This is a genomic window from Micromonospora sp. NPDC049201 (assembly GCF_055586805.1).
The window spans coordinates 689228-744744 of sequence record NZ_JBVJHM010000001.1 but is presented as its reverse complement, the minus strand read 5'-3'; the positions used below and the strand labels follow the sequence as shown (position 1 = coordinate 744744).

The 55517-nt window shown below is 74.8% G+C and carries 51 protein-coding genes and 1 riboswitch (2 of these 52 running past the window's edge); of the genes, 19 read left to right on the top strand and 32 right to left on the bottom strand.

The genetic code is table 11. The features are described 5' to 3' along the window. The 7 genes from ACZ6O5_RS03020 to ACZ6O5_RS02990 form a co-directional block, all read right to left on the bottom strand. Nucleotides 1–321, bottom strand: partial view of a TMEM165/GDT1 family protein gene (locus tag ACZ6O5_RS03020; protein ID WP_107162705.1) — the 5' portion only. Its footprint begins 267 nt before the window's first position; the window shows 321 of its 588 coding nt (coding positions 1–321); its start codon is at nt 319–321; its stop codon lies beyond the left edge, outside the window. Between the two features lie 228 nt (nt 322–549). Continuing rightward, nucleotides 550–1515 (bottom strand): L-histidine N(alpha)-methyltransferase, encoded by a 966-nt coding sequence (gene egtD / locus ACZ6O5_RS03015; protein ID WP_465974207.1) that lies wholly within the window; start codon nt 1513–1515, stop codon nt 550–552. Beyond that, the gene (gene egtC / locus ACZ6O5_RS03010; protein ID WP_465974206.1) at nt 1515–2297 is read right to left on the bottom strand and encodes an ergothioneine biosynthesis protein EgtC; all 783 of its coding nucleotides are present in this window, start codon (nt 2295–2297) and stop codon (nt 1515–1517) included. The genes egtD and egtC overlap by 1 nt, the downstream gene beginning before the upstream one ends. 9 nt (nt 2298–2306) lie before the next feature. Next, on the bottom strand, nt 2307–3635 hold the full coding sequence (gene egtB / locus ACZ6O5_RS03005; RefSeq protein ID WP_465974205.1) for an ergothioneine biosynthesis protein EgtB: 1329 nt from the start codon (nt 3633–3635) through the stop codon (nt 2307–2309). After that, a complete protein-coding gene (egtA, locus tag ACZ6O5_RS03000; protein ID WP_465974204.1) occupies nt 3632–4867 on the bottom strand; it encodes an ergothioneine biosynthesis glutamate--cysteine ligase EgtA in 1236 nt (411 codons plus the stop codon). Before egtA ends, egtB begins: the two co-directional genes overlap by 4 nt. A gap of 158 nt (nt 4868–5025) precedes the next feature. Then, nucleotides 5026–5796 (bottom strand): hypothetical protein, encoded by a 771-nt coding sequence (locus tag ACZ6O5_RS02995; RefSeq protein ID WP_465974203.1) that lies wholly within the window; start codon nt 5794–5796, stop codon nt 5026–5028. 16 nt (nt 5797–5812) lie between these two features. Then, a complete protein-coding gene (locus tag ACZ6O5_RS02990; RefSeq protein ID WP_465974202.1) occupies nt 5813–6436 on the bottom strand; it encodes an RNA polymerase sigma factor in 624 nt (207 codons plus the stop codon). 500 nt (nt 6437–6936) lie between these two features. On the opposite strand from ACZ6O5_RS02990, the gene ACZ6O5_RS02985 reads away from it, so the two are divergent. Then, complete coding sequence (locus ACZ6O5_RS02985; RefSeq protein WP_465974201.1) at nt 6937–8334, top strand: serine/threonine-protein kinase; 1398 nt, start codon at nt 6937–6939, stop codon at nt 8332–8334. 63 nt (nt 8335–8397) lie between these two features. On the opposite strand, the gene ACZ6O5_RS02980 is transcribed toward ACZ6O5_RS02985, so the two are convergent. The 5 genes from ACZ6O5_RS02980 to ACZ6O5_RS02960 form a co-directional block, all read right to left on the bottom strand. After that, on the bottom strand, nt 8398–10878 hold the full coding sequence (locus ACZ6O5_RS02980) for an ABC transporter permease (RefSeq protein WP_465974200.1): 2481 nt from the start codon (nt 10876–10878) through the stop codon (nt 8398–8400). A 5-nt stretch (nt 10879–10883) separates the two neighbouring features. Beyond that, nucleotides 10884–11648 (bottom strand): ABC transporter ATP-binding protein, encoded by a 765-nt coding sequence (locus ACZ6O5_RS02975; protein ID WP_465974199.1) that lies wholly within the window; start codon nt 11646–11648, stop codon nt 10884–10886. Between the two features lie 147 nt (nt 11649–11795). Next, nucleotides 11796–12461, bottom strand: a complete 666-nt coding sequence (locus ACZ6O5_RS02970) for a response regulator (RefSeq protein ID WP_281941658.1) — start codon at nt 12459–12461, stop codon at nt 11796–11798. Continuing rightward, the gene (locus tag ACZ6O5_RS02965) at nt 12458–13669 is read right to left on the bottom strand and encodes a sensor histidine kinase (protein ID WP_465974198.1); all 1212 of its coding nucleotides are present in this window, start codon (nt 13667–13669) and stop codon (nt 12458–12460) included. Before ACZ6O5_RS02965 ends, ACZ6O5_RS02970 begins: the two co-directional genes overlap by 4 nt. Before the next feature lie 40 nt (nt 13670–13709). Beyond that, a complete protein-coding gene (locus tag ACZ6O5_RS02960; protein ID WP_465974197.1) occupies nt 13710–14405 on the bottom strand; it encodes a DUF305 domain-containing protein in 696 nt (231 codons plus the stop codon). A 154-nt stretch (nt 14406–14559) separates the two neighbouring features. Here ACZ6O5_RS02960 and ACZ6O5_RS02955 point away from each other — a divergent pair, with 154 nt between their 5' ends. Then, nucleotides 14560–15996 (top strand): LVIVD repeat-containing protein, encoded by a 1437-nt coding sequence (locus ACZ6O5_RS02955; protein ID WP_465974328.1) that lies wholly within the window; start codon nt 14560–14562, stop codon nt 15994–15996. A 73-nt stretch (nt 15997–16069) separates the two neighbouring features. Beyond that, a complete protein-coding gene (locus ACZ6O5_RS02950; protein ID WP_465974196.1) occupies nt 16070–16684 on the top strand; it encodes an HDIG domain-containing metalloprotein in 615 nt (204 codons plus the stop codon). On the opposite strand, the gene ACZ6O5_RS02945 is transcribed toward ACZ6O5_RS02950, so the two are convergent. The 3 genes from ACZ6O5_RS02945 to ACZ6O5_RS02935 all read right to left on the bottom strand — a co-directional run bounded on the left by ACZ6O5_RS02945 (nt 16681) and on the right by ACZ6O5_RS02935 (nt 20282). Next, a complete protein-coding gene (locus ACZ6O5_RS02945; protein ID WP_465974195.1) occupies nt 16681–17673 on the bottom strand; it encodes a linear amide C-N hydrolase in 993 nt (330 codons plus the stop codon). The two genes, ACZ6O5_RS02950 and ACZ6O5_RS02945, sit on opposite strands and share 4 nt — an antisense overlap. Before the next feature lie 61 nt (nt 17674–17734). Beyond that, nucleotides 17735–19321, bottom strand: coding sequence for an asparagine synthetase B family protein (locus ACZ6O5_RS02940; protein WP_465974194.1), 1587 nt, complete (start codon nt 19319–19321; stop codon nt 17735–17737). Between the two features lie 4 nt (nt 19322–19325). Next, nucleotides 19326–20282: a hypothetical protein gene (locus ACZ6O5_RS02935; protein ID WP_465974193.1), complete on the bottom strand. Its 957-nt coding sequence runs from the start codon at nt 20280–20282 to the stop codon at nt 19326–19328. A 182-nt stretch (nt 20283–20464) separates the two neighbouring features. Here ACZ6O5_RS02935 and ACZ6O5_RS02930 point away from each other — a divergent pair, with 182 nt between their 5' ends. Further along, entirely contained in the window at nt 20465–22660 is a 2196-nt protein-coding gene (locus ACZ6O5_RS02930) for a glycoside hydrolase family 43 protein (protein WP_465974192.1), read from the top strand. A gap of 39 nt (nt 22661–22699) precedes the next feature. Here ACZ6O5_RS02930 and ACZ6O5_RS02925 read toward each other — a convergent pair whose 3' ends face one another. The 3 genes from ACZ6O5_RS02925 to ACZ6O5_RS02915 all read right to left on the bottom strand — a co-directional run bounded on the left by ACZ6O5_RS02925 (nt 22700) and on the right by ACZ6O5_RS02915 (nt 25041). Then, complete coding sequence (locus ACZ6O5_RS02925; protein ID WP_465974191.1) at nt 22700–23233, bottom strand: 2'-5' RNA ligase family protein; 534 nt, start codon at nt 23231–23233, stop codon at nt 22700–22702. A gap of 63 nt (nt 23234–23296) precedes the next feature. Continuing rightward, nucleotides 23297–23902: a response regulator gene (locus tag ACZ6O5_RS02920; protein WP_465974190.1), complete on the bottom strand. Its 606-nt coding sequence runs from the start codon at nt 23900–23902 to the stop codon at nt 23297–23299. Further along, nucleotides 23899–25041 carry a sensor histidine kinase gene (locus ACZ6O5_RS02915; RefSeq protein ID WP_465974189.1) on the bottom strand — a complete coding sequence of 381 codons (1143 nt, stop codon included), beginning with the start codon at nt 25039–25041 and terminating at the stop codon, nt 23899–23901. Before ACZ6O5_RS02915 ends, ACZ6O5_RS02920 begins: the two co-directional genes overlap by 4 nt. A 373-nt stretch (nt 25042–25414) precedes the next feature. On the opposite strand from ACZ6O5_RS02915, the gene ACZ6O5_RS02910 reads away from it, so the two are divergent. The 3 genes from ACZ6O5_RS02910 (at nt 25415) to ACZ6O5_RS02900 (ending at nt 28869) form a co-directional block, all read left to right on the top strand. After that, nucleotides 25415–26020, top strand: a complete 606-nt coding sequence (locus ACZ6O5_RS02910; protein ID WP_465974188.1) for a hypothetical protein — start codon at nt 25415–25417, stop codon at nt 26018–26020. A 159-nt stretch (nt 26021–26179) separates the two neighbouring features. Beyond that, nucleotides 26180–27007 (top strand): hypothetical protein, encoded by an 828-nt coding sequence (locus tag ACZ6O5_RS02905; RefSeq protein ID WP_465974187.1) that lies wholly within the window; start codon nt 26180–26182, stop codon nt 27005–27007. Nucleotides 27008–27108: 101 nt separating this feature from the next. Further along, nucleotides 27109–28869, top strand: coding sequence for a DEAD/DEAH box helicase (locus ACZ6O5_RS02900; RefSeq protein ID WP_465974186.1), 1761 nt, complete (start codon nt 27109–27111; stop codon nt 28867–28869). An 82-nt stretch (nt 28870–28951) separates the two neighbouring features. Here ACZ6O5_RS02900 and lon read toward each other — a convergent pair whose 3' ends face one another. Further along, nucleotides 28952–31288, bottom strand: a complete 2337-nt coding sequence (lon, locus tag ACZ6O5_RS02895) for an endopeptidase La (protein WP_465974185.1) — start codon at nt 31286–31288, stop codon at nt 28952–28954. A gap of 222 nt (nt 31289–31510) precedes the next feature. On the opposite strand from lon, the gene ACZ6O5_RS02890 reads away from it, so the two are divergent. Beyond that, nucleotides 31511–31858, top strand: coding sequence for a histone-like nucleoid-structuring protein Lsr2 (locus ACZ6O5_RS02890; protein ID WP_425786957.1), 348 nt, complete (start codon nt 31511–31513; stop codon nt 31856–31858). A gap of 429 nt (nt 31859–32287) precedes the next feature. On the opposite strand, the gene ACZ6O5_RS02885 is transcribed toward ACZ6O5_RS02890, so the two are convergent. Both ACZ6O5_RS02885 and ACZ6O5_RS02880 read right to left on the bottom strand, forming a co-directional pair. Further along, a complete protein-coding gene (locus ACZ6O5_RS02885; protein ID WP_465974184.1) occupies nt 32288–33574 on the bottom strand; it encodes a hypothetical protein in 1287 nt (428 codons plus the stop codon). 247 nt (nt 33575–33821) lie between these two features. After that, nucleotides 33822–34685, bottom strand: a complete 864-nt coding sequence (locus tag ACZ6O5_RS02880; protein ID WP_465974183.1) for a PDDEXK family nuclease — start codon at nt 34683–34685, stop codon at nt 33822–33824. A gap of 135 nt (nt 34686–34820) precedes the next feature. Between ACZ6O5_RS02880 and ACZ6O5_RS02875 the strand changes: the two genes are divergently transcribed. Then, entirely contained in the window at nt 34821–35903 is a 1083-nt protein-coding gene (locus tag ACZ6O5_RS02875) for a DICT sensory domain-containing protein (protein ID WP_465974182.1), read from the top strand. Between the two features lie 56 nt (nt 35904–35959). Beyond that, nucleotides 35960–36676 carry a helical backbone metal receptor gene (locus ACZ6O5_RS02870; protein WP_465974181.1) on the top strand — a complete coding sequence of 239 codons (717 nt, stop codon included), beginning with the start codon at nt 35960–35962 and terminating at the stop codon, nt 36674–36676. A gap of 13 nt (nt 36677–36689) precedes the next feature. Here ACZ6O5_RS02870 and ACZ6O5_RS02865 read toward each other — a convergent pair whose 3' ends face one another. After that, nucleotides 36690–37388 (bottom strand): CBS domain-containing protein, encoded by a 699-nt coding sequence (locus tag ACZ6O5_RS02865; protein WP_465974180.1) that lies wholly within the window; start codon nt 37386–37388, stop codon nt 36690–36692. A 217-nt stretch (nt 37389–37605) separates the two neighbouring features. Between ACZ6O5_RS02865 and ACZ6O5_RS02860 the strand changes: the two genes are divergently transcribed. After that, nucleotides 37606–38163, top strand: a complete 558-nt coding sequence (locus ACZ6O5_RS02860) for a DoxX family membrane protein (protein ID WP_281941697.1) — start codon at nt 37606–37608, stop codon at nt 38161–38163. Nucleotides 38164–38332: 169 nt separating this feature from the next. After that, nucleotides 38333–38701: an FKBP-type peptidyl-prolyl cis-trans isomerase gene (locus ACZ6O5_RS02855; RefSeq protein ID WP_281941700.1), complete on the top strand. Its 369-nt coding sequence runs from the start codon at nt 38333–38335 to the stop codon at nt 38699–38701. 55 nt (nt 38702–38756) lie between these two features. Here ACZ6O5_RS02855 and ACZ6O5_RS02850 read toward each other — a convergent pair whose 3' ends face one another. After that, nucleotides 38757–39110, bottom strand: a complete 354-nt coding sequence (locus tag ACZ6O5_RS02850; RefSeq protein WP_357297135.1) for an anti-sigma factor antagonist — start codon at nt 39108–39110, stop codon at nt 38757–38759. A gap of 226 nt (nt 39111–39336) precedes the next feature. On the opposite strand from ACZ6O5_RS02850, the gene ACZ6O5_RS02845 reads away from it, so the two are divergent. After that, nucleotides 39337–40356 carry an SMP-30/gluconolactonase/LRE family protein gene (locus ACZ6O5_RS02845; RefSeq protein WP_465974179.1) on the top strand — a complete coding sequence of 340 codons (1020 nt, stop codon included), beginning with the start codon at nt 39337–39339 and terminating at the stop codon, nt 40354–40356. Nucleotides 40357–40415: 59 nt separating this feature from the next. Here the strand turns inward: ACZ6O5_RS02845 and ACZ6O5_RS02840 are convergent, their stop codons facing one another. The 4 genes from ACZ6O5_RS02840 to pdhA form a co-directional block, all read right to left on the bottom strand. Next, a complete protein-coding gene (locus tag ACZ6O5_RS02840; protein ID WP_465974178.1) occupies nt 40416–41687 on the bottom strand; it encodes a L,D-transpeptidase in 1272 nt (423 codons plus the stop codon). A gap of 219 nt (nt 41688–41906) precedes the next feature. Then, nucleotides 41907–43409, bottom strand: a complete 1503-nt coding sequence (locus ACZ6O5_RS02835) for a dihydrolipoamide acetyltransferase family protein (protein ID WP_465974177.1) — start codon at nt 43407–43409, stop codon at nt 41907–41909. Continuing rightward, nucleotides 43406–44410, bottom strand: coding sequence for an alpha-ketoacid dehydrogenase subunit beta (locus ACZ6O5_RS02830; RefSeq protein WP_281941706.1), 1005 nt, complete (start codon nt 44408–44410; stop codon nt 43406–43408). Before ACZ6O5_RS02830 ends, ACZ6O5_RS02835 begins: the two co-directional genes overlap by 4 nt. Then, nucleotides 44410–45615: a pyruvate dehydrogenase (acetyl-transferring) E1 component subunit alpha gene (gene pdhA / locus ACZ6O5_RS02825; protein ID WP_405089671.1), complete on the bottom strand. Its 1206-nt coding sequence runs from the start codon at nt 45613–45615 to the stop codon at nt 44410–44412. The genes ACZ6O5_RS02830 and pdhA overlap by 1 nt, the downstream gene beginning before the upstream one ends. Nucleotides 45616–45678: 63 nt before the next feature. On the opposite strand from pdhA, the gene ACZ6O5_RS02820 reads away from it, so the two are divergent. Continuing rightward, on the top strand, nt 45679–46194 hold the full coding sequence (locus ACZ6O5_RS02820) for an Lrp/AsnC family transcriptional regulator (protein WP_465974176.1): 516 nt from the start codon (nt 45679–45681) through the stop codon (nt 46192–46194). Between the two features lie 4 nt (nt 46195–46198). Here the strand turns inward: ACZ6O5_RS02820 and ACZ6O5_RS02815 are convergent, their stop codons facing one another. Beyond that, on the bottom strand, nt 46199–47173 hold the full coding sequence (locus ACZ6O5_RS02815) for a DNA polymerase domain-containing protein (RefSeq protein WP_357297143.1): 975 nt from the start codon (nt 47171–47173) through the stop codon (nt 46199–46201). 43 nt (nt 47174–47216) lie between these two features. Beyond that, nucleotides 47217–47546: a hypothetical protein gene (locus tag ACZ6O5_RS02810; protein WP_107160265.1), complete on the bottom strand. Its 330-nt coding sequence runs from the start codon at nt 47544–47546 to the stop codon at nt 47217–47219. A 214-nt stretch (nt 47547–47760) separates the two neighbouring features. On the opposite strand from ACZ6O5_RS02810, the gene ACZ6O5_RS02805 reads away from it, so the two are divergent. The 5 genes from ACZ6O5_RS02805 (at nt 47761) to ACZ6O5_RS02785 (ending at nt 53176) form a co-directional block, all read left to right on the top strand. Continuing rightward, entirely contained in the window at nt 47761–48492 is a 732-nt protein-coding gene (locus tag ACZ6O5_RS02805) for a histidine phosphatase family protein (RefSeq protein ID WP_465974175.1), read from the top strand. Beyond that, nucleotides 48476–49339 (top strand): NAD(P)H-hydrate dehydratase, encoded by an 864-nt coding sequence (locus ACZ6O5_RS02800; protein WP_465974174.1) that lies wholly within the window; start codon nt 48476–48478, stop codon nt 49337–49339. The genes ACZ6O5_RS02805 and ACZ6O5_RS02800 overlap by 17 nt, the downstream gene beginning before the upstream one ends. Before the next feature lie 115 nt (nt 49340–49454). Then, a complete protein-coding gene (locus ACZ6O5_RS02795; protein WP_465974173.1) occupies nt 49455–50939 on the top strand; it encodes a S8 family peptidase in 1485 nt (494 codons plus the stop codon). A gap of 108 nt (nt 50940–51047) precedes the next feature. After that, entirely contained in the window at nt 51048–51548 is a 501-nt protein-coding gene (locus tag ACZ6O5_RS02790) for a hemerythrin domain-containing protein (protein ID WP_107160273.1), read from the top strand. A gap of 83 nt (nt 51549–51631) precedes the next feature. Further along, nucleotides 51632–51721, top strand: a riboswitch (ZMP/ZTP riboswitch). An 18-nt stretch (nt 51722–51739) separates the two neighbouring features. Further along, on the top strand, nt 51740–53176 hold the full coding sequence (locus tag ACZ6O5_RS02785) for a glycine hydroxymethyltransferase (protein WP_465974172.1): 1437 nt from the start codon (nt 51740–51742) through the stop codon (nt 53174–53176). A gap of 151 nt (nt 53177–53327) precedes the next feature. On the opposite strand, the gene ACZ6O5_RS02780 is transcribed toward ACZ6O5_RS02785, so the two are convergent. The 3 genes from ACZ6O5_RS02780 to ACZ6O5_RS02770 form a co-directional block, all read right to left on the bottom strand. Beyond that, on the bottom strand, nt 53328–53579 hold the full coding sequence (locus ACZ6O5_RS02780; protein ID WP_107160278.1) for a hypothetical protein: 252 nt from the start codon (nt 53577–53579) through the stop codon (nt 53328–53330). Between the two features lie 69 nt (nt 53580–53648). Then, nucleotides 53649–54962, bottom strand: coding sequence for an aminotransferase-like domain-containing protein (locus ACZ6O5_RS02775; RefSeq protein ID WP_465974171.1), 1314 nt, complete (start codon nt 54960–54962; stop codon nt 53649–53651). A gap of 1 nt (nt 54963) precedes the next feature. Beyond that, a protein-coding gene (locus ACZ6O5_RS02770; RefSeq protein ID WP_465974170.1) for an alpha-hydroxy acid oxidase crosses the window boundary here: on the bottom strand, nt 54964–55517 show its 3' portion. 550 nt of this gene lie beyond the right edge of the window; the window shows 554 of its 1104 coding nt (coding positions 551–1104); the start codon falls outside the window, past its right edge; it ends in the stop codon at nt 54964–54966.

The window sequence follows — 55517 nt, the reverse complement described above, 5'->3', positions numbered from 1 at the left end:
CGCCGACTTGGTGCTGCGTTCGGCCTTCCGCTTCTCCTCCTCGGTGAGCTTGTCGCCGCGCAGCGTCCAGGCGCCGAAGCCGAGGAACGCCAGACCGGCGATGAGTGAGATCCAGCCCGTGGGCAGCACGCTGTTGAGGCCGACGCCGATGGCCACCGAGGCGAGGTGGACGATCGCGGTGGCGATGGTGATGCCGATGAGCACCGGCAGCGGTCGGAAGCGCGTGGCGAACGTCAGCGCCATGAGCTGGGACTTGTCGCCCAGCTCCGCGACGAAGATGACGCCGAAGCTGACCACCAGCGCGACGAGGAAACCCTCCATGTGAACCTTCCCGATCAAGCCGGGAGGAGAGACAGGGACGCCCTCGACCCGGCTGCGACAGCCTGAGTCGAAGGTCTCGCCCGCCCCGGGGACCGGGGCCGCGTGGCCGGGTGCGGAACGCACCAGTGTGTCGACCACGACATTGGGGGCTACTCCCCTTCGCGCCGACCAGCCTAGCCGATCACCGCCGGCCCCGGTCGCCGGGTGTGACCGGGGCCGCGCCGGCCGTCACTCGGCCCGGGCCAGGCTCACCCCGAACAACCCGTCCGGGTCGGTCCAGAACGCCTGCCGCGCGAACCCGGCGCGGTCCAGCTCGGCGGCGACGCCCGCCGGCCGGAACTTGGCCGAGACCTCGGTGCGCAGCTCCTCCCCGGCGGCGAACTCGATGTCGAGGTCCAGCACCCGCACCCGGGTCGGACGCTCGGCGCGCAGCCGCATCTCGATCCACTCCCGGTCCGGGTCCCAGACCGCCACATGACGGAACGCGGTGACGTCGAAGTCCGCGCCCAGCTCCCGGTTGATCACCCGCAGCACGTTGCGGTTGAACTCGGCGGTCACGCCGGCGGCGTCGTCGTAGGCCGGGACGACGACGCCCGGGTCCTTCACCAGGTCGGTGCCGATCAGCAGCCAGTCCCCGACCTCCAGTGCCGCGCGCATGGCGGTGAGGAACCCGGCCCGCTCTCCCGGCAGCAGGTTGCCGATCGTGCCGCCGAGGAACGCCACCAGGCGTCGGCCGCCGGTGGGCAGCCGGTCCAGGTGACGGGTGAAGTCGCCGACGATGCCCCGCACCCGCAGCCCCGGGTACGCGGCGGCGATCTGCTCGGTGGACCCGCGCAACGCGCTGACCGAGACGTCCAGCGGCACGAACGTGCCCAGGTCGCCGTGCCGGGTGAACGCGTCCAGCAGCAGCCGGGTCTTCTCCGACGAGCCGGAACCCAGCTCGATCAGCGTCTTCGCGCCGGTCAGCGCCGCGACGTCGGCCGCGTGCGCGGCCAGCACCGCCCGCTCGGCCCGGGTCGGGTAGTACTCCGGCAGGCGGGTGATCTCCTCGAACAGCTCGCTGCCCCGGGCGTCGTAGAACCACTTCGGCGGCAGCCACTTCGGCGACGCGGTCAACCCGACCCGGACGTCCTCCCGCAGCGCCCGGTCGAGGTCCTGCTCCTCCAGGTGGATCTCCAGCGGCTCCGCGCCCATCAGGTGTCCTCTCTGCCATCGGTGGATGAGCCGGCCCCGGTCGGGGCCAGCTCGCGGATGTCCAGCCCGGCCGCGGTGGCCAGCACCAGCCGCCCGTCCGGCACCGCCTGCCAGCCGGGATCGTCGTCGAACGGCTCGGAGGCCAGCAGCACCGAACCCGGGCCGCGCCGCACCGACAGCGCGTGCCCGGCCAGCGTCGCCGCGACCGTGACGCCGTCGGTGAGCAGCAGGTTCAGCCGCGAGCCGGGCGCCGCGGCGGTCACCGCGGCGACGGTGTCGGCCACCGCGTCGCCGAGCGCCGCGCCGGCGCGCAGCCGATGCCGGACCAGCGCCCAGAGCACCGCCGAGTCGGTCGGCACGTCCAGCGTGAGCAGGTCCCGCACCGGCAGCCCGGCGGCGAGCGGGACGAGACTGTCCGGCCAGCCCCGGACCACACCGTTGTGGCTGAACAGCCAGCGTCCCTCGGCGAACGGCGCGGCGGCGGTCTCGTGCAGCGGCATGCCGACCGTGGCCGAGCGGACGGCGGCCAGCACCGCCCCGGCGGACGTCACGGCCGCCAGCTCCGGCAGCGTCGTGTCACTCCACATCGGCTGGGCCCGCCGGTAGCGGACCGGGTCGACGCCGTCCGGGTACCAGCCGACGCCGAAGCCGTCGGCGTTGATGGTGCCGCCGCCGCGCATGTCACGCGGCGCCCAGGACTGCCGCAGCAGCCCGTACGGCGGATCGAACAGCAGGCTCCGCAGGGTGACCGGTGGACCGAGGTACGCGAGGTGACGGCACATCCGGCCGGCTCACTCCCCGTCGCCGGCGTCGCGGGCACAGCGGAACCCGCTGAAGATCTGCCGCCGGATCGGGTAGTCCCAGTTGCGGAACGTGCCCCGGCACGCCGACCGGTCGGTGCCGAACGAGCCGCCGCGCAGCACCCGGTGGTCGTCGCCGAAGAAGACCTCCGAGTACTCCCGGTACGGGAACGCGGTGAAGCCGGGGTGCCCCCGGAACGTGCTGGCGGTCCACTCCCAGACGTCGCCGACGAGCTGGTGCACGCCCAGCGGCGAGGCACCGTCCGGGTAGGCGCCCACCGGCGCCGGCCACAGGTGTCGCTGGCCCAGGTTGGCGTGCGCGGTCCCCGGGTCCTCGTCGCCCCAGGGGTAGCGGCGGGAACGGCCGGTCGCCGGGTCCCACCGGGCCGCCTTCTCCCACTCCGCCTCGGTGGGTAGCCGCTTGCCGGCCCACGCCGCGTACGCCTGCGCCTCGTACCAGCAGACGTGTACCACCGGCTCGTCGTCGCGCACCGCGGACCAGCGGCCGAACCGGCGGTACGCCCAGCCGTCGCCGTCACGCCGCCAGTGCAGCGGCGCGCCCAGCCCGGCCTCGACCCGGTGTTGCCAGCCGGCCCCGCTCCACCAGCGCGGCTGGTCGTACCCGCCGGCGGCGATGAACGCGCGGTACTGCCCGTTGGTCACCGGCGTCGCGTCGATGCGGTACGCGGGCAGGTCGACGGTGTGCGCCGGGCGCTCGTTGTCGAGCGCCCACGGGTCGGTGGAGGTGCCCATGGTGAACGGCCCGGCCGGCACCAGCACCTCGCCGCCGACCTCGACCCGGGGCTCCGGCGGCGGCGGCGCGTCCAGCACCGGGGCGCCGGCGCGCAGTTGGTGGGTGGCGAGCATCGTCTCGTCGTGCTGCTGCTCGTGCTGCACGATCATGCCGAACGCGAAGCCGTCCTCGACCAGCCGGCGGTCGGTGAACCGGATGCCGTCCAGCAGGTCGTACACCTTGTCCCGGACCGTCCGCACGTACGCGCGGGCCTCGGCCGGGGGCAGCAGCGGCAGCGCCGGCCGGTCCTTGCGGGGCTGCTTGAACGCGTCGTAGAGGTCGTCGATGTCGCGGCGCACCGGCTCGCGCCCGCCGACGTCGCGCACCAGCCACAACTCCTCCTGGTTGCCGACGTGCGCCAGGTCCCAGACCAGCGGCGACATCAGGGTGGAGTGCTGCCGGACCAGGTCGTCGTCGTCCACCGCGTCGGTCAGCAGCGCGGTACGGGCGCGGGTGCGTTCCAGCTCGGCCGCGATCCGGTCGCGCAGCCGCTCGGCGTCCGTACCCGGTCGCTCGGTCGTGGTCACCGCTGTCCCCTCTCCGCGGCGGCGTGCCGCCGCCGGATCGCTCGGTGCGTCTCGTCGTACAGGCCGGCCGGCAGGTCCAGCGCCGGCAGGGCGGCCAGGGCCAGGTCGAACAGGGCCACCGCGGCGGTGGCCAGCGCGGGGTCGGCCAGCCCGTGCCGGGCCGCGTCGTGCCACCGGTCGGCGACCGGACCGGCCACGGCGAGCGCGTCGCCCGTGGTCGTCCGGTCGGCGAACAGCGCCGCCAGCACCGCCAGCGGCACCGTCCAGGCCCGGCCCGGCTGGGCGTCCAGGTAGCGCAGTTCCAGGTAGCCGCGTGGGCGTACCGGCGGGAAGAGCGTGCTGACGTGGTACTCCAGGTCGTCGGTGGTGGGTGGGCGGGGCAGCGCGCCGGCCAGCCAGTCGGTGAAGGTGACGTCCGCCGGCGGGGTCCAGTCCGGTCCGTCGCCGCGGACGCACAGCAGCGGCGCGGCGAGCGCGTAGTCGGTCCAGGCCGCCACCGGGTCACGGTCGGCATCGGCCGGCGACCAGACCGGACGGGTACGCGCCGGATCGATCGCCAGCCAGGCGGCCATCCGCGCGGACGCCCAGCCGGTGGGCCGGCCGGCGTGCCGGTCGGCGGTGGCGAACGCGGCCAGCAGCGGCGGCCCGACGGCGTGCGCGGCGGCCCAGCGCTGGGCGACCTGGTCGGGCTCGCCGGCGTCCAGGCAGACCTGGAGCCCGGCCGTGCTGTACATCATCGCCCGCCCGGCCGGTCCACGCCTGTCGAAGACGTCCCGCATCGCGCGGTAGCGGGCGGTCTCCACGGCCGGTCGGGGCGGACGCCACGGGTCCATGCCGGTACGGCCCAGCACGAGGCCGGCGGCGTCCAGTCGGGTGCGTAGCTGCGTGATGTCGGCCTCGGTGGCCGAGACGAGCGCGGCGACCGACGGTCGCGGCGGGGTGGAGATCTCCACCTGCCCGCCGGGCTCCACGGTCACGGTGCCGCCGCGCCGGAGCTCGTCGGTCGGGCTGGTGGGGTCGAGGGTGACGGGGCTGTGCCGTCCCAACGCTGCGCGCAGTCGCTCACGGTCGACCGGTCGGGTCGGGTCCGCGGCGTCGTGCACGGTCCATTCCAGTTCGACGCCGGTGAGTGTGGGTGGGCCGGTCTTGAAGCAGATCCGGGCCAGGTGCCCGCGCGCCGCGGCCTCATCCCCCAGGACGGTGGCACGATCCAACTCGGGCGACATCACCATGTGGCGGCTCCTCTCCCCGGGGACGGGCGACACACCGTCGCCCTGGGCCCGGCCGGTCCGGCACGGGGCCCGCGCCTTCCCCATCCTCTGTCTAGCAGACGGAATCCGCGCGCCCGGAGAGATGAATTTTTGTCCGGAATCTGATTGCGTCGGCCGGCTCAGTCCTCGTCGTCGTCCGGACCGCCCGGCCCGGGCTTCCGCGCGTCGTCCGTCGGCTTCCTCGACGACGGATCGGCCGGCATCTTCGGGGCTTTCGGGGACGACTTCCCCGCCGGCGTCTTCGGGGACGCCGCCGGCACCAGGGTCCGGCAGTAGCTCTCCACCCGGTCGGGCCCCCCGGCGGCGGCCACCAGGTCGGCGAAGCCCGGGGCGGTGAGGGCCCGGGTGCGCTGCGGCTCCGGCTTGGCCAGCCAGGCCCGGCAGTGGCCGACGAGCGCGCCGCCGACCGACGGCGGCGCGGCGGACCGGCTCCCGGACGGCGTCCCGGGCGACGAGGCCGCACCGGAGGCCGCGCCGGACGGACCGCCGGGGGTCGACCACGACGGACCGGCGGCGGTCGGGGCGGGGCCCGCCGTGGTCGGGGCCGGCGGAACCACCGGTTGCGGGCTCCGGTCCAGCCGCACGGCGGCGAACGCCACCCCGGCGACCGCGGTGGCGGCGAGCCCGGACAGCGCGGCGGCGACGCGGAGCCGACGACGCGGACGGGACGCCGGAACCGGCGCGGCGACCGCCGGCGCGGCCCGGGCGGCCCGGAAGGCGGCGAGCGCCCGTTCCTCGCCGTCGAGTTCCCCCGCCGTGGCCGGGGCCGCCGCGGCGGCGAGCAGCCGGGTCAGCGGGTCGGCGTCGGCCGGCGGCACGGCGTGCGCGGCGTCGAGCAGCCGGTCGGACTCCGCCCGATCGGCGGGCCCGTCGGACCGGTGAGGTCTCATGCCGTCTCCCCTCACGTCAGCCCTCCGCCGGCTCGGCCTCGGACGCGTGCGGCGTCTGGCTGTCGGTACGGGGCCGGGGCCGGACCGCGCCCGGCACGTCCTCCGACGCGGCGCGCTCCAGCAGCGCGGCCAGCCGGCGCAGCCCGCGGTGCGCCGCCGTGCGCACGGCGCCGGCCCGCCGGCCCAGCACCCGCCCGGCGGTCTCCGCGTCGAGCCCGATGACGGCCCGCAGCATCACCGCCTCGGCCTCGGCCGGTGGCAGCGTGCGGATCAGCGCCAGCGCGCTCTCGGTGCCGAGGGCCTCACCGGCCCGGTCGGCGGTGTCGGCGTCCCCGGCCAGGTCGTTGAGGGCCTGCACAGGCACCGGGACCACGGGCCGACGCCGTTGCCGCCGCAGGTGGTCCATGGCCCGGTTCCGGGCGATGGTGACCGACCAGGCGCGGAACTCGCCACCGGTGAACGAGGGCAGGTCCCGGGAGATCTGCAGCCAGGTCTCCGAGGCGACGTCCTCGGCGTCGCCCCCCACCAGCGTGGTCAGGTACCGCAGCAGGGCCGGTTGCAGGCTGCGGTAGAGGAAGCGGAACGCCTCCTCGTCCCCGGCCTGGGCCGCGGTGACCGCCTCGTTCAGTTCTCTGGTCACGGTCGCCGTCCGGGCCCCGCGATCGCGGGTCGGGCGTCCGTCGACGCGGGAGACCACACCGCCATCCGCACCCCCGGCCCCCCGCTGAACTGATCGACGCCGGGCCGAGCCCGGGACGCACGCTGGACAACGCCGCCCGGCACGCCCGGCGGCGGGACATACCGTACCGGCGTCGCGGGGCGACCGGGAGCCGGGCCGACGTCGGGAGCGCGACCGGGTGGGTGGCATGGCCCGGACGGCTGAAAAACCGAGAGAAATGTCTACCGGCGAAGGCGGCGTGTCGGTGTAACGAAGGCCACCGTCGCGTCGCTGCTCCCGCGCGGGAAGGGGACAGCCGCCGGGAGAACGGCAGTTTCTGGCCGATCGTACCCGGCCGGTCACGGTCAGCCCACCGCCGCCGCGCCCTCGGCCGTTCGGCCGACCGGGGCGCAGCCGCTCGCCGACGGCCGCAGGAGAGATCGCCGGAAATACTCCGCGACCGCTGTGGGTACGGTATGGGGATGCTCTCCTCCGACGTCCTGCTCAGCGGTCGGTACCGCCTGGAAGACCGTGTCGCCACCGGCGGCATGGGCGACGTCTGGCGGGCCAAGGACCTGGTGCTCGGCCGCCAGGTGGCCGTCAAGGTGCTGCTTCCCGCCCTGGTCCGCGATCCGGACTTCATCGCCCGGTTCCGCTCCGAGGCGCGGATCATGGCGTCGCTGCGCCACCCCGGCGTGGTGCAGGTCTTCGACTGCGGCGAGGACGAGCTGCCCGACGGCAGCCGGGCCGACTACCTGGTCATGGAGTTCGTCGCCGGCGAGCCGCTGTCCCGACGGATCGAGGACGCCGGCCACCTCGAGGTCGCCGAGACGATGTCGATCGTGGCCCAGACGGCGCAGGCGCTGCACGGGGCGCACGGGCGGGGCATCGTCCACCGCGACGTCAAGCCGAGCAACCTGCTCGTGCAGGACGACGGCACCGTGGTCCTGGTCGACTTCGGCGTGGCCCGGTCCACCAACGTCACCAGCATCACCAGCACCAACGCGGTGCCCGGCACCGCCCTCTACATGGCGCCCGAGCAGGCCGCCGGCCGCCCGGTCACCGGCGCCACGGACGTCTACGCGCTCGGCGCGGTGGCCTACTGCTGCCTGACCGGCAGTCCGCCGTTCACCGGCGACAACCCGCTCCAGGTCGCCGTGCGCCACCTCGACGACGAGCCGCCGGAGCTGCCGGCGGAGATCCCGGCGCCGGTCCGCGAGCTGGTGGCCCGGGCCCTGGCGAAGGACCCCGCCGACCGCTACCCGAGCGCCGCGGCGATGGCCGACGCGGCCCGGGCGGCGCGTAGCGACTCGCCCACCGCGACCGTGCCGGCGGCGCTGCGCGGCGCGGCCGGGCCGGGGCACACCCGCGACGAGCAGCCGGTGGCCCGGCCGGCGGCCGTGGTCGCGCCGCCGCGCCGCCCCGGCCGGCGCGGCGCCCTGGTCGGTGCGGCGGGCGCGGTGCTGGTGGCGGTGACCGCCCTCGGCGCGTTGCTGGCCGCCGCCCGGGAGGCGGACGCGCCGGCCACCCGGATCGACTCCACCCGCCCGGCGGTGGCGCCGAGCAACTCGGTCGCGGACACCGCGGTCACCGGGGGGCCGTCGGCGGACGACGAGGACTACACCTACCGCCCGGTCGGTCCGAACGAGCGGCCCTCGGCCTCGGCCTCGGTGACGCCGAGCGCCTCGCCCAGCGCGTCGGTCGAGCCGAGCCCGTCGCGCGTGCCGTCGACGGCGCCGACCGCGCCGAGCACCGCGCCGACCACCAGCGCGCCCCCGGTCGAGACCACCGCGCCGACCGAGACCACCACCACCACGACCGCCCCGGCCGGCGGCGACCCGGGCGGCGACCCGGGCGGTCAGCCGGTCGCCGGCCGCTGAGCCACCGCCGTTCCGGCGAGCCGGTCCCGCCGCTGCCGGACGACCGGCTCGCCGGGCGCCGTGTCAGTCCGCGCCGAGCGCCGCCACCACCGGCCGGGCCAGCGCGCGCCGGGCCGGCAGGACGGAGGCGAGCAGCGCGGCCAGCACCGCCACCGCCACGATCAGCCCGAGCCGCCCCCACGGCAGCACCACGGTGAAGTCGCCACCGACGCGGGCCACCACCGCCATCGCGCCCGCCGCGACGGCGATGCCCAGCGCGACGCCGAGCACGGTGCCGACCAGCGCGGTGAGCACCGCCTCGACCGCGAGCGCCGCCCGCATCCCGGCGCGGCTGAGGCCGACCGCGCGCAGCACGGCGGTCTCCCGGGTCCGCTCCACCACCGACAGGCTCAGCGTGTTGGCGACCCCCACCAGCGAGATGACCACCGCCAGGCCGAGCAGCACCGTGACGAAGCCCAGCACCAGGTCGACGGTGCCGGTGAGCATCCGCTTGTAGGCGGCCTGGTCCAGCACGTTGACCGTCGGATAGCGGGTGACCACCGACTCGACGGCGGACCGGGCGACGTCCGGGCTCACCCCGTCCGCCGGGTCGATCTCGGCCAGGTAGCCGCGTTCGGTGGGGAAGAGGCGGCCGAAGTCGGCGTCCACCAGCTCCACCGCGTACCCCGTCGGCACCCGGGCGCCGGCCGACGCCGGCCGGTCGTCCGCCACCACGGCGGCGACCCGGAACGGCCGGCCGGCGACGGTGACCGTCGCGCCGACCGTCCAGCCCCGGGCGGCGGCCAGCTCGCGGTGCACCAGCACCGAGCCCGGCCCGAACGCGCCCGGGTCGCCGGCGTCCACGGCGGACAGCGTCCGGCGGACCAGCGCCGGGTGCGCGGCCCGCACCTCGACGCCGTCGGTCACCCGGCTGCGCTGCTCGTGCACCACGCCCAGCTCCGGCCGGGCGGCCAGCTCGTCGACGAGCCGGGCCGGCAGCTCCCCACCGATGCCGGTGACCAGGAAGTCCACCCCGACCCGGGCGTCCACCGCGCGTTCGATGCCGGCCTTGACGCTGCCGGCGCCGACCACGAACGACGAGACCAGCCCGATCCCGATCACCATGGCCGTGGCGGTGGCCGCGACCCGGCGCGGGTTGCGCACCGCGTTCGCCACGGCCAGCGTCGCGGGGGCGCCGAACAGCGCGCCCAGCGGCGCGCCCAGCACCCGGACCAGCGCCGGCACCAGGACCGGACCGAACGCCACGATGCCGCCGAAGGCCAGCAGTCCACCGGCCGCCACCAGCGGCACCTGCCCGGTGGTCCCGGCGCCGAGCAGCGCCGCGACACCGGCGGCGAGAACCAGCGCCCCGACCGCGAGGCGGACCCGGCCGGCCGGGCGGGCCGGCCGGGTCGCCGCGTCGGTCAACGCGGCCACCGGCGCGACCCGGGTGCCCTGCCAGGCCGGCAGCGCCGCGGCCAGCACGGTGAGCAGCACGCCCGACCCGAGCGAGAGCAGCACCGTACGGGCCGTCACGGTGACCCCGTCGGCCACCGGCGCCCCGGTGCCGCCCAGCAACGCGCCCAGCCCGGCGGACAGCGCCGTGCCGGCCAGCACGCCGAGCGCGGAGGCGAGCAGCCCGGTCAACGCCGCCTCGGCCAGCGTGGCCCGGTAGATCTGCCCCCGGGTCGCGCCGACCAGCCGGAGCAGCGCGGTGCGCCGGGAGCGTTGGGCGAGCACGATGGCGAAGGTGTTGGCGATCACGAAGCCGGCCACCACCACCGCCACCGCCGCGAACGTGCCCAGCAGCAGCTCGAACTGCCGCAGGTCGCGCACCGCGTCGGCGACCGCCGCGTCGAGCACGGCCGCGCGGTCCCGGACCGGCACGCCCGGCCCCGTCACGGCCCGGACCCGGTCGGCCAGCGCCGCGACGTCCACCCCGGGCCGGGCGGCGATCATGATCCGCCCGTATCCGCGCCCGTCGCCGACCGCGAGGGCGTCCGCGCCGGTCAGGCCGATGAACGGGCCACCGACGTCACGGTTGGTGCCGGCCACGTCGACGGCGCCGACAAGCGTGTACGGGCGGGCCGCGCCGCCCGCGCCGCCGACGGAGACCGGGGCGCCGAGCACGAACCGCTGCCGGGCGACGGTCCGCTCGTCGAGCACCAGCTCGCCCGCGCGCTGCGGCAACCGCCCGGCGACCACGTCGTACGACTGGAGGGCCGGTTCGGCGGGGATCGCGGCGAGGACCGCGTACCCGAGCACGGGCCGGCCGTCCGCGCCGACCACGCCGGCGGTGCCGGTCAGCTCCCCCGCGGCGGCGGCCACCCCGTCGACCGCGCGGACCCGGTCGACCAGGGCCGGTGACAGCGGCCGGGAGCCGGCGTACGCGGCCAGGTCGGTGTGCCTGTCGAACGCGCCGGCCCGGTCGTGCGCGCCGGCCCGCATGCCGTCGGTGAGCATGAGCGTGCCGGCGACGAACGCGACGCCGAGCACGATGGCCAGCGAGGAGAGCAGCAGGCGCAGGCCCTCGGCGCGGACCTGGCGCAGGGTCAGGCGCAGCATCCCGCTCACCGCCCCACCGGGGTCACGGCCGGGTCGAGCCGGACGAGCGCGTCGCGGACCTGGCCGGTGGTCGGCCGGTGCAGTTCGTCGACGAGCCGGCCGTCGGCCAGGAAGACCACCCGGTCGGCGTACGCCGCGGCGGCCGGGTCGTGGGTGACCATGACGACGGTCCGGCCGAGCGTGTCCACCGCCTCGCGCAGCAGCCGCAGCACCTCGGCGCCGGCGCGCGAGTCGAGGTTCCCGGTCGGCTCGTCGGCGAAGACCACCCAGGGGCGGGTGATCAGCGCCCGGGCCACCGCGACCCGCTGCTGCTGGCCGCCGCTGAGCTCGGCCGGCCGGTGACCGAGGCGGTCGGCCAGTCCGACCGCCGCCGCCACCTGCCGCAGCCAGGCCGGGTCGGGCCGCCGGCCGGCGATGGCCAGCGGCAGCACGACGTTCTCCTCGGCGGTCAGCGTGGGCAGCAGGTTGAACCGCTGGAAGACGAAGCCGATCCGGTCCCGGCGCAGCCGGGTGAGCCGACGGTCGTCGAGCCGGGACAGCTCCGCCTCGCCGATGCGGACCGTGCCGCTCGACGGCCGGTCCAGGCCGGCGAGGCAGTGCAGCAGCGTGGACTTGCCGGAGCCGGAGGGGCCCATCACGGCGGTGAACCGGGCGGCGGCCAGGTCGAGGTCGACGCCGTCCAGCGCGACGACGCGGGACTGCCCGACGCCGTACTCCTTGCGCAGGTCACGGGCGGCGAGCGCGACGCCTGTGGTCGGGATTGCGGACAACGTGGTGCTCCTGTCGGACGCGGTCTGGTGACCCTCCCGACGCTATGGCCGGCACCCCGGCGGTGATCTCCACCAGCGCGCTCGACCCGCGTACGCCTCCGGTCGCACCGCCCGGTCGCGCCGGTACGCCCCGAGGCGTACGCCGGGTCAACCGCCGGGCGTGACCAGCCCGCTCTCGTACGCCAGCACGACGGCCTGCACCCGGTCGCGGAGCTGGAGCTTGGCCAGGATGCGGCCCACGTGGGTCTTCACGGTCGCCTCCGCGACGTGCACCCGGGCGGCGATCTCGGCGTTGGACAGCCCCTGCGCCACGAGCAGCAGCACCTCCCGTTCCCGCTCGGTGAGCTGGGCCAGCCGCGGGTCCTCGGCCGGGGCCGCGCCGAGCTGCCCGGCGAACCGGTCGAGCAGCCGCCGGGTGATCGACGGCGCCACCACCGAGTCGCCCTCGGCGACCACCCGGATCGCGGCCAGCAGCTCCTCCGGGGGCACGTTCTTGAGCAGGAAGCCGCTCGCCCCGGCGCGCAGCGCGGCGAACGCGTCCGCCTCGGTGTCGAACGTGGTGAGCGCCAGCACGCGCGGCCGGCGTGCGGCCGACCGGGCGCAGATCCGTCGGGTCGCCTCCACCCCGTCCATGGTGGGCATGCGCAGGTCCATCACCACCACGTCGACCTCGACCCGGTCCAGCACCCGCAGCGCGTCCGCGCCGTCGATGGCCTCGCCGACCACCGCCAGGTCCGGTTGGGAGTCGAGCACCATCCGGAAGCCGGCGCGCACCAGCGCCTGGTCGTCGACGATCATCACCCGCACGGTCACGCCGCCGCGCTCCCTTCCTCGGTGCCGATCGCCGCGGGCAGCGGCAGCCGGACCTGCACCCGCCATCCGCCGGCCAGCGTGGGGCCGGCGGCGAGGCTGCCGTCGTACACCCCGACCCGTTCCCGCATGCCGACCAGGCCGTGCCCGCCGGACGGCGCCGGCCGGACCACCGGGCGACCGCGCCCGTCGTCGACGGCCCGGACCGCGACGGCGTCGGCGGCCCAGTCGAGCGTCAGCTCGACCGACGCGCCCACGCCGGCGTGCTTGAGCGCGTTGGTCAGGCTCTCCTGCACCACCCGGTAGACGGTCAGCTCCAGGCCGGGCGGCAACGCCACCGGCGTGCCGGCGCCGCCGCAGTCGATCCGCAGCCCGGCGGCGCGGAACCGGTCGAGCAACGCGGGCAGCTCGACCAGCGCGGGACGCCGGTGCGCCGGCTCGTCGGCCATCGCGGCCGGCTCCGGCCGGCTGGGTTCCCGGAGTACGCCGACCAGCCGCCGCATCTCCTCCAGCGCCTGCCGGCCGGTGTCCGCCACCACCTTGGCCGCCTCGCGCGCGGTCGCCGGGTCCCGGTCCAGCGTGAACCGCACGCCGTCCGCCTGCACGATCATGACGGCCATGCTGTGCGCGACCACGTCGTGCAGCTCACGGGCGATCCGGGTGCGTTCCTCGGCCACCGCGGCCCGTGACTCGGCCTCCCGCTCGCGTTCGGCAGTCGCGGCGCGCTCCTCCAGGCTGAGCACGTAGAGCCGCCGGGTGCGGACGTTCAGCCCGACCAGCCAGACCGCGCCGGTGACCAGGCCGTAGTAGAGCGCGCCGGCCCACCAGGGCGCGGCGGCGGGGAGCTGGAGCGCGGCGATCAGCACGCCGATCGCGGCGCCGACCCCGGCCACGATGCCGTCCCGCAGCCGGTCGGCGTACTTGACCACGCTGTAGAGCGCGATCAGCACACCGAGGTCGTAGCCGAGCGGCCCCCAGCCGACGATCACCTGGGTCAGCGCGAGCGCGGCCACCACGGCGGCGACCGCGGACGGGTGGGTGCGCCGGAAGAACAACGCCACCGCCATCGCCACGCCGACCGCGAACGCCGGCAGCCCACCCTGCTCGCCCAGGAGGCTCAGCACGGCGAGGAGGACGACCAGCCCGGAGGCGGCGGCGTCGAACGCGACGCCGCGCACCGGGCGGCCGAGGATCAGGCGGTCCACGGTCACCCAGCGTACGGGGCGGGCCGGGCGGGCCGCCGGGGCCCGGTCAGCGGGTGAGGAGGGCCCGCATGCGGGTGATCTCGGCGGACTGCTCGACGGCCACCGCGTTGGCGAACTCCTGCATGGCCTGGTCCGCGCCGACCTTGAGCAGGTCGGTGGACATCACCACCGCGCCCTGGTGGTGGGCGGTCATCATCTGCACGAAGAGGCGGTCGAACGCCGCGCCCCGGGCGGCGGCGAGCTGCCGCACCGCCTCGGCGGACTGCATCCCGCGCATGCTGGCGTGATCGTGTCCGGCGACCTCGGCGGGCAGGTCGCGGGTGCTGAGCCAGGCCCGCAGCACACCGACCTCCGGCCCCTGGGCGGCCCGGATCCGGTCGGCGACGGCGCGGATCCGGGGATCGGCGGCCCGGTCGGGGGCGAGCGTCGCCATCTCCAGCGCCTGCTCGTGGTGCGGGATCATCATCCGGACGTACCAGACGTCGAGGCTGTTGAAGCGCGGCGCCGCGTTGCGGACCTGCCCGCCGTCGTGGGTGGCGGCCGGCTCCCCCGGGCGTCCCGGCACCAGCACCGGCGGCGCCGAGCCGGTCGCGGCCGGCGTGGTCGGGGCGGTGGCGGCCGGGCTGAGCCGCGCCGCCGCCGGACGGCTGTCGTCGCGCCCGGCCAACGCCAGGCCGCCGAGCACCAGGAGCGCCACCAGCGCTGTGACGGGAAGCCACACGCGTGCCTGCCGGCCGGTCATACGACTCTCCCTCCGGTCGAGGTGACAGCGATCCTATCCAGAGCGTAAAGTTCCTCGATGTGACCGGCGTCACATTGATGACGGTCACCGATCGGTAAGGTGTGGCGAATCATCATCCCCCTTTCGAAGGGTGTTGCCGATGATCAACATCCGCATGTCCCGTACCCGGACCGTCAGCCTCGCCGCCGCCGGCCTGCTGCTCGCCGGCGTGGTCGCCGCGCCGCCGAGCAACGCCGAGGAGCTGCCCCGCACCCAGGCCGCGCCGGCCGCCGTGGACGCCACCGTCCCCGGGGTCGACGAGATCTCCAGCAGCCCCAACCTGCGCCAGGTGGCCAACCTGCCGAAGCAGGCCCCGTTCGACACCACGACCGCCATCGGCACCGACATCGCCTTCCAGGGGCGGTACGCGTTCGTCGGCAACTTCGACGGCTTCGTCGTCTACGACGTGTCGCGGCCGAGCCGGCCGTCGATCGTGGCGCAGGTGCTCTGCCCCGGCTCACAGAACGACATCTCGGTCAGCGGCGACCTGCTGTTCCTGTCCACCGACTCGTCCCGCACCGACGACTCGTGCGCCAGCACCGCCCAGCCCGCCTCCGTGAAGGAGTCCTGGGAGGGCATCAAGATCTTCGACATCCGCGACAAGCGCAACCCGCGCTACATCAAGTCGGTGGAGACCGCGTGCGGCTCGCACACCCACACGCTGGTGCCGGGCAAGGACCGGCGCGACGTCTACCTGTACGTCTCGTCGTACAGCCCGCGCGCCGACTTCCCGGACTGCCAGCCGCCGCACGACTCCATCTCCATCGTCAAGGTGCCGGTGAGGAACCCCACCACCGCCTCGGTGGTGGCCACGCCGAACCTCTTCCCGGACGGCGGCTACCCGGGCGTTCCGGGTGAGAAGTCCGCCACCACCGGCTGCCACGACATCACCGCCTACCCGTCGAAGGACCTGGCCGCCGGCGCGTGCATGGGCGACGGCATCCTGCTGGACATCAAGGACCGGGAGGCGCCGCGGGTCATCGAGCGGGTCACCGACACCGAGAACTTCGCGTTCTGGCACTCGGCCACGTTCAACAACGCCGGCACCAAGGTCGTCTTCACCGACGAGCTGGGCGGCGGCGGCGCGGCCACCTGCAACGAGGTCGTCGGCCCGAACCGGGGCGCGGACGCCATCTACGACATCACCGGTCGCGGTGACGCCCGCAAGCTGGCGTTCCGCAGCTACTACAAGATCCCCCGGGTGAACGCGGACACCGAGAACTGCGTGGCGCACAACGGCTCACTGATCCCGGTGCCCGGCCGCGACATCATGGTCCAGGCGTGGTACCAGGGCGGCGTCTCGGTGTGGGACTTCACCGACTCCCGCACGCCGAAGGAGATCGCCTACTGGGAGCGCGGCCCGCTGGACGCCACCCAGCTGCGCACCGGCGGCTCCTGGTCGGCCTACTGGTACAACGGCCACATCTACTCCAGCGACATCCAGAAGGGACTGGACGTGCTGGAGCTGCGCGACCCGCGCACCTGGCTGGCGCAGTTCCTGCTGGTGCCCGAGCTGAACGCGCAGACCCAGGGGGGTTACCTGAGCTGGTGACCTGACGACGGCGGCACCGGGCCCGGCCCCCCGCGGGGGGCCGGGCCCGACCCACGGGAGGGGACCCGGGAACATGACGATCGAGCAGCGGACCGCCGTGCCGACGGACGCGCAGATCCGGGCGTTGCACGAGCGGCACGCGCCGACGGAGGCGGCGTTCCACCTCGTCTGGACGCACTGCCGGATCGTGTGCGAGGTGGCGGAGCAACTGCTGGAGCGACACGGCGCGGGCCTGGACGTCGCCCTGGTGCGGGCCGGCAGCCTGCTGCACGACATCGGCGTCTACCGCCTCCACGACGCCGCCGGCCGGTTCGACCGGGCGAACTATGTCCGGCACGGCGTGCTGGGCCACGCGCTGCTACGGGAGTCGGGCCTGCCCGAGACGCTCGGCCGGTTCTGCTCCCGGCACACCGGGGTGGGCCTCACCCGCGAGGACGTGCTCCGGCAGCGGCTCCCGCTCCCGGTCGCCGACTGGACCCCGGGCACCGACGAGGAGGTGCTGGTGATGTACGCGGACAAGTTCCACAGCAAGACGACGCCGCCGACGTTCGTCTCCGCCGCCTCGTACTCGGCGGCCGTGCGGCGCTTCGGCGCGGACAAGGTCGCCCGGTTCGCGGCGCTCGTCGAGCGGTTCGGCGAGCCGGACCTGGCGGTGCTCGCCCGCCGGCACGGGCACCCGGTCGGCTAACTCATCGGCAGCCGGTAGTCGCGGGCGCCGCCACCGGCGGTCACCAGCCGCACCTCGCCGCTGCGCAACCCGTACGTCACCGACCAGCGGGTGTGCGACTGGCGGACCGCGTCGAGCAGGCGCAGCGCGCCGGCGGCGTCGACCGTCCCGCCGGCCCGGTCCAGCTCCCGGGCCAGCACGCCGTACCGGTGGTCCTGGCGCAGCTCCCGGTCCGGCACGCCGACAGCGGGCACGTTGGTCAGTGCCTGCCAGGGGCCCCGACGCTTGTCGACGCGCAGTTTCCCGTCGACGAACTCGACCACGGCGGACGCCCCGGTGGCATCCGCGAGCAGGTAGTGCAGCGGCGGGCCGCCGTCGAAGTCCAGGTTGTACCGCTCGAACACGGCGACCGCCTCGTCCACCGTGGCCGCCGCGTCGAGCACCAGGCGCAGGATGCGCACCGAGCCGACGGTGGGCCGCCCGGCCACCGGTTCGGCCCGCGCGCCGTCGTCGGCGGCGAGCCCCACGGCGAGACCGCGCTCGTTCATTCCGTCGAACGGCAGCAGCGGCGCGTCGAGCAGCCGCCGGTCACCGGCCGGGTCGGCGGGGACGCCCAGGTAGGAGATGTCCACGAGCGAGATCGAGGCGTACCCGTCGGGCGGGTCGGTGCGCAGCACCAGCGCCGGGTTCGGCTGCCAGTCGAAGTTGCGGGCGAACAGCGGCCGGTCCCGGTCGGCGAGCGCGGCGAACAGCGAGCAGCCGAACGGGCTCGGCGGCGTACTGTCGGCCACCCCGGCGGTCGGGTCGTAGTCGCCGACGTAGGTCATCTCGTACAGCGGCAGGTCGTCGACCTTGCGCAGGCTGGCCAGCGTGCGCTCGGCCTGGCCCGGGTCCTGCCGGGACGCGGTCGGCGTGCCGACGCCGGCCGGGCCGGCCGGCGGGCGGCTCTCCCCGCAGCCGGTGCCGAGCAGCAGCAGTGCGAGACCGGTGGCGATGAGCGTCCTCCGCATGCCCGCGACGCTAGAAGAGCGACGCCCGGATGTCCATCGAGGAACCGGCGCGAACCGACGCTCAAGGGGTACGCCGCGGGTTGACCAGCCGGCGCACCATCGGCGCGGCGTTCCACCGGGCCGCCCCGACCAGGTCCCGGGCGTGCTCCAGCACGGTGTAGTCGGGCCGGGCCACACCGTCGGCGATGGCCCGGTCGAGGTCGTTGCCGCACCGGGTGAGCACGCTGTCGAAGTCGCGCCGGACCGGCTCCAGCAGGTCGTAGCCGAAGGAACGGTGCAGCCGGGCGAAGATCGGCTTGTAGAGCCGGGCCCGCTCGTGCAGGCCGGACGAGTAGGACATCGGGTTCTTCGGCCGGCGCCGGACATAGTCGGGCAGCAGGTCGGCGAAGGCCCGCCGGACGATCCACTTCTCCTGCCCGTCCCGCAGCTTGAGGTCCAGCGGCAGCCGCATGGCCAGCTCGACGACGCTGAGGTCGAGGAACGGCACCCGGGCCTCCACGCCGTGCCCCATGCTGGCCCGGTCCACCCGCTGCAACTCGGTCCGGCACAGGTTGCGGATCTTGTGCAGGAACAGCCGGCGGGACCGCTCCGGCCCGACCTGGTGGTACATGGGATAGCCGCCGAACAGCTCGTCCGAACCGTCGCCGGTGAGCACCACCTTCACGCCCAGCTCGCGCAGGCGCCGGAAGATCGGCACCGAGACCACCGCGTTGATGATGTCGCCGTACTCGGTCAGCTCCGAGATCCGGATGGCCTCGCGCACGTCGGCGCGGCGGATGTCGCGCGGGCGCACCTCGATCACCTCGTGCGGCACGCCGAGGTCGGCGGCGAGCCGCCGCGCGTACGCCACGTCGGGGCTGTCCGGGGCGCCGACGGTCACCGCCACGCAGTCCGGATGCAGCTCCCGGGCGTGCAGCAACGCCAGCGAGCTGTCCAGGCCGCCGGAGAGCACCACACCTACGGTGAGGTCGGTGTCCAACCGGGTCCGCATGGCGTCGGTGAGCGCGACGCGGACGAGCAGGGCGGCCTCGTCCGGGTCGTCGATCACCGGCAGCCCGACGCCGAGCGCGAGCAGGTCCACGTGCGGGCGCAGCCGGACCGGATCGTCCGGCCCGGCCCAGCCGTGGTGCCCCGGCGGCACCTCGTTGATCGGCGCGCCGTGCCCGACCAGCGCCTTGACCTCGGAGGCCAGGTGCAGGCAACCCGGGCCGCGGGACCAGTAGAGCGGCTTCACCCCGAGCGGGTCCCGGGCCAGGTACGCCCGACCGCCGGCACGTTCGGCCACCACGAAGGCGTACTCGCCGCGCAGCCGGCGTACCGCGCCCTCACCCCACTGGCGGAACGCGGCGAGCACCACCTCGGTGTCGCCGGTGGTGCGGAAGACGTGGCCGAGCCGGGTGAGCTCGGCGCGCAGCTCGTGGTGGTTGAAGACCTCGCCGTTGAAGCAGAGCAGGTGCCGCTCGTCGGGTGAGACCCAGGGCTGCGTGGACCGGTCCCGGTCCACGATCCGCAACCGGCGTACGCCGGCCAGCAGGCCGTTCTCCTGCCGGGTCTCGGTCACCTCGCCGCGCGGGGCCAGCGCGGCCAGCATCCGCCGGAAGGTGGCCGGGTCGGCCTCCGGGCCGATGCTCAGCGCGATCCCACACATCGGGTCAGCACCCCATCTCGGCCTCGTACGCCCGCCGGTACCGGCGACGGGCCGAGGGCGCGAGGCAGAGGTGCCAGGCCTGTCCCTCGTCGACCACGTTGATCTCGCCGGCCTCCTGCCGGCCCAGCAGCAACCCGGCCAGGGCGGTACGCGCGCCGAACCGCTCGTACCAGTCGAGTTCGACGTCGGCCGCCCAGCCCAGGCAGTGCCCGCTGGGCACCATGGCGGCGTACCCCAGCCGGCGCAGCCGGTACTGGTGCTCGGCGCTGCGGGCCAGGCTGGTCACCCAGAGCGGCGGCGTGCCGGCGCGGGTGACCGTGGCGAACTCCCGGGCCAGGTCGTTGAGGAGAGCGACCATCTCGCGACGGGCCCGGCGGAACAGCAGACCCGCGGTACGCGGGCTGGCACCCGGACGGACCCGGCGCCGGACCGCGTGCAGCCCGCGTCCCAGCACCGTGGCGGGCTGCTCGCGGTAGCGGAACTCCAGCAGCCCGCGGCGGCGCAGCCACTCCAGGTCGACGAGTTCGGTGCTGGTACGCACCTGGTCGTCGGTGCGGAAGGTGGGGCTGTCCCGCCACCACAGCACGTCGACGCGGGAGAGCAGGAAGATCCGGACCAGCGCGGTCAGGTCGTGCGCCGAGCTGCGCGCGTTGGGCTGGTAGCGCGCCATCTCCAGCAGCAGCGTCTCCCGCGCGCCGACCAGTCCCTGCGGGGTGGCGTCCAGGACCGCGGCGATGGCCGGCTCGCGCAGCCGCTGGTCGAGCAGCACCTGCCGGGCGGTGGTCGAGGGCGCGTCCGCCAACGCGCCCACCTCGACCAGCAGGTCCGCCACCGCCGCCCGGTAGGCGGCCAGGTCGGGCCCGGCGGCGTGCCGGTCGACGGCCGGCAGCCGGCGGGCGGGAGCGGTGGACGCGGCGGTGGGGCCGGGCTGGCGACCGGGGCTACGGCTGGGCACTCGCATGGTCTGCGTCCCCTCTCGTCGGGACACGGTGCAACGGGGTCTGCACCTCACGTAATCACCCGGGACGGGAGTGCCGGGGGCAATGCGCCCACTCTCCTCCGAACGGTTCTTTACAACGTTGTATCCAACGCTGTACAAACGTGTGCACCGCAGTGACCTCCGTCTACTCCGAGGCAGGCCCGATGCGACACCTCCACCGCGGCGGCGTGCTCGCCGCCGTACTCACCCTGACGCTCGCCGGGGCGGCGCCCGCGCCCGCCGCCGGGCCCGACCGCTACCGCAACCCGGTCTCCGCCGGGTTCGCCGACACCTTCGCCGATCCGGTCGTGGTCCGTGGCGACGACGGCGTCTGGTACGCCTTCGGCACCTCCGACCCGCTGCGCGAGGGTGAGGGCCGGGCCCACCGGGTGCCCATCGCCCGCTCCACCGACCTGGTCGACTGGAGCTACGTGGGCGACGCGTTCAGCGCCGACCAGCGGCCCGCCTACGCCGCACCCGGCTCCGCGTTCTGGGCGCCCGACGTGCGCCGGATCGGCGGGCGCTGGGTGATGTACCTGACCGTCACCGACACCACCGTCTCCGACGACACGTTCGACACCGCCGTCGGCGTGGCCACCGCGCCGAGCCCGGCCGGCCCCTGGACGTTCGTCGACACGCCGGTGGTCGCCCCGCGCCCCGGCGCCGGCGGCGGCTACCTGTGGACCATCGACCCGAGCCAGCTCACCGGCGCCGACGGCCGCTCCTACCTCTACTACGGCAGCTACTACGGCGGCATCTCGGTCACCGAGCTGACCCCCGACGGGCTGCGCGCGGTCGGCACGTCGACACCGGTCGCGGTGGACAACAAGTTCGAGGGCGCGTACGCGCTGCACCGCGACGGCTGGTACTACCTCTTCGCCTCCACCGCGAACTGCTGCGCCGGCCCGGCCACCGGCTACTCCGTCCAGGTCGGCCGCGCCCGTGACCCGCGCGGCCCGTTCGTCGACCGCGAGGGCCAGCGCCTCGACGTCTCCCGGGCCGGCGGCACGCCGGTACTGACCCAGAACGGCAACCGGTGGATCGGCACCGGCCACAACGCGGTGCTCACCGACCTGTCCGGGCAGGACTGGATCGCCTACCACGCGATCGACCGGGCCGACCCCTACCTGGACGAGCCGTTCGGCGTCAACGAGCGGCCGATGCTGCTGGACCGCCTCGACTGGATCGACGGATGGCCCACCGTGAACGCCGGCGCCGGCCCCTCCGACGGCACCCGTCCCGCGCCGGTCACCAGCGGTCGCGTCGACGCCCGCTTCGACACCGCCGACCTGCGCGACTGGCGGACCGGGTCCGGCTCCTGGCGGGCCGCCGGCGGCGTGCTGACCGGCACCGGGACGCTCACCTCGCGTACCAGCCCCGGCGGCGACCGGCGGGTCGAGACCGACCTGCGGCTGACCGGCGCGACCACGGCCGGACTGCGGCTCGGCACGGTGGACGTCCGGGTCGGCGCCGGCCGGCTGACCGCCGGGACCGCCGGCGTGCCGCTGCCCGCCGGCACCGACCTGCGCAACCGGCACAACCTCGCCGTGGAGGTACGCGGCCGGCAGCTCGTCGCCACGCTCAGCCCGTCCCGGCTCGGCGACCCGGTCGCCCGGGTGTCGATGCGGCTCCCCCGGCCGGCGAACGGCCCATTGGCGCTGCGCGCCGAGGGCGGACCGGCCGAGTTCGACAACGTCAGCGCCGCCCGCCTGTACCGCCCGGTGCGGCACGAGGTCGCCCCGCCCCGGGTCGGCCCGGTGCTGCGCGACCACTCCGACGAGTTCTCGGGCGGCCTCGACCCGGCCTGGCGGTGGGTGCGCCAGGACCCGGCCGCGACCGTGTCCGGCGGCGCGCTCCGCTGGCCGGTCCAGGACGCCGACCTCTCCGGCACCGCCAACACCGCCGGGGTGCTGCTGCGCGACGCGCCGGCCGGTGACTACGTGGCGGAGACCAGGGTGACGCTCGACCTGGGCGAGGAGACGGTCCGCAACTACCAGCAGGCCGGCCTCGTCGCGTACGTCGACGACGACCGGTTCGCCCGGCTGAGCCAGGTGGCCATCTGGAACACCCGGCAGGTCGAGTTCGGCTACGAGCTGCCCTTCGCCGGCCAGCCCGTCTACGGCGGCAGCATCGTCGGCACCCCGGGGACCACGACCTGGCTGCGGCTGGCCCACCACGTCGACCGGGTCACCGGCGAGCACGAGTTCCGCGCCGGCTCCAGCCGGGACGGGACGCACTGGACGTGGGGCGCGGTGTGGACCTTCCCGGCCGACACCACGCCGCGGATCGGCCTGGTCGCCCACGGCGGCGCGACGCCGGCGGTGACGGCGGAGTTCGACTACCTCCGCTTCCACCGCTGACCGCGTCCGGGGCCGCCCCACCACCGGGGCGGCCCCGGCTCAGCCGCCGGGGCGCGGGCAGGTGGCGGTCAGCTCGGTGACGGTGCGGGTGTCGCCGTCGTAGCTGCGGGCGGCCACGAACTCCCCGCCCGGGCGGTCCGCGCCGGCGACCGCCCGGGCGCGGCGGCGGTCCGCCCCCCGGAAACGCAACGCCAGGCTCAGGTGCGGCACCCAGCGACCGGGCAGGTGCCACGGGTGCGGGCCGGACGCCTCGGCGAGCACGTCCCAGACCGCGCCGTGCAGCGCGACGAGCTGCGGCGCCGGACGGACCAGCCAGACCAGCGGCGCGCTGCCGTCGAGGACCGCCAGCCGGTCGAGCCGGACGGGCAGCGGCAACGCGGCGTCGCAGAGGTCGGCGAGGCGCTGCTCGGCGCCGGGCGGGAAGTCGTCGACCGAGGCGAGCGTCAGGTGCGGCCGGTTGGTCGGGTGCGTGTTGCGGGCGAGGCTGGGCAGGCCGGCGGCGGCGAGCCGGCTCCAGGCTGCCCGCACCGTGGCGTCCAGCTCGGGTGAGCAGAGCAGTTCCACCGTCCGCACGGGATCAGGCTAGTCCCCGGCGGACGGCGGGGACGTCCGGTACCCGGTTGCCGACCGCCCGGGTCAGAGCCAGCCGGCCTCGCGGGCCCGCCGGACCGCCCCGGCCCGGTCGACGGCGCCGAGTTTCTGCACGCAGGCGCTCAGGTGGTTGCGGACGGTCCCGGCGGCGAGGTGGGTCCGGCGGGCGATCACCGCGACCGGGGTGCCCAGTTCCGCCAGTCGCAGCGTCTCCAGCTCGCGCGGGGTCAACGGGCACTCGGGCAACGTCAACGCGTCGGCGGCGAGCGCCGGGTCGACGTAGCGCGCGCCGGAGTGCACCCGGCGGATCACGTCGGCCAGCGCGCCGCCGGGAGCGCCCTTGGCGAGGAACCCGCGCGCTCCGGCCGCCAGCGCCGGCCGGAGCTGGGCGGGCCGGCCGTGACCGGTGAGGATCACCGGGGCGCACCCGGGCAGCAGGCGGGTCAGTTCGGCGGCGACCGCCACGCCGTCGGGCGGCGGCATCTCCAGGTCCAGCACGGCGACGTCCGGGCGGTGGGCCAGCGCGGCGGTCAGGGCGGCCCGCCCGTCGGCGGCGTGCGCCACCACCTCGATGTCCGGTTCCAGGTCGAGCAACGCGGCCAGCGCGAGCCGGATCAGCTCCTCGTCGTCGGCCAGCAGCACCCGGATCACGGCGTCACCGGCACGGTCGCCACCAGGCTGAACACGCCGTCCTCGGTGGAGGTCCGGACGCGGCCCCCGGAGGGGGCGAGCCGGTCGGCGAGGCCGCGGAGGCCACCGCTGAAGGCGTCCGGGCCGGGGCCACGGACGCCGTCGTTGCGTACGGTCAGCGTCACCAGCCCATCGTCGCGGGTGATCTCGATCCGGCACCAGCCGGCCCGGCTGTGCCGCAGCACGTTCGTGCCGGCCTCGCGCAGCACGGCGGCCAGGTCGGCGGCGACCGGGGCGGGCAGCACACCGACCGGCGGGTCGACCGTGCAGCGCACCCCGCTGGAGCGCAGCACCTCCCCCACCGCCGCCGCCTGCTCGGCCAGGTCGACGGCGCGGTAGCCGTGCACGGCGGCGCGGACCCGGGTCAACGCCGACACGGCGAGCCGACGTGCCTCGGCCGCCTCCCGGCCGGCGCGGGCGCCGTCCACCGACGCCAGCCGCTCGGCCAGCTCGGCCTTCAGCGCGATCACGGTGAGATCGTGGCCGAGCAGGTCGTGCACGTCGCGGGCGAACCGCAGCCGCTCCTCGGTCGCGGCGAGCCGCGCCCCGGCCGCCTGCCCCTGCCGGGCCTCGACCAGCAGGTCCCAGAACCACACCTGGACCCAGGTGAGCAGCGCGATCCCGGCGCCCACCCCGCCGGTGACCAGCAGCGCCGTGGGCAGCGGTCCGCCGGTCGCCACGGTGACCCCGGCCGCGGCGGTGAACACCCCGGCCGCCGCGGCCACCGCCACCGCCGGCCGGAACAGCAACGGCGTCATGCCGACCAGCGACGCGCCCAGCCACGCCCAGGTCGGCCAGGCGCCGGCCGCCACCGGGCCGACCAGCGGCAGGCTGAGCAGCGCGGCCACCGCCAGCCCGAGGTGCCGGCGGCGCCGGGCCGGGGCGGCGAGCCAGGGCGTCACCGCCGCGTGCAGCACCGCCACCTGGGCCACCGTGAAGCCGAGCAACCCCACCACGCCGAGCACCGCCCGCACCGGGTCCGGCTCCCGGAGCAGGCCGACGGCGGGCAGCAGCACCGTGGTCCACCCGTTCGTGCCCAGCGAGAGCAGGGTGACGCGCCGGGCCCGGCGCAGCCGGTGGTCCGCCGGATCGACAGTCATGCCCGCCGATCCTAGGGGTGGCACGCCGGCACCCGACCCGGCGATCGGCACCGCGGGCCCGTGCCAGCTCAGTGACGTAGAAAGAAAAATGCTAAGACAGTTTCCGGGTCAACTGTTGTGGCAGCAAAAGCAATTCACCTTCCTCCGGGTGCATTTCCCGGGATCGGATGATACGAATAAGAGCGGGGAACGGAATTCGCGTTACCCGGCCGCTCGGCACACCGCCGGCCCGGCGATCCATCACCGGGAAGCGGCTTGACCAGCGCTGATGCGAAACATACGAACGCCGGACGCTTCCACCCCACCCTGCACCCCGACGCCGGAACAATTGCCGGTGTCCCACCTCGCGTGGGACGAGAAAGAGGAAGAGGAAATGTCGCGAGTCACCCGCAACATGATTCGTTCGCTGTTCGCCGCCGGATGCGCGGCCGGCCTGGTCGCGGTGGCCGCGCCGCCGGCCAGCGCCGCGACCTACACCGGATACCTTCAGGGCACCTGCGCACAGGCCTCGGGCAGCGCCTACCGGCTCCAGATGAAGATCCCGGTGAACGAGCTCAACGTGCCGGTCGTCTACGCCAACGGCAGCACCGGCACGGTCAGCGCCACCACCGCCTTCATGACCATGAACGTCGAGTGGTGCTCGAACGGCAGCGCGGTCACCTACGCCAAGATCGTGTCCAGCAACGCGGACCGGACCAGCGGCGGCGTCACCACCAACCTCGAACGGAAGAGCTACACCAAGTCGGGCACGCCGCCCACCGCCGTCGGCGGGCCGTACACCCTCGGCACGGCGGCCACCTGGGGGCGCAACTTCTCCGGCACCGTCAGCGGACAGCCGTTCGGCGTCGGCGGATCGCTGACGTTCACACCGGCGAACTTCACCTCGACCATGACGGTCAAGGTGTACCCGAGCGACGCCCGGGTCGAGTGCACCGGCACCGCGGTCGGCCACCCGGAGTTCTGCTCCCTCAACTACTGATCCGAACAGCCCGTACGGCGACGCTCCTCCGCACCGGTCGGGAGCGTCGCCGCACGGCCGCGTCCATGTCTCAGGTCACGACCGACCCGTGCGTTCCGCACGGTTTCCCGATGACGGACGCGCCTGGCCCGGTGCGTCCCGCGCCGGCAGGGTCGGGGCATGACGGAGATGACGGTGGGCGTACCCCGGCGGTGGGCCGGCTGGACGCGGGCCCGGCACCTGGCCGGGATGGTCGTGGCGATGGTGGCCGGCATGGTGGTGCTCGGCCCGCTGTGGCGGATCGGCGGGGAACTGCTGGGCGGCGCGGGCGTGCTCGCCCGGCCGGACGTGGACGCGCTGCTGATGGCCACGAACATGGCAGTGGGCATGGTCGCCTGGATGTGGTACCGGGGCGACGGGTGGCCCGCCGCCGGGGAGATGAGCGCGGCCATGTACGTGCCGTTCCTGCTCCTCCTCCCGGCCTGGTGGGCGGGGTGGGTCGGGGACGACGTGCTGCTGCTCGGCGGTCACCTGCTGATGCTGCCGGCGATGGCGCTGGTGGCGCTGCGGCACCGGCACCCGGCGACCGCGCCGCCCCGCCGGCACCCGGTGGTGGCGGCGGTGGCGCGTCGCTGGCCGGTCGGCCTGGCGCTGCTGATGACCGTCGACATGTGGTTCGCCCCGGGCGTGGTGTCGCCGTGGTCGCTGCTCGTGCTGCCGGCCGGCTACCTGGTCATCGGCGCGTGGCGACGGCAACTCGGCGACCGGTGGCAGCTCACGGTCCAACTCGTCGGGCTGGCCGTCTGGGGCGGCCTGGCGGCGGCGGCGCTGGCCGCGCCGGTCCACGTCGCCGGCACGCTTGTCGGCCTGGGCTGGCTCGGACACGCCGGCTGGGACCTGTGGCACCACCGCTCCGACCGGGTGGTGCCGCGCGGGTACGCGGAGTGGTGCGTGGCGCTCGACGTGGTGGTGGGGGTGACCACCCTGCTGGCCGTCGCGGCGGGGTGAGCCGGCCGCAGCACCGGGCCCGGACGGGGTCGCGCGTGGCGCGGCGAACGTTTGCGCCGGTCGCCGCGACCCGCGCCCGGCGGTGATGAAAGGCTTGCCGCATGAGCGCCGCACCGACCCCGACCGAGCCCACCACCCCCGCCATCGCCGAGGACACCGCCGCCTTCGCGGATCTCGGGCTGCGCGCCGAACTGCTGGGCGCGCTGTCCGCCCTCGGCTACGAGGAGCCCACGCCGATCCAGAGCGAGGCCATCCCGCCGCTGCTGGCCGGCCGGGACCTGCTCGGGCAGGCGGCGACCGGCACCGGCAAGACCGCCGCGTTCGCGCTGCCGCTGCTACAGCGGATGCCCACGCCGCGCCCGGACGGCGACCCGGTGTCGCTGGTGCTGGTGCCGACGCGGGAGCTGGCGGTGCAGGTCTCCGAGGCGTTCCACCGCTACGGCAAGGATCTGGGCGCCCGGGTGCTGCCGATCTACGGCGGCCAGCCGATCGGCCGGCAGCTCCGCGCGCTCGACCACGGGGTGGACGTGGTGGTCGCCACGCCCGGGCGCGCGCTCGACCACATCGCCCGGGGCACGCTGCGGCTCGGCTCGCTGACCACCGTGGTGCTGGACGAGGCGGACGAGATGCTCGACATGGGCTTCGCCGAGGACATCGAGGCGATCCTGGAGCACGCCCCCGAGGGCCGGCAGACGGTGCTCTTCTCGGCCACCATGCCGGCCCGCATCGACGGGCTGGCCCGGCAGCACCTGACCGACCCGGTGCGGATCCGGATCGAACGCGAACGCCAGGTGGCCGGCGAGGCGCCGCGGGTACGGCAGAGCGCCTACATCGTGGCGCGGGCGCACAAGCCGGCCGCGCTGGGCCGGGTGCTGGACGTCGAGTCGCCCACCGCGGCGATCGTGTTCTGCCGCAGCCGGGAGGAGGTGGACCGGCTCACCGAGACGATGAACGGTCGGGGCTACCGGGCCGAGGCGCTGCACGGCGGGATGAGCCAGGAGCAGCGGGACCGGGTGATGGGCCGGCTGCGCTCCGGCACCGCGGACCTGCTGGTCGCCACCGACGTGGCGGCCCGCGGGCTGGACGTCGAGCAGCTCACCCACGTGGTGAACTACGACGTCCCGTCCGCGCCGGAGTCGTACGTGCACCGGATCGGCCGGGTGGGCCGGGCCGGCCGGGAGGGCGTGGCGATCACGCTCGCCGAGCCGCGCGAGCACCGGATGCTGAAGACGATCGAGCGGGTCACCGGCCAGCGGATCACGGTGGACAAGATCCCGACGGTGGCCGACCTGCGGACCCGGCGGTTCGAGCTGACCCAGGCCGCGGTGCGCGAGTCGGTGCTCGAGGACGACCTGGAGCCGTTCCGGGCGGTCGTCGAGTCGCTGACCGACGAGTTCGACCTGATGGAGGTCGCGCTCGCCGCGGTGCGGTTGGCGCACGAGGCCACGCTGCCCGGCACCGCCGACGAGGAGGAGATCCCTCAGGTCTCGGTCCGCCCGAACCGGGAGGGCCGGCCCGGCGCCGAGGGTCGGGACCGCCGGGCCGGCGGCCGGTCCCGCGCCGCCGGCACGGCCCAGGTCTTCATCGGGTTGGGCCGCCGGGCCGGGGTACGACCGCAGGACCTGGTCGGCGCGATCACCGGGGAGACCGGGGTGAGCGGGCGGGACATCGGCTCGATCGAGATCGCCGACCGGTTCTCCCTGGTGGAGGTGCCGCAGGGCATGGCCGACGAGGTGATCCAGGGCCTGCGGGGCAGCACCATCAAGGGTCGCAAGGCCACCGTCCGGCGGGACCGGGACGGTGAGGGCGACGGTGGCGGTGAGCGTCGCTTCGACCCCCGGGACCGGCGCGACCGCCGGTAGCCGGCCCGACGATGGTTGCCTCCTGCGTTCCGCACCACGAACCCCCGCCGCCCGGCGGGCGACGGGGGTTCGACGGGGCCGGTCAGGCCGCGGTGAGCGGCTGGCCGCCGAGGCTCTGGGCGTCGACCTCGGCCGGACGCAGCGCCAGCGCGAGCACGTCCGCCACGTCGGCGAGGGTGTGCACGGTCAGCGCCTCGCGCACCTCGGCCGGCAGGTCGTCCAGGTCCGGCTCGTTGCGCTTCGGGATGATCACCTCGGTGAGGCCGGCCCGGTGCGCGGCGAGCAGCTTCTGCTTCACGCCGCCGATGGACAGCACCCGGCCGGAGAGCGTCACCTCGCCGGTCATCCCGAACTCGGGCCGCACCGGCCGGCCGGTGACCAGGGACGCCAGCGCGGTGACCATGGTGATGCCGGCGCTGGGACCGTCCTTCGGCACCGCGCCCGCCGGGAAGTGCACGTGGATCCGCCGCCCGGCGAGGGCGTTCGGGTCGATGCCGAGGCGTCGTCCGTTGGAGCGCAGGTAGGACAGCGCGATGTGCGCCGACTCCTTCATCACGTCCCCGAGCTGACCGGTGAGGGTCAGGCCCGGCTCGCCCTCCATGCTGGTCGCCTCGATGAAGAGCACGTCCCCACCGGCGCCGGTGACGGCCAGGCCGGTGGCCACGCCGGGCACCGCCGTACGTTCGGCGGACTCCGGGGTGAACTTGGGCCGACCCAGGTAGCGGGCCAGGTTGGCGGTGTCGACGCGGACCGGCGCCGGGTCGGACGCCAACGCCACGGTCACCTTGCGCAGGATCTTCGCCAGGGCCCGTTCGAGCTGCCGGACGCCGGCCTCCCGGGTGTACTCCCCGGCGACCAGCGCCAGCGCCTCGTCGGCGACGGTCACCTCGTCGGCGGTCAGCCCGGCCCGCTCCTGCTGCCGGGGCAGCAGGTGGTCCCGGGCGATGGCCACCTTCTCGTCCTCGGTGTAGCCGTCCAGCGTGACCAGCTCCATCCGGTCCAGCAGCGGGCCGGGGATGTTCTCCACCACGTTGGCGGTGGCCAGGAAGAGCACGTCGGACAGGTCGAGGTCGACCTCGAGGTAGTGGTCACGGAAGGTGTGGTTCTGCGCCGGGTCGAGCACCTCCAGCAGCGCCGCCGCCGGGTCGCCGGAGTAGCCGACGGCCAGCTTGTCGACCTCGTCGAGCAGCACGACCGGGTTCATCGAGCCGGCCTCACGCAGCGCCCGCACGATGCGGCCGGGCAGCGCGCCGACGTAGGTGCGCCGGTGGCCCCGGATCTCGGCCTCGTCCCGCACCCCGCCCAGCGAGACCCGGACGAAGGTGCGACCCAGCGCCCGGGCCACCGACTCGCCCAGGCTGGTCTTGCCGACGCCGGGCGGGCCGGCCAGGGCGAGCACCGCGCCGGAGCCGCGTCCGCCGACCACGCCGAGGTTGCGCTCCGCGCGGCGGTTGCGCACCGCGAGGTATTCCAGGATGCGGTCCTTCACGTCGGCCAGGCCGGCGTGGTCCGCGTCGAGCACCGCCCGGGCCGCGGCCAGGTCAGTGTTGTCCTCGGTACGCGTGCTCCACGGCATCTCCAGGACCGTGTCCAGCCAGGTACGGATCCAGCCCGCCTCGGGCGAGGCGTCGCTGGCCCGCTCCAGCTTGCCGACCTCGCGCAGGGCCGCCTCGCGGACCTTGTCCGGCAGGTCGGCGGACTCGACCCGGGCCCGGTAGTCGGCGGAGCCGTCCGGCTCGTCCTCGCCGAGTTCCTTGCGGATCGCGGCGAGCTGTTGCCGGAGCAGGAACTCCCGCTGGGACTTCTCCAGCCCCTCCCGGACATCGGTGTTGATCTGCTCGGTGACCTCCTGCTCGGCCAGGTGCTCCTTCACCCAGCCGACCAGCAGCTCCAGCCGGGCGGTGACGTCCGGCGCGGCGAGCAGCTCGGTCTTCTGCGCCAGGCTGAGCCAGGGCGCGTAGCCGGCCGAGTCGGCCAGCTCGGAGAGTTCGGTCATCCGCTCCATGGCGTCGATGACCTGCCAGGCGCCGCGCTGCTGAAGCACCGAGGTCATCAGCGCGCGGTACTCGCGGGCCAGTTCCCGGGCCCGGCCGGCCGGCGCGGGTTCGTCGAGGGTCGTCGCCTCGACCCAGAGCGCCGCGCCCGGGCCGGGCACGCCGGAGCCGATGCGGGCGCGGGCGATGCCGCGCACCACGGCTGCCGGTTCGCCGCTGGGCAGTCGGCCCACCTTCTCGAGGGTGGCGACCACGCCGACCGAGCCGTACTCGCCGTCGATGCGGGGCACCGCCAGCAGCGTCTTGTCGCCGGTGGCGCGGGCGGCGTCGACAGCGGCCTGGGTGGTCGGGTCGAGGGTCACCGGGACGACCATCCCGGGCAGCAGGACGGCGTCGGTCAGGGGAAGTACCGGAAGAGTTGCCATCGAACACCTGCCATCAGTTGGTTGAGCGTGTCTGACTCAAGTAACAAACCGTGCACCTTGTTCCAGCTTGTGACCCAGGCCACGTCCGCCCCCTCCGGCCCTATTGGCGGTCCATCGTTTCCCCCGACCCGCCGAATGGAAAGTGTCGGGTATTGTTGCGGAATTACCGCCAGGTAGGTCAAACTCTTAGCCACACCCCGCCCGACACAGGGAGTAATGGCGATGGCAAGGAAAGTAATCACCGTTCTGACGGACGACCTCGACGGCGGAAAGGCCGATCGGACCGTCGAGTTCAGCCTGGACGGCGTGGCCTACACGATCGACGTCTCCGACGAGAACGCGGGCGTCCTGCGTAAAGCGCTGGACCCGTACATCAACGCTGGCCGGCGCATCGGCCGCGGACCAGTCGACGCCGGCCGCGCGGCGCGGCGCGTCACCCGGCCGAGCACCTCGGGAATGGACCGCGAGCAGAACCGCGCGATCCGCGAATGGGCCGCCAAGAACGGCTACGAGATTTCCGAGCGCGGGCGCATCCCGGTCTCCGTCGTGGAGGCGTACAAGAGCCGCTGAGGCTCCCGGTTCACGGTCGGGCGCCACGGGGTCACGCTGGGAATCAGCGGGGCCCCGACCGGCTTTTTTGGTCGACAATTTTCAGCCGGCTCGATCGACTCGGCAGCAACTTTCTCGGCGCGCACCGCGCGGTGCGTGACCCTGCCGCACCCCGCCTTTCGCGCTGACCGCAGCGACGACCCGGCCGATGCGCGGTCCGCCCCCGGGTCCCGTCGCCGGCGCCCGGGGGCCGCCGGACGGGGCGGGCGGACGGACAGCGCCGCCGCGGGCTTCCGCGACGGGCGGCGAGCCACCGGCCGCACACCGGAGCGACGGCACCGACGACTCAGCCCGGAAGTCCGACCGGCGACTCCGCCGCGACCGACTCCCCCGCGAGACGGCCGGAGCCGCCCGGGCGTACCCGGGCGGCTCCGGCCGTCGGCGTGCGGGTCAGTTGACCTGGATGCGCACCACGTCGATGGCGGGGGTCTGGTTCGCCCGCTCCATCATCGGGATCCGGTGCGAGCCGTCGCCGGCCCAGACCGAGCACTGGGCCAGGCCCGAGTCCGGCAGACCCGGAATCTGGATCAGCACGTCGTCCGGCTGGGACCCGCCCCGGCCGTCCTCGGTGGCGACGAAGAAGGCCGGCACGTCCTGCGGGTTCGGGGGCTGGCGGGTGCTGCCGAGCATCCGGCACGCGGTGTGGAAGTGACCGCGGACCAGACCCTGGTCGTTGAGCAGCGAACTCTCCAGGTAGTAGCCACCCTGCCCGGCGGCGAGGAAGCGGTCCCGCACCAGGTTCCTCGTCGTGACCCGGAGCGTGAACGGCTGGTTGCGCTGCACCTGGTTGGGGAACTGCGTGATGAGCAGCGACGGGTTGTTCGCCGCGGCGCCGACCTCACCGAACGCGGTGCTCACGCAACGGTTGCCGTTCTGGAAGCCGTTGTGCGCCTCCAACTTGCTGTTGGCGCAGTCCTTGGCCAGCACGTTCAGGCCGTTGTTGCCGCCGTTGTTCTGGCCGCCGCCGTTGTTGTTCCCGCCGTTCTGGCCACCGTTGTTGTTGCCACCGTTCTGGCCACCGGTGTTGCCGCCGTTGTTGGCCCCGCCGGTGTTGCCGCCGTTCTGCGCGTTGTCGGTCAGCGCGCACGGGGCGAGCTTGTCCAGACCCTGCGGACGCTGGCCGCCCCGCCCGATGGCGGTGGCGATCCGGTTCAACGTCGCGGTCCGCTTGTCGGCGAGCGGCCGGAGGATCGCGTTGTTGATGAAGTCGCCGCCGTTGCGACCGTCCGCCGCGAGGCGTCGGTTCGCCTCGGCGATCTGGTTGTCCAGCAGGGCCAGGTTGCGGTCCACCTCGGCGCGCGCCCGGGCGGGCACCTGCGGCAGCTTGCTCTTCACGTCCGGGCAGGTCACGGTCGGGGTGCCGGCGCCGGCGCCGCCCCCCTTGGTCTGCTGGCACTCGGCCGCCGACATCTGGCCGTCACCCCAGTGGTTGCGGACCCAGCGACCGTTCTGCCAGGTCCGGGTGGTGCTGCCCTGGCCGCCCGGCGCGGTCGCGCCCGCACTCGGGGCCACGCAGGACGCCGAGGCCGCGCGGGTGGTCGTCCGCCGGTCCTGGGCGGACGAGATCTGGGTGACGGCGACGATGCCGCCGAAGACCGCAAGCGTGCCGACCACGGCCAGCATCCGCTTGCTCCGCGCGTTACCGGATGACCGGCGCGCCCGTGTGGACCTGCGCATCGAATTGTTCTCCTTCTCGATCCGGTAGTTGACTGGTGATCCCGGCGGAATTCTTCGGGGTGAGATCACTGCGACGTCGGAGCCGCGCGTCAATGGCCGACGGTGCCCTTTCCGCACCGTCTCCGCGCCGTCCGGGCGCGGCGGAAGATCTGCGTCCATTCCCGCTTAGGTACGGAGCGCCGACGGCGAAGGTTCAACCGGGGATCAGAAAAAAATCGGCGGGCCGGCCGGTGGCCGGAGCGGCCGGTCAGTCGACGCAGAGATGGTCGAAGGCGAAGCCGCCGTCGAAGGACTCCCGCCGGTCGGCGAGGCGCCGCACCTGCTCGCGCAGTTCGGTCCGGTCCGTCAGGGACGCCTCGTCGGCGGCCGGGTCACGCAGCTTCTCCCCCAACGCCGTGGCGGCCAGGTCCTCGGCGAGCCGACCCGGATCGACCCCGCAGGAGAAGCCGCGGGACGTCAGTCGCACCCGCTCCACCCGGCAGCGACCGGGCCGCACCTCGACCCAGCTCCAGCCCTCGGCCGGGCCACCGGTCCACCGCACGTGCAGGCCACGCACGATCGGGTCGGCCAGCCGGCCCGCCACGTACGCCTGGACCGCGGCGGCGCGGGCCACCGCGCCGAGGTCGTTGACCGGGCCGCGTCGGCCGTCCGGCAACCGGCCCACGATGTCGCGGAACCCGACCGCCTCCCCGCCGTCCGAGCCGGTGCCGGCCGCGTAGGCGCGGGCGTCGAGCACGTACTCGACGAACCGGCGAACCTGCTCGCCGCCGAGCGTCGGTGACTCGACGCGCAGCAGCGGCAGGCCCACGGCGTCGCAGACCGCGTCGGTCAGCCGCTCGGCCCGGCGGGCCGGCGAACCGTCCGGCGCGGGCGCGGCGAACCGGACGGCGAACCGTGGCCGACCGGTGTCGGCGGCGCACACCACCAGGTCGAGGCCGGCCCGGCCGGCGGTGCTCCACTGGCTGCCGGTGACACCGGGCGGCCGGCCCTGGACCAGTTCACCGAGGCGCCGGTCGGCGTACCCGACGTGGCCGGCGCGGGCCAGCCGCGCCGGCGTGGCGGTCGGGATCGGCCGCAGCCAGGAGGCGGCCACACTGCCGGTGCTGGTCATCTCGCACAATCCGTCCGTCGCTCGGTCGACGTCCGAGTGTATGGCGTCGATCATGGCGATCGCCTCGGCGGTGCGGCGGAATCCGGGTACCCGTCGGGCGGTGCGCCGTCGGGGTCGGCCCTCTAGGCTCGGCGGGTGCACAGCGGACGGACCCCGGAGCGATTCACCAAACGCAGCCTCGTCGCCGTATCCCACGCCATCGAACGAGCGGCGCTGGCCGAGGCGGAGGACGGCCCGCTCGTCGTGTTCGCGCTGTTCCAGCGGCTGCCGTACTTCGCCCGGGAGCGGGAGATCTACCGGCGGATCGCCGGCCGGGCCGCCGCGACGGTGGTCGCCATGGTCGGCGGCCCGCCGCCGGACCTGCCCGACCGGGTGTACGGGGTGGCGTTGGACGAGGCGGAGGAGTTGGCGCGGGAGTGGAGCGTGGTGGCGCTGACCCCACGCTTCGGCGGCACGCTGGTGGCGTACGACCGGGCCGAGGTCGCGCCCGCGCCGACGCTGGAGGCCGGTCGGCTCTTCGACGGTCGCTGGGGGTTCCGCCGCGACGCGGCGCTGCACGAGGTCATCCGGCTGCGCGAACAGCTCGCCGAGCGGCTGCCCGGCCCGGCCCGAACCGCGCTGGACGAGGCGGTCGCCCGGGTACGGGACATCCCGGCCGCGCCGGGCGAGTCCCGGGCCGAGGCGGCGCTCCGGCTGCTGGCCCGGCGCGGCGACCGGAACGCGCGACCGGCCGAGCCGACGGACGGGATGCTCGACGAGCCCGCCCTGCGCCGGTGGACCGGCACGGACGGGGTGACCGCCTCCGGCACGCTGCCGGTGGCGCTGGTCGGCCTGCGGGTCGACGAGCCGGCCGGCGCACCGGAACGCTTCGGCCGACGCAGCACCGCCCGGGAGGGCCAGGCCGTGCTCGGCGCGGTCACCGGCGTGCTGCGGCCGGTGGACCGGGCGGTACGCGTCGCCGACAACGAGTTCCACCTCGTCCTGCCCGCGCTCTCCGAACCGGAGGCGTTGGCCGTGGTGGGCCGGCTGCACGAGGCGATCTCGGCGCTGGCGCGGTCGTACCCGTTCGTCGCGTACACGATGCACGCCGCGGTCGCGGTGACCACCCGACGGCCGCTGCCGACGGACGACCTGCGGGCCGCCGTGGAGTGGGCGGTGCGGGAGGGGGTGCCGGTGGCCGGTCTGCCGCCGGAGCCCGCCCCGGCCGGCGCCCGCTGACCGGTCGTCCGCCCACCACTGTCACGCCACGGGCGCCGGGACGAGGGGAGCACGTCGTGCGGGTGGTGTCGCTGGTGCCGTCGCTGACCGAGGCGGTCGCGGCGACCCGGCCGGAGGCGCTGGTCGGCGCGACGGACTGGTGCACGCACCCGGCCGGGCTGGACGTCGCCCGCGTCGGCGGGACGAAGTATCCCGACCTGGATCGCGTCCTCGCCCTCGCGCCCGATCTGGTGCTGCTCAACGAGGAGGAGAACCGGCTGGCCGACGCGGAGGCGCTGCGCGCGGCCGGGGTGCCGGTGCGGGTCACCTTCCCGCGTACCGTGCCGGAGGCGCTCGACCAGCTCGGCGCGCTGGTCGGGGCGCTCGGCGTGTCGGTCGAACCGTCCTGGCTGCGGGCGGCCCGCCGGGCGTGGGCCGCGCCGCCCGTCCCCGAGCACGTCCCGACCGCGGTGGTGCCGGTGTGGCGCCGCCCGTGGGTGGTGCTGGGCCGGGACACGTTCGCCGGGGACGTGCTGCGTCGGCTCGGCGTGGCCAACGCCTGGGCCGACGACCCCGAACGCTATCCCCGCCCGACGCTCGACGCGCTGCGCGCCCGGTCGCCGGAGCTGGTGGTGCTGCCGGACGAGCCGTACCGGTTCACCGCCGACGACGGACCGGAGGCGTTCCCCGGGGTGCCGGCGGCGCTGGTCTCCGGCCGGCACCTCACCTGGTACGGCCCGTCACTGGCCGAGGCGCCGGCACTGCTCGCCGCGCAGCTCGCCACGCCGGCTTGAGGCGGCGACCCGGTCAGGCGATCGGGGTGGCGTGCACCGGGTCCAGCTCCCTCAGCGTGGTGTCGTCCACGTCGTACCCGACGGCGTTGTGCACCGCGACCACGCCGGCGACCTGACCGGCCAGCCGGCCGGCGAGTTCGACGGCGCTGCGTCGGTCCAGCCGTCCGTCCAGGGCGACCTCTCCGCCGCGGACCTGGACCGTGAACAGGCCGTCCCGGACGGCGAGCACCCGACGCAGCACCTCCTGCACCACGTCCTCGCGGATCTCCGCGTCGGAGCGCAGGTGCACCCGGAGCAGGTCGCCGCGGGTCACGATGCCGGCCAGCCGGCCAAGGTCGTCGAGGACCGGCAGCCGCTTGACCGCCTCCCGGTCCATCAGCCGGGCCGTGGCCGGCAGCGACGCCCGCCCGTGGGTGGTGACCGCCGGCGCGGTAATCAGGTCCCGGGCCACCAGCGCGCCCGCCTTCTCCCGCGCGGCCCGCCGGCGCCGCCCCTCGAACACCCGGCGTTCCTCGATGCGGCCGGACCACTCCACCTTGTGCAGCAGATCCGCCTCGGAGATCACGCCGAGCACCCGGTGGAACGAGTCCACCACCGGCACCCCGCTGACCCGCTCCCGCACCAGCACGTCCACCACGTCCCGGTACGGCGTCTCCGCGTCCACCGTCGCGACGTCCCTGGTCATCACGTCGGCCACCTGCCATGTCCTCATCACGACCTCCTCGCACCGGGTCCCTCACCGGCGACGCTAGGCGGCCCACGGACGGCGCGGCAGGGGCGGCGGACCGGTCGCGGACGGGTCGACCGGACCGGGTCGGGACGGGACCAAGGACCCGGTCCTCAGGGCCCCGACGGCCCTGCTCCGGATCACCGCGCGGGAGTGGAATGGAACTGCCACCGGGAAGCGCGGTGCGAGGCACAGAAGGGACGTGGACACCATGACCGCGACAATCGAGCGGACCCCCGCCGACACCATCGCCCCGGCGGTCGAGACCCCCCGCCAGAAGGCCACCCGGTTCGTCTGGGCCGGGCTGCGGATCGCCCTGGGCTGGATCTTCCTCTGGGCGTTCCTGGACAAGATGTTCGGCCTCGGCCACGAGACCCCGGCGAAGAACGCCTGGATCAACGGTGGCAGCCCGACCAAGGGCTTCCTCGGCTTCGGCGTGGCCGGCCCGTTCGAGGGCGTCTACCACGACATCGCCGGCGCGGCCTGGGCGGACTGGCTGTTCATGCTCGGCCTGCTCGGCATCGGCGTGGCCCTGCTGCTCGGCATCGGCATCCGGATCGCCGCCGTCGCCGGTGGGCTGCTCCTGGTGCTGATGTGGACGGCGGTGCTGCCCCCGGAGAACAACCCCGTCATGGACGACCACCTCATCTACGCGGGCCTGCTCGCCGGCCTGGCCCTGGTCGGCGCCGGCAACACCCTCGGCCTCGGCCGGGCCTGGGCGAAGCTCCCCCTGGTCCAGCGCCTCCCCTGGCTGAGGTGAGCGCAGGTCGCCCCCGGGGCGGGCGTCGCCGGCAGGCGGCGCCCGCCCCGTCGTGCGCCCGGCTCCGCCCCGCCGACGCGTCCCGGGTGGGGGGACCGGCGCGTATCGGCCGGTCGCGATCCGGCAGGATCGACGGTGACCACACCGTCAGCACCGAGGAGACCCGCTCATGGAGAAGCCCGAGGTTGGCCCGATCGAGGGCGCGCCGCCCGCCGATCTCGTCGTCGAGGACCTCACGGTCGGCGACGGCCCGGAGGCGCACGCCGGCCAGCTCGCCAGCGTGCACTACGTGGGCGTGGCCCACTCCACCGGCCGCGAGTTCGACGCGTCGTGGAACCGGGGCGAGACGTTCGAGTTCCCGCTCGGCGGCGGCCAGGTCATCGCCGGCTGGGACCAGGGCGTGATCGGCATGAAGGTGGGCGGCCGGCGGCGGCTCACCATCCCGCCGCACCTGGGCTACGGCGCCCGGGGCGCCGGCGGCGTCATCAAGCCGAACGAGACGCTGGTATTCGTGGTGGACCTGCTCGGCGTGCGCTGAGCCCCTCCACCGGCCGCCGGGCCGTCGGCGCGATGCCGGCGGCCCGGTCCCGTGGTCAGGCCGCGGCGCAGGTCAGCAGCTCCCGCGCGGGGCCCGACTCGCGCACCGGCACGACCCGGTGCAGGCCGGTCACCCGCAGCACCCGGGCGACCACCGGCGCGGGATCGACGAGCACCAGCTCGCCACCGCGCGCCCGGACGCGCAGGTGCGCGGCGGCCAGGGTGCGCACCCCGGCGGCGGAGAGCAGCCGTACGCCGGACAGGTCGACCCGCACCACCGGCCGCGCTGGCGCGGCCCACAACGCGGCCCGGAACGCCGCCACGGTGGCGATGTCGATCTCGCCGACCGGACGCAGCTCGACCACGTGGTCGAGCACCTCCGTCGCCACCTCGAAGCGGTCGTCTGTCATGCCCCAAACCTACCCTCGCCCACCGACAGTTTCCGCTGCTCGGCCCCGGGGTTCCGGGGTGCGCCCGGGTGCCGACCCCGAGCCGTCTCAGGGTCATCCCGCAGCCGCCCGCCGGCCGGGTCGAGCGGCCCGCGGCAGCGCCCCCGACCACCGTGGGGCGGACCGGCGGGCCGGACACGCCGCGACGGACTCCCCCGCGTCGCGTCGGCCGGGTCACAATGAGCCGATGGTCGTTCCCCGCCCGCGCGTCCCCCTGCTGATCCGCCCGGTCCGTGAGCCGGCCACCGTGCCGCCGCCGCTGGCCGGGGCCTGGGCCGCCACCGACACCCGGCTGGACCGGGCCGACCTGCTGCCGCTGCCCGAGGGCGGGCACGGCCCGGAGGACGTGGTGATCGACGCCGAGGGGCGGGCGGTCAGCGGCGACGAGGACGGCCGGCTCTGGTGGTGGCCGGCCGACGCGCCGGCCGGCACCCGCCCGACGCTGCTCGCCGAGACCGGCGGCCGGCCGCTCGGCATCGAGCTGGACCCGGTCGACGGCGGGCTGCTGGTCTGCGACGCGTACCGGGGGCTGCTGCGGGTCGACCCGGCCGGGGCGGTGCACGAGCTGACCGGCACCGCGCCGCCGGTGCATCTGGCCGACAACGCCGCGGTCGCCCGGGACGGCACCGTGTTCTTCACCGACTCGTCCGACCGCTTCCCGCTCTCGCACTGGAAACGGGACCTGCTGGAGCACCGGCCCAACGGGCGGGTACTGGCGTACGACAGGCGCACCGGACGCACCGACGTGGTGGCCGACGGGCTCTACTTCCCCAACGGGCTGGCGCTCACCCCGGACGAGTCGGCGCTGATGCTGGTCGAGACCGCCACCCACCGGCTGCTGCGGGTGGAGTTGCCGACCGGGCGGGCCACCGTGCTGACCGACCTGCCGGCGTATCCGGACAACGTCTCCGCCGTCGGCGACGGGATGTACTGGATCGCGCTGCCCAGCCCCCGACTGCCGATCATGGAACGGTTGCTGCCCCACCCCCGGGTCCGGCAGCTCGTCGCGCTGCTGCCCGGCGCGGTGCAGCCGCAGCCGCGCCGCTACGGTCTGGTCGCGCTCGTCGACGGCGCCGGGCGGGTGCTGCGGACGCTGCACGGCTCCGGCGGCGCGTACCCGATGGTGACCGGCGTCCGGCAGCACGGCCGGCAGCTCTGGCTGGGCAGCCTGACCGCGACCGGCGTGGCCCGCGTCGACCTGGACTGAGGTCGACGTGGGCCGGCCCGCGCGGACGCGGGCCGGCCCGTGGCCGTTCCTCCCCTGGTTCAGCCGCCGCTGTTGCTCGCCGACGGGGTGGGCGCGGGCGACGACCCGCCGGCCACCGCACCCGGGTGCGGCGTCGGGCTCCGCGTGGGCTTCAACCCCGCCGGTACGGGCAGCGCGCTGCCCTTGGCGAACTCGTCCCAGCTCACGTTCCAGGCGGTGAAGCCGTTGCCCTGCTGGAGCTGCACCTCGGTGCCCTTGACGGTCACCAGGTCACCGACCTGCGTGACGCCCATCAGCCAGTCCGCGCCGGCGGCGGACACGTTGGTGCAGCCGTGCGAGGTGTTGTTGTAGCCCTGCTCCCCCTCCGACCACGGCGCCGAGTGGATGAACTCGCCGCCCCAGGTCAGCCGCTGGGCGTCGTCCACGTCGACCACGTAGCCGCCGTCCGGCTCGCCGCGGGTGTCGAACGTGGTGTGCTCGTGCTTCTCCATGATCACCATGGTGCCGCTGGAACTCGGCGTGCTCGGCTTGCCGAGGCTGACCGGCAACTTCCTGAGCACCTTGCCGTCCTGGTAGACGGTCATCTGCTTGGTGGTGTTGTCGATGTCGAGCGACACCTGCCGGCCCACCCTGGCGGTGGCCACCCGGTCGGTGTCACCCACCGCGTCCGTCCCGATCGGCAACCCCTCCAGCGCGCTGCGCACGCTGATCCGGGTGCCGGGCTGCCAGCGGTCCGGCGCCCGGTACTCGGCCTGCTTGCCGTCCGCCATCCACGACCAGGTGCCCGGCTGCGGCGGGTCCGTCCTGACGAACAGCCGGCGCTGCACGTCCGCCCGCGCCTGTTCCGGAATGGGCGGATCGAAACCGAGAACCACCGGCATCGCCGTTCCGTACGTCTGTTTGTCCTGGAGATACAATTCGCTGGTGACGGCCGGTTTGGTGGATTTGGCCATCGTCGTGAACGTCGTCTTCCGCGTCGTGGTCTTCCCGGAATCGCCGCTCACGGTCACCTCGGCCGTGTACGTCCGGGAATTCGCCAGCGGGCGGTCCGGCACCCAACCGGATCCGTCCTCCCGCGCCTGGGCCGGCACCGGGCGGCCCCTGTCGTCGATCAGCTTGACGCCGGTCACCTTGCCGTTGCTGGCCCTCGTGCCCACCTCCGCGCTGATCGGCACGTCGCGGGCCCGGTCGACCGGCGTCACCGTGACCGACGGCGGGGCCGCCTCGGCCCGCTTCGCCACCGACTTCGGGCCGGCGGTGCACGCGCCGACCGCGAGTGGCGCGACCGCGACGGTCATCGCGAAAAGCGTCAGTCGCCGCCTCACAAACATATTCCGTCCCCCATTTCGGCACCCCCTCGCCCACATTCTGTAGGCCCGTCGTCACGGTGTGGCGCCTTCGGCGGAATTGCTCGTAAACGGCTGCGTGAAATGGGGCGGCGGCGGCCGGATCGGGAGTCGGCGGGCCCGACGACCGGTATCGCCCGTCCCGGGCGTCGCGCTCCCCTGCGGACGGCCGCAGCCCCGGGACAGGGGCTGCGGCCGTCGGGGTCAGACGTTGGCGATCAGCACGGCGGGGCGTTCGACACAGTCGGCCACGTGGCGCAGGAACCCGCCGGCCACGCCGCCGTCGCAGACCCGGTGGTCGAAGGTGAGGCTGAGCTGGGTCACCTTCCGGACCGCCAACTGCCCGTCGACCACCCAGGGCTTGTCCACGATCCGGCCGACGCCGAGCAGCGCCGCCTCCGGGTGGTTGATGATCGGCGTCGAGCCGTCCACCCCGAACACGCCGTAGTTGTTGAGCGTGAACGTCCCGCCGGTCAGCCGGGCCGGGGGCAGCGTGCCGGCGCGGGCCGCCGCCGTGGTCTCGGCCAGCGCGGCGGCCAGCTCGCCGGTGGTGAGCCGCTGGGCGTCGCGGAGCACCGGCACGACCAGGCCCCGGTCGGTCTGCGCGGCGATGCCCAGGTGCACGCCGGCGGACTGCACGATCCGCTGCCCCTCGGTGTCGACGCGCGCGTTGAGCTGCGGATACCTCCGCAGGCCGCTCAGGCAGACGCGGGCCAGCAGAGCCAGGATGCTCACCGGCGTGTCCGGGGTGGCGGCGTTGATCGCGGCCCGGGTCTCCAGCAGCCCGGTGGCGTCCACGTCGACCCAGATGGTCACCTCGGGGATCTCCCGGCGGCTGCGGGAGAGCTTGTCGGCGATCGCCTTACGGATGCCGGTGAGCGGGACGACCACGTCGCCGTCGCCGGCCGGGACGAGCCCGACGTGCGCGTCCGGCGCGTCCGGCACGGCCGCCAGCCGGGCGGTCGGCGCGGCCAGCGCCGTCTCCACGTCCGCCCGACGGATCACGCCGCCCGGCCCGGTGCCGCGCACCGACGCCAGATCGATCCCCTGCTCCCTGGCCAGCCGCCGCACGATCGGCGAGATGACCAGCGGCGCCGAGGCCCGATCACCGGTCCGCGCCGGATCGGGCGTCCGGTCCGCCGACGCGGTCGAGCCGGCCGGGACCGACGAGCCGGCCACCGCCTCCGGGTCGGTCCGGGCCGGCGAGCCGGCCGCGAGCGCGGGACCGGGCTCCGCCGGGGCGGGTGCGCCGGGTTCGGGGGCGAGCGCCAGGCGGGGTCGGCGACGCCGCCGGCCCGCACCGCCGTGCCCGGTGCCGTAGCCGATCAGGACGTTGCCGGAGCCGGCCCGCTCCTCCTCGCGGTAGGTGGCGTGTGGGTCGGGGGCGTCGCCGCCGTCGAGCGGCGCGATGGTGATAAGCGGCTGGCCGACCGGGCGGACCTCACCCGCCGCGCCGTGCAGCGCGACGACCCGGCCGGCGTACGGGCAGGGCACGTCGACCACGGCCTTGGCGGTCTCCACCTCGACCACGCTCTGGTCCACGGTGACCACGTCGCCGACCGCGACCCGCCACTCGACGATCTCCGCCTCGCTGAGCCCCTCACCCAGGTCGGGCAGGAGGAAGTCACGGGTCCCCACGGTGGCGGTCACGCCGTGCTTGCCGGGCAAGCCCTCACGGCCCTCGCTCCGCTCGGTGCGTTCGCTCATGCGGCTGCCCACCGGGTGTCGGGCTGGTCGTCCCACTGCAACCGGGCCACGGTGTCCAGCACCCGGTCCACCGAGGGCAGGTGGGTGTGCTCCAGCATCGGCGCCGGGTAGGGGATGTCCAGCCCGGACACCCGCAGCACCGGCGCGTGCAACGCGTGGAAGCAGCGCTCCTGCACCCGGGCGGCGATCTCGGCGCCGACCCCGGCGAAGCCCTGCGCCTCCTGGATCACCACGCAGCGGCCGGTACGGCGCACCGACGCGGTGACCGTGGCGTCGTCGAACGGCACGATGCTGCGCACGTCGACCACCTCCAGGTCCCAGCCCTCCTCGCGGGCCGCCTCGGCGGCGGCCAGCGCCACCGGCACCGCCGGCCCGTACGCGACGAGCGTCGCGTCGGTGCCCGGCCGGCGCACCACGGCGGTGCCGATCGGCGCGGTACGCGCCGGCAGCTCCGCCTCGCCGCTGGAGAAGTAGAGCTTCTTCGGCTCCAGGAACACCACCGGGTCCGGGTCGTCGATCGCGGCGCGCAACAGCGAGTACGCGTCGTCGACGGTGGCCGGGGTGACCACCTTCAGGCCGGGGGTGTGCGCGTAGTACGCCTCGGACGAGTCGCAGTGGTGCTCCACGCCGCCGATGCCGCCGGCGTACGGGACCCGGATGACGATCGGCACGCTGAGCGCGCCCCGGGTGCGGTTGCGCAGCTTCGCCACGTGCGAGGCGATCTGCTCGAACGCCGGGTACGCGAACGCGTCGAACTGCATCTCCACCACCGGCCGCAGCCCCGACATGGCCAGGCCGACCGCGAAACCGACGATGCCGGCCTCGGCGAGCGGGGTGTCGAAGCAGCGCTTGTCGCCGAAGCGGGCCTGCAACCCGTCGGTGATCCGGAAGACGCCGCCGAGCTGGCCGACGTCCTCGCCGAAGACGAGCACCCGCTCGTCGTCGAGCAGCGCGTCGGCGAGCGCGGCGTTGAGCGCCTTCGCCATGGTCACGGTGGCCATCAGGCGTCCCCCTCCTCGTCGCGGGCCGCGGCCAGCTCGGCCCGGACCAGTTCCCGCTGCTCGACGAGCTGCGGCGTCGGCTCGGCGTAGACGTGCTCGAAGAGGCTGAGCGGGTCCACCGTCGGCTGCTCGTCCATCCGGCGGCGCAGCGTGGCGGCGTACGCCTCGGCCTCCTCGGCGACCGCCGCGACCGCGGCGTCGTCGAGCACGCCCCGGGCCCGCAGGTACGCCTCCAGCCGGGCGATCGGGTCGCGGTCGCGCCACGCCTCGACCTCGTCGGCGTCCCGGTAGCGGGTCTGGTCGTCGGCGTTGGTGTGCGGCTCCATCCGGTAGGTGTGCGCCTCGATCAGGTACGGGCCCTTGCCGGCGCGGGCGTGCGCGACGGCCCGGTTGAGCACCGCCAGCACGGCCACCGGGTCGTTGCCGTCGACCTGCTCGCTGGGCACGCCGTAGCCGACGCCCTTGTACGCCAGGCTCGGCGCGGCGGTCTGCCGGGACAGCGGCACGCTGATCGCGTACTTGTTGTTCTGCACCAGGAAGACGACCGGGGCCTTGAACACGGCCGCGAAGTTGATCCCCTCGTGGAAGTCGCCCTCGCTGGTGGCGCCGTCGCCGATGAACGTCAGCGCCACGGTGTCCCGGCCCTGGTACGACTCGCCGTAGGCGAGACCGGCGGCGTGCACGCACTGGGTGGCCAGCGGCGTGCACTGCGGCGCGGTGCGGGTGACGGCCGGGTCGTAGCCGCAGTGCCAGTCGCCGCGCAGCAGGGTGAGCACCTCGACCGGGTCGAGGCCGCGCGCGGTCAGCGCCATCGACTCCCGGTAGGTGGGGAAGACCCAGTCGGAGTCGCGCAGCGCGAGCACGCCGCCCACCTGGCAGGCCTCCTGGCCACGGGCGGACGGGTAGACGGCGAGTCGCCCCTGCTTGGTCAGCGCGGTGGCCTGGGTGTCGAAGCGGCGGCCGACGACCATCCGCCGGTACATCTCGCGCAGCGTCTCGACCGGCGGCTCCGGATAGTCGTCGCGAGCCGGCAGCGCGGTGCCGTCCGGGTTCAGCAGCCGAACCGGCTCGGGCTGCGGCAGCAGGCCGGCCGACGGGTCGGGGACGGCCGGGGTGGCCGGCCGGCGGGTGCGCGGGGATGCCCTGCGGACCGCCTGGGGTGTGGTCGTCACGGCGGGGACCTCCTGGACGTGTGGTGGACCTATGCTCCTGCCCATGGATGATTGACTCAACATCCGCGCTGAACGCGGGACGAATGGCACGGGAGGATGAGCGAAGTGAGCCAGGATACCGGCATCACAGCGGGCGCGACGGGCGGAACGGGACGTTCGGCCGGCCCGCTCGACGAGGTCGACCGGCGGATCCTGCGCGAACTGGTCGCGGACGCCCGGCTCTCCATCCGGACGCTCGCCGACCGCGTGCACGTCTCCCGCACCAACGCGTACGCCCGGGTGGAGCGGCTGCTGCGCGACGGCGTGCTGACCGGCTTCACCGCGCGGGTCGCGCCGGAGCCGGCCGGGCTGGGCACCTCGGCGTACATCGCGCTCACCATCGAGCAGAACACCTGGCGGGAGGTCTCCGCCGAGCTGGCCCAGGTGCGCTACATCGAGCACGCGGCGCTGCTCAGCGGCGAGCACGACGTGCTGGCGCTGGTCCGCGCGCCGGACAACGCCACGCTGCGCGACGTGGTGCTGGACCGGGTGCAGAGCATCGCCGGGGTGCTCTCCACCCGCACCTGGCTGGTCTTCGAGGAGTTCGACGGAACACTGAGCCCCTGGGCCTGACGGCTCACCGCTCCGGCGGCGACTCCAGGCCCTCGCGGTCGGCCAACTCCAGCAGCGGCGCCAACGAGTGCCGCCGACCGTCCAGGCCGGCGTGCGGGTCACCGCGGTCGGCGAACCGGGCCGGCATGCTGAGCACGTCGAAGTCCTCCGGCCGGGCGTCGTCCAGCTCGGCCCAGTCCAGCGGCGCCGACACCAGCGCCCGCGGCGTGGGCCGGATCGAGTACGCGGACGTCATGGTGTGGTCGCGGGCCATCTGGTTGTAGTCGACGAAGACCGGCCGGTCACGCTGGTCCCGCCACCAGGTGGTGGTGACCAGGTCCGGTCGCCGGCGTTGCATCTCCCGGCCGAGCGCCAGCACCGCCCGCCGGCACTCGCCGAAGCTCCACCGCGGCTCGATCGACAGGTAGACGTGCAGACCCCGGCCGCCTGTGGTCTTCGGGTACCCCTCCAGGCCCAGCTCGGCGAGGAACGCGCGCACCTCGTGGGCCACCGGCACCACCTGGGCGAACTCCACGCCCGGCATCGGATCCAGGTCGATGCGCAGTTGGTCGGGGTGCTCCACGTCGGCCGTCGACACCGGCCACGGGTGGAACCGCAGCGTGCCCAGGTTCGCCGCCCAGATCACCACCGCCAGTTCGCTCGGCGCCACCTCGTCGGCGGTCCGTCCGCTGGGGAACGTGATGTGCGCCGTGCGCACCCAGTCGGGCGCCCCGGCCGGCAGCCGCTTCTGGTAGAACGCGTCGCCCCGGTTGGTCTGCCGGGTGGCGATCGTCGCGCCCTCGAACACGCCGCGCGGCCAGCGTTCGAGCATGGTGGGCCGGTCCCGCAGCGCGCGCAGGACGCCGTCGCCGACGGAGAGGAAATAGCGCACCACGTCCAGCTTGGTCAGCCCGCGCTCGGGAAAGTAGGGCTTGTCCGGGCTGGAGACGCGGACCAGCCGCTCCCCCACCCGGATCTCCTCGGCCGCCGTGGTCGCCATCCCACCCACCGTAGGGCACCGGCCGCCGGCGCGCGGGCATCCGTCAGGTGATCAGCAGGATCCCGACCACGATCAGCGGCACCGAGACGAACAGGAAGATGCCGACGCCGGTGAGCACCCGGCCGCCGCCGCCGTCCTCCCGCTCCGGCGCCAGCCCGAACGTGGACCGGGCCGGCAGCATGCCGATCCGGCTCAGCGTCAGGTCGCCGGTCATCCCGATCACGGCTCCGACCAGCATGAACGCCACACCGACCCGGTGCACGAAGTCACCGCCGCTGACCGCCACCCAGACGCCGACCGCCACCGTGATCGCCGCCACCGCGACCACGAAGAGCACAAGGGCCTCCCGTAGCCCCTGAACCACCGTCGACATGCGCACCTCCCCGGCCGGGCCGCCCGACCCGGCGACATCTTGCCGGATCGATGCGCGCCGCGCTGCCCCGTCCGGCGCGTGGCGGACGGCGGGCGGCGGGCGGCACGGGCCACCGACTACTGGGCGGCGGACCAGGCACCGGGCACCGTCCCGCACTTCTGCCCGACCGGGCCGGCGCGGTTACCCGCGCCGGGCGTCGGGTACGGGGAGCCGCATGGCGGAGTTGGCAGCGCTCTGGATCGTCCGGCACGGTGAGAGCACCGCGAACGTCGCGGCCACCGCGGCCGAGACGTCCGGCGCCGAACTGATCGACCTCACCCACCGGGACGCGGACGTGCCGCTGTCGCCCACCGGCGAGGAGCAGGCCCGGGCCACCGGCCGGTGGTTGGCCGGCCTGCCCGCGGAGCGCCGGCCCGAGGTGGCGGTGGTGTCGCCGTACCTGCGCGCGGTGCGCACCGCCGAGCTGGCGCTGGCCGGCACCGGGGTGCCGATGAGCCGCGACGAGCGGCTGCGCGACCGGGAGCTGGGCATTCTCGACGGGCTCACCGGGCACGGCGTGCGCCGGCGCCACCCGGAGGAGGCCCGGCGGCGGGACCGGCTCGGCAAGTTCTACTACCGTCCGCCGGGCGGCGAGTCCTGGACCGACGTGGCGCTGCGGCTGCGGGCCCTCCTCGGTGACCTGCGCCGCGACCACGAGGGCGGCCGGGTGCTGCTGTTCGGCCACGACGCGCTGGTCTTCCTGCTCCGCTACCTGGTGGAAGGGCTCACCGAGACGGAGCTGATGACGCTCACCCGCGAGCACGTGATCGCGAACTGCTCGGTGACCGGCTGGCGGGCCGACGACGCCGGCCGGCTCGTGCCGGAGATGTTCAACGACGTGACCCACCTGCACCGGCAGGGGGCGCGGCCCACCAGGGAGGACGAGGTCCATGCCGAGCCGGTCTGACGTGATCACCCCCGCGCTGCTGCGGGACTGGGCGCTGCCGGTGCCCTCCGGCGGCAAGGAGGCGCGCGGCACGGTGCTGGTGGTCGGCGGTTCCCGGTTCACGCCCGGAGCGGTGCTGCTGGCCGGTGTCGCCGCGCTGCGCGCCGGCGCCGGCGTGCTCCAGCTCGCCGCCCCCGAGTCCACCGCCACGGCGCTGAGCATCCAGGTCCCGGAGGCGCTGGTGGTCGGCCTGCCGGAGACCGGCGAGGGCGCGGTCCGGGGCGACCCCGGCGACCTGCTGGGCGGCCTGATCGCCGACGCGGACGTGGTGGCGGTCGGCCCCGGACTGACCGACATCGACGCCACCCGGGAACTGCTGCGCCTGGTGCTGGACACGGCCGACCGGGAGACCGCCCTGGTGCTCGACGCGTACGCGCTCGGCGCGCTCAGCCACGAGCCGGACCTGCTGGCCGGCTCCGGCCGCCGGGTGGTGCTCACGCCGAACCTCACCGAGGCCCGCCACCTGCTCGGCCGGGACCCCGGTGACGACCTCGACGCCGAGGCGGTGGAGCTGGCCGGCCGGTACGACGCGGTGGTCTCGCTGTACGGGCACATCGCCACCCCGGACGGCCGGGCCTGGCGGGAGGAGAGCGGCGACGCCGGGTTGGGCACCTCCGGCAGCGGCGACGTGCGGGCCGGGCTCCTCGCCGGGCTGCTCTCCCGCGGCGCCGACCCGGCGCAGGCGGCGTGCTGGGCGGCGTTCGCGCACGCGGTCAGCGGGCAACGGCTGGTGCCCCGCTACGGCCGGATCGGCTTCCTGGCCCGTGAGCTGCTCGACGAGATCCCGTACACGATCGCGACGGTCTGACGGCCGACACGCGGTGACGAGGGTGTGTGTAACACCACACGACATCCGCGCGCCGATCCGGTGAAGGGCGTGCAGTCTGCGCGTCCTCCACCGGATCGGCCCCCTGGGAGTACGTGTGAACAATCTTCGTCGCAAGACACTGGCCGCCGCGTCCGCCGTGACGCTCGGCGCCGGTCTCGCCGTCACCGGCGGCCTGGCGCCGGCGGCAGCCGCCGGGCCGGAGACGTCGTACCTGGTCCTCGCCCCGCAGGGCGCCACCACCGGCAAGGCCGCCGCCCGGGTGGCCGCCGCCGACGGCACCGTGGTGGCCGCCTACGACCAGATCGGCGTGCTGGTCGCCCGCTCGACCAACCCGGACTTCGCCGCCCGGGTGGCCGGCGCGGGCGTCGAGTCGGTCGCCTCCACCGCCGGCCTGGGCACCGCCCTCGACGAGGGCGAGACCGTCGAGGTCTCGGCGGCGCAGGTCGCCGACGCCACCGGCGACCCCACCCGGGAGCCGCTCTACGGCCAGCAGTGGGACATGGACATGATCCACGTCCCGCAGGCCCACGCGGTGACCACCGGCCGCCCGGACGTCGTCGTCGGCGTCCTGGACAGCGGCATCTCCAGCACCCACCCGGACCTGGCGACCCAGATCGCCAAGGACAAGAGCACGTCCTGCGTCGGCGGCGTCACCGACACCACCGAGGCGGCGTGGAACCCGACCAACAGCGACCACGGCACGCACGTGGCCGGCACCATCGCCGCGGCGATCAACGGCGTCGGCGTCACCGGCGTCGCGCCGGGGGTCAAGGTGGCCGCCGTCAAGGTGGTCAACAACGACGGCTACATCTTCCCGGAGGCCGCGGTCTGCGGGTTCCTCTGGGCCGCCGACCACGGGATGCGGCTGACCAACAACAGCTACTACATCGACCCGTGGGAGCTGAACTGCCGCAACGACGCGCGGCAGCGCCCGGTGTGGCAGGCCGTGCAGCGGGCGATCCGCTACTCGCAGTCCAAGGGCGTGCTCAACGTGGCGTCCGCCGGCAACTCGAACTACGACCTCGCTCACAAGATCACCGACACCGGCAGCCCGAACAACGGGACGCCGGAGGAGCGCGAGAACCTGACCAACGCCTGCCTCGACCTGCCGGCCGAGGCGCCCGGCGTGGTGACCGTGGCCGCGGTGGGGCCGACCGGCGCGAAGAGCTACTACTCCTCGTACGGGCAGGGCGTGATCGACGTGACGGCGCCGGGCGGCGACACCCGGTTCCGGACCCAGGGCGCGCGCTCCACGTCGACCGACGGCATCCTGTCGACCACCTTCAACACCGTCACCCGCACCAACGGGTGGGGGTACAAGCAGGGCACGTCGATGTCCGGCCCGCACGCCACCGGCGTCGCGGCGCTGGCGCTGTCGGCGCACCCGGGCATGACCCCGGGCCAGCTGTCGTCGTTCCTGGAGCGCACGGCCACCGCCCAGCCCTGCCCGGCGGGCGTCTACAACCCGGTCCCGCTGATCCCGACGGGCCCGAACGCGTACGACGCGACCTGCTCCGGTGGGGCGCGTAACGGGTTCTACGGCGCCGGCGTCGTCGACGCGTACACCGTGGTGAGGTAACCGACCGCACCCGCGGACCGGGCCCGGCGTGATCGCCGGGCCCGGTCTGTTTGTCCTGGTCGGACGCCGGGTAGGGGGGCCAGATCAGTCGACCTAGGAGGTAATCCGGTGTCCACCGACGCGATCGTCCTGCTCAAGGAGGACCACAAGGAGATCCGCCGCCTGTTCAAGGCGTTCCAGGACGCCGAGGACGGGCCGGCGAGCCGACGCGGGAAGGTCGTCACGCAGATCCTCGAGGCGCTGACGGTGCACACCTACCTGGAGAACGAGGTGATGTACCCGGAGGTCCGCAAGCTGGTCCCGGACGTCGAGGACGACATCCTCGAGTCGTACGAGGAACACCACGTGGCGGACGTGCTCTGCCTCGAACTGCACGCCATGGACGCCGACGACGAGCGGTTCGTGGCCAAGACGACGGTGCTGATGGAGAACGTGCTGCACCACGTCGAGGAGGAGGAGCAGGAGTGGTTCCCGAAGGTGCGCGAGGCGCTCGGCCGGAACCAGCTCCAGGAGATCGGCCAGCGCATGCTGGACCTGCGGCCGACGGCGCCGAAGACGCCGACCGCCCCGAAGGCGCTGAAGAAGGCACGCGACGCCGTGGACGCCTGACGCACCGGTGAGAAGGGGCCCCTTCTCGACGCGAGGCGTTAGGAAGGGGCCCGTCCTTACACCGGGGGCGGGCGGATAGGATCGGCACGGGCCGTGACTGGCGCGTGGAGATGGAGCACCATCGGGGAGCGGCCTCGTCATGAGGACGCATGCCGAGCGCCTGGGCCTTCCGCACGTCACCAGGAGGTCGCATGTCGCACAACGCCGAGTCCACCGCCTTCCGCAGCGCGCTGGAGGTGATCCGCGCCGTCGAGCCGCGGGTGGCGGACGCCATCGGGGCGGAGTTGACCGACCAGCGCGAGTCGCTGAAGTTGATCGCCAGCGAGAACTACGCCTCCCCCGCGACGCTGCTGGCGATGGGCAACTGGTTCAGCGACAAGTACGCCGAGGGCACCGTCGGTCGTCGCTTCTACGCCGGCTGCCAGAACGTCGACACCGTCGAGGCGCTCGCCGCCGAGCACGCCCGGGAGCTGTTCGGGGCCGCCCACGCGTACGTGCAGCCGCACTCCGGCATCGACGCCAACCTGGTCGCCTTCTGGGCGATCCTGGCCGACCGGGTCGAGTCCCCCGCGCTGAAGAAGGCGCAGAAGCGCCACGTCAACGACCTGACCGAGGAGGACTGGTTCGCGCTGCGCCGGGAGTTGGGCGACCAGCGGATGCTCGGCATGTCGCTTGACGCCGGCGGCCACCTCACCCACGGTTTCCGGCCCAACATCTCCGGCAAGATGTTCGACCAGCGCAGCTACGGCACCGACCCGGCCACCGGTCTGATCGACTACGACAAGGTGGCCGAGGCGGCCCGCGAGTTCCGGCCGCTGATCCTGGTCGCCGGCTACTCGGCGTACCCCCGGAAGGTCAACTTCCGGATCATGCGGGAGATCGCCGACGAGGTCGGCGCGACGTTCATGGTCGACATGGCGCACTTCGCCGGCCTGGTCGCCGGCAAGGTCTTCACCGGCGACTTCGACCCGGTGCCGCACGCGCACATCGTCACCACCACCACGCACAAGTCGCTGCGCGGGCCGCGCGGCGGCATGGTGCTCTGCGGCCCGGAGCTGGCCGACCAGGTCGACCGGGGCTGCCCGATGGTGCTCGGCGGCCCGCTGCCGCACGTGATGGCCGCCAAGGCGGTGGCGCTGGCCGAGGCGCGGCGCCCCGACTTCGCCGACTACGCCCAGCGGATCGTGGACAACGCGCAGGCGCTCGCCGACGGCCTGCTGCGCCGGGGCGCGTCGCTGGTCACCGGCGGCACCGACAACCACCTGGTGCTCATCGACGTGTCCGGCTACGGCCTGACCGGCCGGCAGGCCGAGCAGGCGCTGCTGGACTCCGGCATCGTGACGAACCGCAACGCGGTGCCGCAGGACCCGAACGGCGCGTGGTACACCTCCGGCATCCGGATCGGCACGCCGGCGCTGACCACCCGGGGGCTGGGCGCCGCCGAGATGGACGCGACCGCCGAGCTGATGCACACCGTGCTCGACCGCACCAGCCCCGGCACCGGCCCCGACGGCTCCCCGTCCAAGGCGAAGTACGTCCTGGACCCGGCGGTGGCCGAGCAGGTCGGCAAGCAGGCCGCCGACCTGCTCGCCCCGTTCCCCCTCTACCCCGAGGTGACCCTGGCCTGAACCCACCCACCCACCCCCACCCCCCACCCACCGTCATCGAAGTTGATCAAGAAGTTTGCGTCGGCCGGCACGCCGGAACTGACGCAAACTCCTTGATCAACAAAAGGGGGTGGGTGGGGCGGGTGGGGGGCGGGGGGCGGGGGTGGGGGGGTCAGCGCAGGGGGCGCTTGAGGTGGTAGCGGTGCACCTCGGTGCTGCCCTGCACGTTGTTCACGTCCTCGGCGGCGGTGACCAGCTCCCAGCCCTCCCGGCCGACGCGGTTGAGGTGCGCGACCGCGGTGTCGCCGTACGCGGTCACGTCGGTGCGGGACCCGTCCGGCCCGTACCAGACGAACGAGACGTGGAAATTCCGGCCCTGCCCCTGATAGCGGCGGACCAGCAACGCGTACTCCCAGGCAACCATCCGTCCATTATCAACGGACACCGGGTCGCCGGGGAACACGGGTGGTGCCGGAACCACGACCCTGCGGGGTCAGGCCGGCGCGCCCACCGCGGCCGTGGTGTCCGCGACCAGCGCCGCGAGCCGGTCCAGGCCCACGTCGATCTGCGCCGGGGTGACCGCGCTCACCGACAGTCGCAACGCGTTCACCGGCGTGCCGGCGTCGTAGAAGTGCGCCATCGGGGTCCAGAGCACGGCGTACTCCCGGGCGGAGCGGTGCAGCAGCGCGTCGTCGACCGGGAACGGCACGGTGACCACCACGAAGAAACCGCCGGCCGGCACGGTCCAGCCCACCGGCCCGCCGGCCGGGAAGCGGCGGGCCAGGCCGTCGACCAGGTGGCGCAGGTTGCGGGCGTACGCGGCCCGCTCCCGGACGTTCGCGGCGACAAGTGAACAGTCGTGCGCCAGCAGCGCGCCGCCGATCACCGCCTGGCTGATCGGGGACGTGTTCACCGTGACCATGCTCTTGATCTTGGCGAGCTGGTCGGCGAGTGGGCCGACCGTGCCGTCCGCGCCGCCCACCCGCTGGTCGGCGACCACGTAGCCGACCCGCGCGCCGGGCAGCACGGTCTTGGCGAACGAGCCGAGATAGACCACCCGGCGCGCGGTGTCCAACGCCTTGAGCGTGGGACGGCGGTCCACGCCGGCGGCCGGGAACAGGCCGTACGGGTTGTCCTCGATCAGCAGCAGCTCCTCCTCGGCGGCCAGGTCGAGCAGCCGGCGGCGCTGGGCGGTGTCCATGCTGACCCCGGACGGGTTCGCGAAGTCCGGCATCACGTAGCAGGCGCGCGGGCGCAACCCCTCGGCGCGGGCCCGACGCACCCCGGCCCGCAGGTCGGCCAGGTCGACGCCGTCCGGGCCGCCGGCCACCGGACGCACCGGCAGGTCGACCAGGCGGGCCGCGCCGGTCAGCCCGACGTACGTGGGCGCCACCGCGAACAGCACGTCGGCCGGGTCGGCCCGCAACGCGCGCAGCACCAGGAACATCGCCTCCTGGCAGCCGACCGTCACCACGATCGTCTCCGGGTCGACGGTGAGCCCCTCGTCGACGGCGAGGTGGCGGGCGATGAGGTGGTGCACGATGCCCTTGGTCCGGCCGTACTGCAACAGCGTCCGGTCCACCTGGGCCGGGCTCAGCCCCAGGTCGTCGGCGAGGTGCGCGCGGAACCGGTCCAGGTGGCCGGGCAGCAGCGCCGAGTCGAAGAACTCCTCGTACGGCCGACCGGCGGCCAGCGACACCGCGTCGGGATAGTGCTGTGCCACCTCGTTGAGGAAGTTCATCGAGTTCAACGCCGGGTCGCCGACGCTGCCGTGCAGCGCCTCGACGGTCAGGTCCACCGGTTCCACGTCAGGCTCCGATCCGGGTGCGCAGCCGCCGGGCCGAGGCCGGGTCGGGGCAGCCGCTGAGGATGAGCGCGTCCCGCAGCTCGGCGGCGAGCAGCGCCAGGGCGGCCTCGGCGCCGGCCCGGCCGCCGGCCGCGAGCGCCCAGAGCAGCGGCCGGCCGACCAGCACGCCGGCCGCGCCGAGCGCGAGCGCGCGCAGCACGTCGACGCCGCCGCGGATGCCGCTGTCCAGCAGCACCGCGCACCGCTCCCCCACCGCGTCGACCACCTCCGGCAGCACGTCCGCGCTGGCCGGGGCGGCGTCGAGCTGCCGGCCGCCGTGGTTGGAGACCACCACCGCGTCCACGCCGGCGTCCGCCGCGCGGACCGCGTCGCGTGCGTCCAGGATGCCCTTGACCAGCAACGGCACCGGGGTACGCGCGCGCAGCCAGCCCAGGTCCGCCCAGCTCACCGCCGGGGCGAAGACCGCGCCGGTGTGCACCGCCACCGCCGAGACGCCGGGCGTGCCCTGGTGGGCCAGGTCGTCCCGGCCGCCGGGCAGGTTGGCGGCGGTGACGT

What these genes read in the sequence shown, in the direction of transcription:
- egtD (WP_465974207.1), bottom strand. Translation starts at nt 1,515, where the DNA reads ATGGGCGCGGAGCCGCTGGAGATCCACCTGGAGGAGCAGGACCTCGAC.
- egtC (WP_465974206.1), bottom strand. Translation starts at nt 2,297, where the DNA reads ATGTGCCGTCACCTCGCGTACCTCGGTCCACCGGTCACCCTGCGGAGC.
- egtA (WP_465974204.1), bottom strand. Translation starts at nt 4,867, where the DNA reads ATGGTGATGTCGCCCGAGTTGGATCGTGCCACCGTCCTGGGGGATGAG.
- ACZ6O5_RS02995 (WP_465974203.1), bottom strand. Translation starts at nt 5,796, where the DNA reads ATGAGACCTCACCGGTCCGACGGGCCCGCCGATCGGGCGGAGTCCGAC.
- ACZ6O5_RS02985 (WP_465974201.1), top strand. Translation starts at nt 6,937, where the DNA reads ATGCTCTCCTCCGACGTCCTGCTCAGCGGTCGGTACCGCCTGGAAGAC.
- ACZ6O5_RS02980 (WP_465974200.1), bottom strand. Translation starts at nt 10,878, where the DNA reads ATGCTGCGCCTGACCCTGCGCCAGGTCCGCGCCGAGGGCCTGCGCCTG.
- ACZ6O5_RS02960 (WP_465974197.1), bottom strand. Translation starts at nt 14,405, where the DNA reads ATGACCGGCCGGCAGGCACGCGTGTGGCTTCCCGTCACAGCGCTGGTG.
- ACZ6O5_RS02955 (WP_465974328.1), top strand. Translation starts at nt 14,560, where the DNA reads ATGTCCCGTACCCGGACCGTCAGCCTCGCCGCCGCCGGCCTGCTGCTC.
- ACZ6O5_RS02950 (WP_465974196.1), top strand. Translation starts at nt 16,070, where the DNA reads ATGACGATCGAGCAGCGGACCGCCGTGCCGACGGACGCGCAGATCCGG.
- ACZ6O5_RS02945 (WP_465974195.1), bottom strand. Translation starts at nt 17,673, where the DNA reads ATGCGGAGGACGCTCATCGCCACCGGTCTCGCACTGCTGCTGCTCGGC.
- ACZ6O5_RS02940 (WP_465974194.1), bottom strand. Translation starts at nt 19,321, where the DNA reads ATGTGTGGGATCGCGCTGAGCATCGGCCCGGAGGCCGACCCGGCCACC.
- ACZ6O5_RS02935 (WP_465974193.1), bottom strand. Translation starts at nt 20,282, where the DNA reads ATGCGAGTGCCCAGCCGTAGCCCCGGTCGCCAGCCCGGCCCCACCGCC.
- ACZ6O5_RS02930 (WP_465974192.1), top strand. Translation starts at nt 20,465, where the DNA reads ATGCGACACCTCCACCGCGGCGGCGTGCTCGCCGCCGTACTCACCCTG.
- ACZ6O5_RS02915 (WP_465974189.1), bottom strand. Translation starts at nt 25,041, where the DNA reads ATGACTGTCGATCCGGCGGACCACCGGCTGCGCCGGGCCCGGCGCGTC.
- ACZ6O5_RS02910 (WP_465974188.1), top strand. Translation starts at nt 25,415, where the DNA reads ATGTCGCGAGTCACCCGCAACATGATTCGTTCGCTGTTCGCCGCCGGA.
- ACZ6O5_RS02905 (WP_465974187.1), top strand. Translation starts at nt 26,180, where the DNA reads ATGACGGAGATGACGGTGGGCGTACCCCGGCGGTGGGCCGGCTGGACG.
- ACZ6O5_RS02900 (WP_465974186.1), top strand. Translation starts at nt 27,109, where the DNA reads ATGAGCGCCGCACCGACCCCGACCGAGCCCACCACCCCCGCCATCGCC.
- lon (WP_465974185.1), bottom strand. Translation starts at nt 31,288, where the DNA reads ATGGCAACTCTTCCGGTACTTCCCCTGACCGACGCCGTCCTGCTGCCC.
- ACZ6O5_RS02890 (WP_425786957.1), top strand. Translation starts at nt 31,511, where the DNA reads ATGGCAAGGAAAGTAATCACCGTTCTGACGGACGACCTCGACGGCGGA.
- ACZ6O5_RS02885 (WP_465974184.1), bottom strand. Translation starts at nt 33,574, where the DNA reads ATGCGCAGGTCCACACGGGCGCGCCGGTCATCCGGTAACGCGCGGAGC.
- ACZ6O5_RS02880 (WP_465974183.1), bottom strand. Translation starts at nt 34,685, where the DNA reads ATGACCAGCACCGGCAGTGTGGCCGCCTCCTGGCTGCGGCCGATCCCG.
- ACZ6O5_RS02865 (WP_465974180.1), bottom strand. Translation starts at nt 37,388, where the DNA reads ATGAGGACATGGCAGGTGGCCGACGTGATGACCAGGGACGTCGCGACG.
- ACZ6O5_RS02855 (WP_281941700.1), top strand. Translation starts at nt 38,333, where the DNA reads ATGGAGAAGCCCGAGGTTGGCCCGATCGAGGGCGCGCCGCCCGCCGAT.
- ACZ6O5_RS02850 (WP_357297135.1), bottom strand. Translation starts at nt 39,110, where the DNA reads ATGACAGACGACCGCTTCGAGGTGGCGACGGAGGTGCTCGACCACGTG.
- ACZ6O5_RS02845 (WP_465974179.1), top strand. Translation starts at nt 39,337, where the DNA reads ATGGTCGTTCCCCGCCCGCGCGTCCCCCTGCTGATCCGCCCGGTCCGT.
- ACZ6O5_RS02840 (WP_465974178.1), bottom strand. Translation starts at nt 41,687, where the DNA reads ATGTTTGTGAGGCGGCGACTGACGCTTTTCGCGATGACCGTCGCGGTC.
- ACZ6O5_RS02835 (WP_465974177.1), bottom strand. Translation starts at nt 43,409, where the DNA reads ATGAGCGAACGCACCGAGCGGAGCGAGGGCCGTGAGGGCTTGCCCGGC.
- ACZ6O5_RS02830 (WP_281941706.1), bottom strand. Translation starts at nt 44,410, where the DNA reads ATGGCCACCGTGACCATGGCGAAGGCGCTCAACGCCGCGCTCGCCGAC.
- ACZ6O5_RS02820 (WP_465974176.1), top strand. Translation starts at nt 45,679, where the DNA reads ATGAGCGAAGTGAGCCAGGATACCGGCATCACAGCGGGCGCGACGGGC.
- ACZ6O5_RS02815 (WP_357297143.1), bottom strand. Translation starts at nt 47,173, where the DNA reads ATGGCGACCACGGCGGCCGAGGAGATCCGGGTGGGGGAGCGGCTGGTC.
- ACZ6O5_RS02810 (WP_107160265.1), bottom strand. Translation starts at nt 47,546, where the DNA reads ATGTCGACGGTGGTTCAGGGGCTACGGGAGGCCCTTGTGCTCTTCGTG.
- ACZ6O5_RS02805 (WP_465974175.1), top strand. Translation starts at nt 47,761, where the DNA reads ATGGCGGAGTTGGCAGCGCTCTGGATCGTCCGGCACGGTGAGAGCACC.
- ACZ6O5_RS02800 (WP_465974174.1), top strand. Translation starts at nt 48,476, where the DNA reads ATGCCGAGCCGGTCTGACGTGATCACCCCCGCGCTGCTGCGGGACTGG.
- ACZ6O5_RS02785 (WP_465974172.1), top strand. Translation starts at nt 51,740, where the DNA reads ATGTCGCACAACGCCGAGTCCACCGCCTTCCGCAGCGCGCTGGAGGTG.
- ACZ6O5_RS02780 (WP_107160278.1), bottom strand. Translation starts at nt 53,579, where the DNA reads ATGGTTGCCTGGGAGTACGCGTTGCTGGTCCGCCGCTATCAGGGGCAG.